The organism is Runella sp. R0.1_18 (assembly GCF_057652155.1).
Genome location: NZ_JBYFCK010000024.1, coordinates 1 through 57671, shown reverse-complemented (window position 1 = coordinate 57671; position 57671 = coordinate 1). Strand labels below are relative to the sequence as shown.

Genomic DNA, 57671 nt, shown 5'->3' with positions numbered 1-57671 from the left:
TCACGACCTTGTGAGAGGCGGTTGCCATCGTAGCTAAACCAAGAACCCGATTTTTTCACGATTTCAAGTTCTACCGCTAAGTCGATGATTTCTCCTACTTTAGAAACCCCTTCACCGTACATAATATCGAACTCAACTACTTTGAATGGAGGTGCCAATTTGTTTTTCACCACCTTCACCTTCGTACGGTTTCCTGTGATATTATCGGCGCTTTCTTTAATTTGGCCAATCCGACGAATATCCAAACGAATCGACGAATAGTACTTGAGGGCGTTACCACCCGTAGTTGTTTCTGGGCTACCAAACATGACACCGATTTTATCGCGCAACTGGTTGATAAAAATACAGCAGCAATTGGTACGGTTAATAACCCCCGTCAATTTACGCAAGGCTTGCGACATCAGACGCGCCTGAAGCCCCATTTTGCTATCGCCCATTTCTCCTTCGATTTCTGCTTTAGGAACAAGGGCCGCTACTGAGTCAATGACGATGATGTCAATCGCTCCCGACGAAATCAAATGTTCGGCGATTTCGAGCGCTTGCTCTCCGTTGTCAGGCTGCGAAATAAGTAAGTTTTGGGTATCAATTCCCAACTTTTGCGCATACACACGGTCAAAAGCGTGTTCTGCATCAATAAAGGCCGCCAAACCGCCCAATTTTTGAGCTTCGGCAATGGTCTGCATGGCAAGTGTAGTTTTACCTGACGATTCTGGCCCGTAGATTTCTACGACCCGTCCACGTGGCAAACCACCAATTCCTAGGGCAAGGTCAAGTCCAACGGAACCCGTTGAAATTACCTCGACATCCATTACTTTTTTGTCACTGAGACGCATCACTGTGCCTTTTCCGTAGGCTTTGTCAAGCTTCTCAAGCGTTGTTTGCAGGGCTTTAAATTTCTGTTCTTTGTTGTCTGCCATGGTTGATGTTAAAATATGAAATAGTAGGTTTGTTTACCTGTAAAAGTACTCATTTTATTTAGGTTTTCCAAAGAAAACAGCGACTAAAACGGGTCATTTTTAAGGTTATTTACGGGGCTTTTGCGCAACGTTTTTTAAGACCGTGAAAGTTCATTTTGGGGTTAAATTCTTAGCGAATCTCCTAATTGCTATATTTGAATCTTGAACATATCCTTGTTTATGAAACATACGCTAACAGCCTTTTTTGTAATCTCATTTGGGGCTTTTCTCTTTACTTCTTGTGGCAACCCGATTGCACCCAAAGCCCAGTTCTCCGCCGCTTATCAGACTGAAAACCGACAAAAAGTAACCATTGAAATGCCCGAGACGTATGAGCTTAGTTGTATTCTGATGGTGCTCACGGGCTATCGAAATGTTTTGGAAGGAAAAGACCCTTATATTCAAGATGTTAAAAAACATTTTAGCCCTTACAAAGACCATCCGATGGTTAGGCACGCGGCAAAAAAACTTCGTAAGTTAGGATTGTTTCACCATGCCCAATTGCGCAAAAGTGCGCTAACGCTTGAGTTTAATGACCAAAACCGCCTCGTAAAAAGTAAGGTTTATTCACTAAAACGCCCGCTTTCGATGATTTTGTTGGACTTACAAGACCGTCCAGCCCTTCTTCGAGATTTTATTGAAAAAACAAATTACCGAGCGTTTTATGCCCAGCACAAAAGTTATTACCAGGACCAGTTGGCGAAGGCCGAAAAATACATGCCCGTCCGTAAAATGTGGGCATGGGCCGAAAGTCAGTTTCCTTCGCGCTACGATAGTTATAAAATCTATCTTTCTCCGCTCGACGGTGGCCACCATTTTACGTTTCATCTCAACGAAAATGGGTTCCGCCAAACGCTCATGTTTATAAGTCCAGCGAGCGAGTTTCCTGGCAATCGTTCTGAGGTTGAAAAAGAAGGTGCTTGGTCCCGCATTGTTTTTACCGAAATTGACCATAACTACGTCAACCCCGTCACCGATAAGTACCAAAAAGAAATTGAAGCGGCCATGCCCGATTGGAAAAAATGGAACAAAACCAAAGAAGGCAACAAAGGCTACTATGAATCCACGTACTTGACCTTCAATGAATACATGACGTGGGCGGCTTTTACGCTGTACGCCTACGACTCCTACCCTGCGGCTGATTTTGAGAAAATCAATCAGCGCGTCGAAGAGTTTATGATCAATGGCCGTGGGTTTCATCGTTTCAAAGAATTCAATCGTTTTTTGTTGGAAACCTATAAAAAACGCACCGCCAATCAGACCGTCGCCGACTTGTACCCTGCGGTCATCGACTGGCTCAAACAACAACCCTAAGCACTTAAAAGAATAGCAAAAATACTACTACCATGGTGTTGGTACGAACCTGAATCTCGTACCTTTGCCACACTAACCAATTTGTTGAGACATTAGACCCATGAAAACTCCTTTAGTTGAAAGTCTGCTTGGATGGACGTCATTAGGTTTCTTTGCGTTGTGGATTTTGGAATTTCGCCGTACCGAATTTGTAGATAGTTACTGGTTATTAATGCTTTGCTTGGCCTGTTTATGGGGATTCCAATACCTGCGTCGCAAACGCGGTGCCGAGCCGTTGTTGTCAAAATATACCCCCGAAAATCGTCAGCAAAAACCGAAGCCTAAGGCGACGATTAAGCCTTCGATTAAGAAGAAGAAATAGGCGTTGGGAGTTTTGAATTGGGAATAGTTGCTATCAAGGGTGGTATAACTTTTGTCGGAATAACCAAAAACAGGAAACCACAAACCCGAAACAGGAAACTCAAAACTGGACGTAGATTCCTCCTATGGTCGGAATGACAAAAAACAGGCAACTTAAAACTCAAAATTGGACGTAGATTCCTCCTTTGTCGGAATGACAAACCAAAAACTCTAAACCCGAAACCCAAAACAGGAAACTAAACCAGCCAAAGGGTAAAAAAGAAGACGCCATCGCCTAGCCAACGGTAGCGTTCGTTGGGGAGTATTGAGGCCGATTTTCTTTTGAGGTAGTCGTTGGCAAGGCTCATTACCGACACTGTGATGGCTGCTCGCACGCAATAGCGGTACGAAGTGGTAATTAGTACAATTAAGGCTGTCGCACAGACAATCATGCTAATCCACATCAGTATTTTACTCACGGTTTCGGTTCCCCAGGCAATCGCCAAAGTGTAGCCTTCTTCCATGTCAAAAGATTCAAACCAAGAGAATAATAGCAGATTTTGGAAAGCAACCAATCCAAAAAGCCCCATGAAAACTTTGCTTTCCCAAGGCGTTTCGGCGGACGCTGACAGCGCCGTCCACCAGACCCCTGCGGTATAAATCAAAGCAACAATAGGCTCTTTAAACAGCTGAAAACCATCGGTTAGCGTTGTCCTAAATATAACCACCAAATACCCCACTACCAGCACTGCTAACGTCAGCCCAACGATAAACATGCCTTTGGGTAGCCAAAACAGGCAAACAAGCCCCACAACCCCTAATCCAGCTAAGATTTTGAGCAAAATCGGCTCATGTTTTGCGTGAAATCGGTGTCGTTGGGTATCAACTTTCCTCGATTTACGGTTGTCAAGCAAGCGATCGGTAACATAAATGGCGAACACCGCGATACCCACCAAAAGCGTCGAAGCCCACGAGACTTTCCCGTGTCCATCGGGCATACGCTGCGCAATGGAATGCGTAAGCATTGCGCCCGCCACCACATCCAAACTTAGCCAATGAGCCCGTTTTAAATAATATCCAATAATAAATGCTGTATTGTGCAGCCAGTTCATTCCTTACACTTTCGTCGAAGCAGCGCTCAGACTTTGTTTAATTTCTCGAATCCGTTCGTTAAAGTTCCAGTTGTGATAATCCACGTTTGGTAAACAGGTAGCTTCCAAATAATCCATAATTGAAGGTGGATGCACCGTGCGTTTTCCCGAACGTACATCAATGTACTTAGAGGTTACCCAAAGTACATTTTTGAGTTGCGTCCGCGAATCGTCCGTCATGTAGTACTCAGTCACGATGGTATCTTCACTAAAAAAAATCAAACGCGACGTAATACGCACCCATTCGCTCACCAGCGCAGGCCGAACGTACGCGATTTGGTGCTGATAGACCACCCAGCTTTGTCCTAACTCCCGAAACAAGCGTCCGAAATTAAATTCATAGAGCTTGGCTACTTGGTCTTCGCGGGCGTTGAAATAATAGTCAAAGTACTTCGCGTTGTTGAGGTGTTGAAGCGGGTCACAGTCCTGAAAACGAATCACCATCCGCGATTCGGGTTCTTTGGGATAATCTTTATTGGGTAGGCGCTCAAAAAACATGTGCGTGACGAATAGTTGATTTTTTGAAAAAGAAGGCAAAGTTACAACACGAATTGGCTCCTAAACCCTTGTCCACAAAAAATGATACTCTTTTATAAAAAATTGACAAATGTCAAGTGGTTGACCAGAGATTTAACCTAGCTTTGTCGTTATCATTTTCAGCCAATTCATTATCGTATTTATGAAACTATCCTCTTCTATTCTCGCTTTTACCGCCCTTTTTTCACCCTTTTTCGCGCTTGCACAAAGCTCCGTTGAAGTCACTTACACTGCTAACGACAAGCGCGAATACACGTTTCAAGCCAAAAACACCAACGTTTGCGACTATACCGTCAAAGTCGAATTTACTGATTTACAGGGCGGAAGCTGCGGATGCTCGTTGCCGTTTATTGAATCTATTTCACCTGGCCCCAGCACCCTATTCACGCTTAAACCGAACCAAAATAACCAAGGAATTTCGTTTCGCTTCGGTTATTCTTACCTAAAGGGACGAGTGCTGAACAAAGCCCCCAAGCCATTTTTATACCTTTTTCCTTTTTCTTCGGCGGTGCCGCACAAGGCTTTTTTGTCAAAAAATATCATGGAAATGATTGCCAACAAAAAAGTATCTAATTTCTACGGCATTGCTTTTCAAATGCAAAAAGGAGACACCGTTTTTGCCGCCCGCCGAGGAGTGGTGAGCCAAGTGAAAGATGCTTTTGATACCCATTCTGACGGAATTTGGTTCTCCAGCCAGACCAATTCGGTCGAGATTTTTCACGGCGACGGCAGTTTTGCCAGCTATAATCGGCTCAAAAAAGGCAAGATGTTGGTCAAAGAAGGCCAAGAAGTAGAAGCTGGCGAGCCACTCGGCATCGTTACTGACGATACCTTTGAGGGAAGTGTCGTCGTTCAGTTTTCGGTGTACTATCTTAGCCGTGCGAGGGCATTTAACCAAACCGAATATCCGTACGAATTCGTGGTTCCGTCGTTTTATTCGCCCACCAATACTTCGGGCTTAGTAATGCAGAGCGGCGGCACTTATACTTCCGAATGGCCCGAGGCGATGGTAACGCAGGAAATGTCAAAGAAAGAAATCAAGCGCTGGAAGAGTAAGCAAAAGTAGTCGAGGGGATGATTTCCCCCTCAATCTTTGGCATACCAAAATGGTACTTTTACGTATTCAGTCCACACTTTTTTGGGTAGGCTGTCCACGTTCATTGTTTTAATGTAAAGCGTATTTCGGCCAATTTTACATTTTTCGGTACTCAAATACGTCCTCAATCCTTTGGTATTACCTTGGTCTTCAAAGAACAACTCCACCGAATCGAAAGTACTGTCGTTGAGGGCTATTTTAAAGTATTGATTAAAACACTCAAGCCGACTTTTATCAATTAGGATTCTTTGTTTGTACTTTTTGAGCGTATCGGGCAGCGTCGGTTCTTTACAAATCTTGGCCAGGTCGCCATCAAATACTTTACTGTAATTGATATACAACTTTAAAAACGCCCCTTCGACAACGTCCGACTGAATGCTTACGGCTTCTACCCTTTCGTTTTCGTGTCGCAGGTTATCGTAGAAATTGGGTATTAATTTGTATTCGCTGGTACCTGTGGAATAAAAATTACGCGATTCTAGGTGAGTAACGCCGTAGTGTGTCAGCATTTTATCTAGGTAAATAGAAAGCGCCAAGCCAAAAAAGAACACCCCAATAAAACTAAGCGTAAAAAAGTATTTTTTCCGAGGAAGGTTCGACGCAAACGTAAAATTGATGTATTGAATGGGCTTATACATACCCATGTACAACCAGGTGCTTTTATCAATGAATTGCATTAGGAGTTTCCCAATCACTGGATGCTCTCTGTATTTCTCATTTGTACTAAGAAGGACAAGAACAAGACTAACAACCAATACGAGACCGCCAATAACAAGAAAAATGAATTTAGCCTTGCCGTAAAACACAGGAAAAAACGTCTTGATACCCACTGTTCCCATAAAAGTGAGAAGGTACAAAAGCGCAAGCATCAAACTAAACAACACCATCACAAAGGCGATGGAGAAAATTTGGCTGCTAAATCGATCCAAACGAATGATAAAACCATCCAAGGTTCCAAATTTCTTTTTGTAGATTTCGGCCAAACTTTTGCTCGTATTTGGGATATTTTCGTAGTTGATTCCCTGCGGGAACACCGCCCTTAGTCCTACAATCGCAATCCAAAAAGCTCGAAGTATAAAGTGAACCGCGAACGTTATAATCAGCAAATAGGCGGAGGATTTGGCAAAACTGTAGGCTAACAGCGGAAATACTTGAGTAACAACACTGCTACTCAGCTGGTAATTTTCAAAATAGCTTTCGATGGCATAATCAGTGAGCTCAGGAAGAAAAGAAGTAGAAAAAATAGCCGCCCCTGACACGACCAACTCTAAATTCCAACTTTGGTTGGATAATTCTTGAATCCAATTACTTTTTTCGGGAGAAGGGTTTTCCATGGAAAATAGCCAATAAATGTTTAGGTCGCAACAAATGTAAAAATTATGTTGACTTTTTACACACTAAAAGCCGTTTATCTCCATTGGCCAACGTCGTGGCAAAAATATACGTATTTCCTCCTTCTTTGAGTTTGAGTTTTTTACGTAAGTCGTCGGTCGAAAGTGGGAAATTTCGCACCGTAAGGTTGGCTTTGCCTTCTGGAAGGTACGGAACAAGGGCTTTGCCGTCCACTTTGACGACCGCATCTATATGAAAAATTCGTCCAGGAAAATCAACTACCAACGTTTCCGACGTATAAAGGTGGCTGTGCGGAGCCAATTTGGCCAGTCCGTACGCTTTGGCTACCGACTTAAACGCTCCTGCTTTCAATACCGAGGCGTTGGGTTCGTAAAGGTACATCTGCGGGTCACTCAGCGTTACGGCTAAACTGGCTTCACTATTCCATTCAAAATCAAACTGTTGTATCGTTTCATCCGACTTAAAATTAATTGTCCGCACCGTTGGACTGGCCGTGGGTTGGGCCTCCGACGCTATTTCAAAAAGCAGCTCTTTGCACTCATTTTCTACCGAAACTACGTGAATGACCGACAGTTGGGGCAAGTCCAATAAAGTTTGTTTGAGGTCGAGCAGCGGCGAAGCTTTGATGAGCAATCGCTTGGCTTTTTGCCAAAGAAGCGGCAGGTACGTCACCACGTCGGGTTCGCAATCGCGCAGCCCTACCACGCGGCGGTTATCGGCCGAACGACGCGCGGGGTCGAGATAAATCCAATCAAAAACGGTATCGAGCGTTGGTAAAATTTCCAGCGAATTTCCTTGCAAACACTGCACATTTTGAAGTCCTAGCACTCCCAAGTTATACCTTGCACGCTCCACGAGTTCAGACTTTTGTTCCACATAAAGCACTGACGTACAATTTTTAGCAAAAAAAGAAACGTCAATTCCCATTCCACCCGTTGCGTCCATGAGCGTCCCCGACACCAAGGCCGCTTTGTAACGCCCCGTTGTTTCTGACGAACTTTGTTCTACCGAAACAGCAGGCGGAAAAATAAGTCGTTCTTCGGCATACCACGAAGGGAGTTTATGTTTGGCTTTCTGCCGAGCCTCGATTTGACGAATTTCAAACTCTCTATTTTTACCGTATTTGAGCAACAACGCCGCCACTGACGTTTGCTGATGTTGTCGAATAAATTGACGTTGTTCGTCTGTCAAAGTCATTGTAGAAATACCCCGCTTTAGATGTTTGCCAAGGCACAAAAGTAAGCATACGAGTGGCAGAATGTCTATCAAAAGCGTCATTAAAGCTCAAAACCCTAGTTAATTCATGCCGATTGCAACGGCTACGAGTTAACTAGGGGCGGCGTTCTAAGTTAAAAACTTACATTTGCTAAAGAAAACCATAGTGCCGTGCTTCTTTGAGCACTTCTTCAAATTGATCATAATAATCAACAGCTGGATTTTCAGCGATTAGTTCAATCATCTTTCTAATCTGTTGTTCCAATGGTGCTGGCACTTGGTATTGATACGGTAAAAGTATAGCTTGTAGTTGACCAACGGCTTCTGAGTATCGTTTTTGATGGCTCATGATTGCAACTAAGGTCCAGAGTATGGTCGAGTTGGGGACAGGCACCCCGTTGTGAAGCCGTAGTGCATCTATCGCCAGTTTTTCAGCTTCTTGTAAATTTCCTTTTTTCCAAGCTACCCAAGCCGCAAACCCTCGGGCAGCAAACAGATAAAAGGGTAACTGTAAAGCCGCTTTTTCTTCCATGAGTGGGGTAAAACGAGCCACGAGTTCGGTATTGTTGCTTGCGATGCCAACCAAATTTAGGAACTGATACGACACCACTTCAATTTGGGCGTTTCCTAGCTTTTGGGCCAACTCAACGGCTTGCAACAGCTGTTCTTCGGCTTTTTGTAATTTCCTCATCAAATAATACCCCATCCCTAATAACGATGTATGGTAAGTAATAAGAGCGAAGTCTTGAATTTGATGAGACAATTCGAGGGCTTTTTCCGCGTAAATGATTTGTTCCTCACTCAACACAAACCGCTGGCTTCGTATCAAAAACAGTATCCAACGGCCTTGCCACAGACTTTGTTGGCGAGCGGTTCCAACCTTTTCCGTCTTTTCCTGTATATCTTTCAGTGTGGCCTCCATTTCGACAACATTATTGAGCCAATAAAGACTCCACGTTCGGGAAAGCTGCAATTCAATCCAGGCTTGCCACCACTCGATGGATGCTTCGGGGTCAGGCATCCCTAACAACTTAATAGCGGCATCATACGCTACCAATTCTTGGTTGGACTGTCGTTGAGGGACATAACTCTCCCCGATTTTACGCCATAAACTTGCTTGCAATAACACATCTGGTGCGGCTATCGCCTGAAGCGCATACTGGTACGATTTTCGGGCTTGGTCGTAGTTACCAAGCAATACCCTCACTTCTCCTTGGTGCTCGTGGAGGCTCACTTTTTGCCGCCAATCTATATCGCTTGCTAGTTCAGTCTCGCGAAGTGCTTCCGTATAGTAATAATCCGCTTCGTGATACGAGTACGTAAGCCGCGCCTTATCAGCAGCAGTCGTTAAATAATGAATAGCCTTGGCGTGGTTTTTAGCCCGTTGATAATGCCAAGCGAGGGCTGAGGCCATTTCATTTTTTTGATCTTCAAAGAGCGTTTCAAGCGCTTCGGCGGCATATTGGTGAAGCTCCCTTCGCCGCGTTATCAACAGCGTATTATAAGAGACTTCCTGAGTAACAGCATGCTTAAAAATATATTCGTACACCATTCGCTGACGAATCAATTCTCGTTCTTGCAGCGATTGGAGGGTTGGATGAATAACAACTTGTTTTTTGGTTTGCTCCACCAAGTACTCCAGCACTTGCTTACCAAACAGCCGCCCAATGACCGAGGCATTTTGTAAGATGGATTTTTCATGAATACTCAAACGGTCGATTCGTGCTTCGATGACGGCTTGTAACGTATTGGGAATGTGAAGCGTTTCGACCTCTTCCCGCAGTTGGATTTCCCCATCTTGCCAGTACAGCAGCCCCGTATCTAGCAATGAGCGCAGCAATTCTTCCAAATAAAACGGATTTCCCTCCGCTTTTTCAAGGATGACGTTTCGGGTCGTATCTGGTAAATTCTTGATACGTAATAAATTCTCCACCAAGACGTTGCTTTCATCGTGGGTCAGTGGCACCAGTTCTATTTGTTGGTAATTGGCCGAAAATTGCGCCCATTTCTTCTGATACGTTTGCACCAGACCTTCCTGAGGTCGAAATACCAAAAGGTGTAAAATAGGGGTTTCGGCGGTGTGTTGAATCAAATATTCAATCAGTCGCAGCGACGAATCGTCGGCCCAATGGAGGTCTTCCCAAACCACAACAAGTGGTTGACCTGCACTATAAATAGTCAGCCACTGGGCAAACGCTTGCTCGATTCGGGCTTGCATTACTTCGGGCTGAATAGCCTTAAACAACAAGGTAGTTACATCGTCCAATGGTACTCCTCTCAAACGGGCCAAATAAGGGTAAAGCTCATTGGTTTGCTGGGGAGCATACCTTTGAAGATAATTCATCAACTCCTCCCCTGCTTTGGTTGCGCCGATGGTCGGAGGAAAAGATAAGGCATTGTTTAGCAATAGAGTAGCTACGCCATAATTATCCCGCTGGGAAAACGACTGCCCCCGCGCTTCAATCCAAGCTACCTCGGGAGAAGATTCCCTCAACTCCAAAAGTAAACGACTTTTTCCTAGGCCAGACTCCGCAATAACCGCAATAGATGTACCTTGATTGTACGTTAAATTCGAAAGCGCCGACGTAAGTGTCGCTAAATGGGCATCTCTACCAATCATTGGCGAGCGGAGGCCGTCTATTCCACGTACAGACTTCGGAATGGGCTTTAGCCCCAAAAGCCTGTAAATGGCTACGGGTTGGGCTTTGCCTTTTACAGAAATAGGCGAGCGAACTTCAAAATCAAACAAAGGAGCGGTAAGTCGATACGTTTCGTGACCCACCAGAATCTCCCCCGTCACAGAGGCATCTTCCAACCGCGCCGCTAAATTGACCGCATCTCCCATGACCGAGTATTGCTGGCGTTCGATAGAACCAACCCCTCCAGCAATTACCGTTCCCGTATTGATACCAAAATGAAGACCTAAATTAGTGTGATGCTTGGCGTTGAATTCTGCCAATTGCTGCATCATTTCTAGCGCCGCCCGAAGTGCGCATTCAGCATCATTATCGTGGGTATGTGGTGCACCAAAAAGTGCCATGATTTCGTCCCCAATGAACTTATCAATTACCCCACCGTAATGCTCAATGACAGGCACTAACAACGAAAAACACTCATTCATCACATCTCTCACTTCCTCTGCGTCCATTCGCTCCGACATAGAAGTAAAGTTCGAAAAATCAGCAAACATCACCGTCACTAGCTTGCGCTCCCCTTCCATGGAAGGAGCTTTTGCGGGCGGTGGAGTCGCATCCTTCGCCAATTTTTCCAAACTTAGTCGTAAACTTGCCAATGCAGCCTCTACAGCCGCATCGCCAAGCAAAGGTCGCTGCATTTCGAGCAGCGCTATTGCTTGTAAAATTTTCTGCTTTTCTGCTTCCATCTGAAGACAACGTATTTAGTAACTCCTTTACAAGAACGGTTTCTCGCAGGTCAGTACCGTTGTCCCTCGTTTATCCTCTGAGATAGCTTTGTGCAGTAACTTACTTTGACGAAATATCCATCCTTTAGGGGGAAGGAGAGGGAATTTGCACGTTTGTAAAACGCTTATACCCAAGCAATTTTGAAGGAGTAGGGTTTTCATATACGATACAGCAAGAAATGTAAAAAAAAGAAATTTGTCCTACTAAAACAAGAAAATACTTTGTTTTAGCAGGACAATGTCTCTTCGTATTTCGTACTGTTCAGTGAAGTAATTGGGGAGTAGACCTCCTAACAAATCACCTCATGGAAAACCATGGCTTTGGGGACTTTAATGACTGGCATTTGCCATCGAAGACGAAAGCATAGTATATTCTGGCAGTGCCAGGCTAAAAGCAACACGTCTGAATCAGTTCTCAAACTTGGCTAATCCAGAAACTGTCAACATCACTTATCAGTTTGATAAAAGCTCATATAAACAGGCTCTGCAGCCAAATAAGATAAATACATTTGCCAATATTTTTCGCCTAATTCTTTTCCATATTGCTCCGTAAAAAAATCAGAAATATCGTAGTTAGTATTAGGAATGTACGGATCCATAATCCAAGCATACGTCCAAGTCGAATCTTTATTCTGCCTTACAGGTTCCATCCATCTTGCTGTTTTGTTTTGGGCAATTTTCATAGGGTCTTTACTGCGGTATTCCGCTTTGTAAAAAATTTCATCGATCCATTTTTCAAAATCTTTTTTTTGAATCATTCTTTACCTTTACTACAATCACGAATACTTTTTCTCCTTTTTGAGCCCTATTTTGGGCTTTATCGGTTTTGGGCCAGTAACCAACGGCAGGTCTTTTATTTTCAGCGCCTGTTTGGCAAATTGCACAACTAATCGACAATACAGCAATGAAGATTGATAAAAGGATTTTCATGTTTTATAAATCGGTTTTAGGTGATAATGCTGCTGGTAGAAAGTCATGGTAGCTCAAAAAATGCCCGCAACGAAGCCCCAAAAAAGTTTTTGCGTACTCTTCATTATTTCGTGTTTTTCGAATCACTTTGGATAATTGGGGTGTGCTTTTACTTTTTTGATTTGTCTGATATGTCTATCTACATGGCCCCATACGTAGATATACACGTTGTACATATTGCGGGGATACTGCATATTGGTATTTTCAAAGTAATCCCTCATGTCAATTTTGAGGTTCTCGGCAAATTTGATGTTGATATCACGAAGTTTTGTAAACCACATAATAGTGTTGCTCCCTTCTATCAATCCAGTAGGGCGAGATAAATCGGGCGAGATATGGGGTTTTTCTTCCATGATAAAATCGTGGTAATAACTATCAGGTTGGCATGTTTTGCGGAGTTCGGGCTGTGGTTTATTTTGACTCATCATTTGCAGTTCTCTGCCCCACAACAGTTCCCAATTACCCAAATGTTCGACGATTTCGGCTATACTCCATCGCTCGGGTGTCTCTCTGAAATTCCACTGAGCTTTGGAGAGTCCTTGTGTTTCGCTGATTAAAGTATCGCGGGTACGCAGGAGGTTTTCGAGTACGTTTTTGCGGTCGGCCGCGGGGGTAGTTTGTCCAAACGTACGGTCATTTTTCTGGGCAAAACCTGCGGTATTTAATGAAAGCAGGAGCAATAGGGGAATTAGCTTTTTCATCTGAATTGATTGTTTTATGTGTAATTGTTATCCTTTTTTATTCCAAAAATACAGCGAGCCTAAGCCCAAACCACCCCAAATCGCCCAATCAAAATAGGCTGTGCTTTGAAGTGGGATTTTGACTACGTAAGCATTGTACATTGCCACCGCCAACGATGCCAAACCTACCCAAGCCAAGCCCAGCAGCGCGACACGCATGGCTTCTTGATTGGCGTTGCGCCATAATAGTAGCCCCAAGATACCCAAGCCAGCATCCAGCACACCAATAAATCGAAAAAGAGCTACTTGGTAGGTGTTGGTGGCATCGCCGCCAAAATAAGCCGCCGCCGAAGCAGGAACAAAGAGCATAAACAGCCCAAGGGCCAAGGAATAAACAGAAACTATCAAGATAAATGTAGTACGTGACATGTTGGTAAGTGTTTAGGGTTGTTGGGTGCTGCAGTAAAAAGGTTTCGACCCATCTCCCCAATTTGGGTAAAATGGATGTAACAAAGATCTGCTATACTTACCAAAATTCTCCTCATGGTTTTCTATGATATCGTCTCATTGAAAACCATGATTTTTGGAAAAAATTGATTTACCATTCCCTAATACCTTCCTCAATCATCAGATTCTTCCCCAACGACCTACAAAAGGCAGGGGGGAGTGTCAAATGCAAAAGGGAGAATGTCGAGCGGCACTTTTACCCCTCACTTATCTATTCTCATTAGAACCATATCCCATCTTCCCGCCGAGCTGAGGCTGTTATTACCAAAGGTAGCAGTTGCTTCATACTTCCCCGTCACATACACATTGCCTGAACCATCCACGGCGATACCATTGCCCTGATCAGAAAAAGTACCCCCTGCCGACTGCACCCACTGCAACCCACTGCTATTGTATTTTGCCACGAATATATCAATACTACCTGCCGATGTTTTGGTCGTAGTGCCAAAGGTGGCTGTTCCTGCATACTCCCCCGTCACATACACATTGCCCGAAACATCCACGGCGATACCATAGCCCACATCATTGAAAATACCCCCTGCCGATTGCACCCAATACGAAGCTCCATTGCTATTGTATTTTGCCACGAATATATCAAAGAGCCCTGCCGATGTTTTGGTCGTAGTGCCATTGGTCGTAGTGCCAAAGGTGGCTGTTCCGAAATACCATCCCGTCACATACACATTGCCCGAACCATCCACGGCGATACCCTTGCCTACATCATCTGTAGTACCCCCTGCCGACTGCACCCAATCCCAAATCACTCCAACGGAATTGTATTTTGCCACGAATATATCATAGCCCCCTGCCGATGTTTTGGAAGTAGTGCCAAAGGTGGCAGTTGCTTCATACTTCCCCGTCACATACACATTGCCTGAACCATCCACGGCGATACCATTGCCCTGATCAGAAAAAGTCCCCCCTGCCGACTGCACCCACTGCAAAGCCCCACTGCTATTGTATTTTGCCACGAATATATCAGTACTACCCGCCGATGTTTTGGTAGTAGTGCCAAAGGTAGCTGTTTCTTGATAATACCCCGTCACATACACATTCCCTGAACCATCCGCGGTGATGGCATTACCCGCATCAGATAAAGTACCCCCTGCCGACTGCACCCACTGCAAAGCCCCACTGCTATTGTATTTTGCCACGAATAGATCATTACTCCCTGCGGATGTTTTGGTCGTAGTGCCAAAGGTGGCTGTTCCTATATAATACCCTGTCACATACACATTCCCTGAACGATCAACGGCGATATCATTGCCAGAATCATCTGAAGTGCCACCTGCCGACTGCACCCACTGCAAAGCCCCACTGCTATTGTATTTTGCCACGAATATATCACTACCACCCGCGGATGTTTTGGCAGTAGTACCAAAGGTGGCGGTTCCTTCATAAGACCCTGTCACATACACATTCCCTAAACCATCTACGGCGATGCCATTGCCCTCATCATAAGAAGTACCCCCTGCCGAGGCAAGCGCGGTTATGTTGGGAGGGTCGGTGGGGCTTTGGTAGGTGCAAATCCACTTGCTGCCTGTATATACCCGTAGGCAATTGAAGGTCATGTCAAAAGCCATATCGCCTTTGGCGGGATTGGGCAAGGCCAAAATAGCATCGTACGAAATACGAGGATAAGAACCCGTCATAGCGGGCGTGATTCCCCTAGGAGTAATCGTTACGTTTTGGGCAAAGGATAGCACCACTGCCCCTAAAAAACACAGCAAAAGGGATAGTTTTTTCATATTATAAAGTAGAAAAAATGGAAAGAGCATTAAAATTTTGATTCATTTTGTTTCGTTTACGGCGCGAGATTTGGGTGATAAATCCATCGTTCATTTGGGCATGGCCTTTGTGTATTGCTAATACGTAGGTTTGATTAAGCAAGTAACTTTTATTAACCCGCAGAAAAGTAGGAGGCAGTAGTTGCTCATAAAAACTGATATTTTTGGAAGTAAGCAGTGTCTGTCCGTTAGTCAAAACAAAGCGGGTGTAATTACCGTTGGCTTCGAGGCGTACAATCTCCGTGATGCAGAGCTGTACTTTACCGCGCAGCAAGCGCAAGTGTGTAAAGGGGAAGGCAGCAGGGGAAGCATAAGGACATAGAGTGTGTAAGATTTAAAATAACGAACGGGACAAAATTGTGGTAAAAAAGTCTTTATTCATCTCCCCAATTTGGGTGGGATGGGTGTGACAAAGTTCTCCCAAAGCCCTGACTATCCTCGTCATGGTTTTCCATGATATTGTCTCATTGAAAACCATGATTTTTGAAAAACTGAAGCAATATTTTGAATTTAAGTGCTGGTTAATGTAGTTTTCGTGACGCTAAATAGCCATCACACTTGTATCTTCAATCCGATTAAATGAAGCAACAATGACCCTCAAAACAATTATTTTAAGGCTTTTCTTTCTTGGTGTATTTCCCTTGTGCAGTTTCGGTCAGTCAGATTTTTTGAAACACAAAGCCCGTTACTTGTTATTGAACAAACAACCCCAGTCCATCGGGCGGGATACCTTAATGATTATAGCGTTAGACTCGCTTATGTTGAGTATTAACTCTACCGATAGAAAAGAAGTAAAAGAGTTTGATGAATTATATATTTTGAAACTGCTGAAAAAACATTCAGCATCAAATGACTGGCTAAAAGGAAAAGCTATTTATAACCTATGGAATGCAGTGCATGGATTTTTTAATACTGGACAACATATAAAAACATTTCAATCTTTTGCCTTGGCTGAATCGCAATTTGAAAAGCTAAAGGATTATGATCATCAGGCATACACACTTATTAGAATGGGTTTAGACGTTACCTATACTTATAAGAATTTATATGATGAGCTAAAGTACTTCGAAAAAGCCATTATTCTTGCCCAAAAAGCGAAAAATACAAGATTGATGCTTATTGGATTAAATGCAAAAGCAGAATTTTATTATAACAACAATGATTTCGTTAATGCTTTGAAAGCATATAGGGAATTTGATCGTCTGAATGACCAAAAATATTTAGGAAACAAATTGAGCATAGGATGTACGCTTTTACAGCTTGATAGTTTGGAGAAGGCATTAAAATATCTAAATTCTACCCTCAAAAAACTACCTAATAATTCGCAGCATGACAAATATTTGCATTGGTTTACTTACAATGAAATAATACAATACTACTTAAAAAAGAAAAACTTTATCGAAGCTAAAAGTTATTTACCCAAGTTGGAAGAGTTCAGCTACGATGAAGTCCATCAAGCCAGTTTTCCAAAGTATGTTTATGAAGTGGAAAAAGGATTGGGAAATTATAAAATGGCTTTAGAAGCCTTTGAAAAATACCAACTTGGCTTACTTGAGGAAAAGAAAAAAGTAGAACAAAATAACATTGAGGGAGTGAAGTCACAGATGGCGCTACACCAGCAAAACGAAAGGCTACAAAAAGCAGAACTTGAAAAACTCCGATCTGAAAACGCCAAGCAAAATCAATTGCGTTGGTTTTGGGTTGTTTTGGGCATAATCGGCATACTGTCAGCAGTCTATGTGATTTACACCAACAGCCGATTGCGAAAAGTAAATACATCTTTGGTTAACAAAAATGCTGAAATTATAGCCGCCCTTTTGCAAGGCCAAACCACCGAACGCCAGCGCCTCGCCGCCGACCTCCACGACAACCTCGGTAGCACCATGTCGGCGTTGCAGTGGAGTATTGAAGCCATCAACCCTCAAAAACTCAGTTTGCAAGAACAAGAAGTGTACCGCCACGTGCAAAGTGCCATCGCCCAAGCCCACGGTCAAGTACGCCTTCTCTCCCACAACCTCCTCCCCGACGAACTCCAAAAACAGGGGCTTTGGAAAGCCCTTCACCACCTCATTGATAAACTCAACCGAAACACGCCCCTCCGCTGGGTACTCACCCTACCCGACACCCCGCCTCGCCTCAACGCCAAAACCGAATTTGAACTTTACAGCATTGTCCTCGAACTGACCAACAACATCCTAAAACACGCCCAAGCGACCGAAGGCAGGGTGGAGTGTCGAATGCAAAATGGAGAATGTCGAATGACAGTGAGTGATAATGGGGTGGGGATGGCCGACCAGCGAGTAAAAGGCAAGGGGATGCAAAGTGTAGAGAGCCGTGTCAAAAGCCTCAATGCCACGCTAACCATTACCTCTCAAGCGGGTGAAGGAACACGTTTTGAGGTGAGGGTAGATAGCCGAAGCTAACTTGCTGGTGTGCGATTGAAACGCACGACTCAGTCATTTGCTCTACAAAAGCGAACGCGCTTGGCAAATTGCACGAGGCCGTGCAATTTTTTGAACAAAGTAATCAACTAGGTCAAGAACTCTACGTTGCCTATCCCCAAAATGTGGAGTTCAAAAACGCGTTGGCAATTTCCCATAAAAACTTGGGTGTTTTTAGTCGAAACGAACTAAAAGACAACAAAAAAGCCAAAGCCTATTTTCAAGAAGCAGAAAAACTTTGGATTGAATTGGTCAGAGATGCCCCTCAGTATGCGCAGTTTCAGCAGTTTTTGGAGATGGTGCAAAAGGATATAAAATCATTGGATTAGCTACTTCCTCCACAATTCAAGCCGTATAAACATGGGATACTTCGCTCAAACGTACTTGTTTTATATAGTTTAAGCGAAGTATAAGATTGTATATTTCGCTCAAACGTACTTATTTTGCAATGTTTAAGCGAAATATAACCTAAAATAGGTATGCAAGAGGCTATTATAGGGCGGAAAGCCGAACTCCAACTACTGCAAACAGCACTACTTTCATCTAAAGCTGAACTGATAGCCGTTACGGGTCGGCGGCGCATCGGTAAAACGTTTTTGATTACCCAAGCCTATCGTGAGCATCTTGTTTTTGAGATGATAGGTACGCAAAATGGTTTGTTACAGACGCAATTAGAAAATTTTGCCGATCAATTAAGCCTATTTTCTCAATCCAAATTTCCGATTAAAACCCCACAAACTTGGGCAGAAGCATTTCGTTTATTGCGGGATTATTTACAAACAATCATCAATCCTCATAGCAAAAAAGTTATTTTTTTGGATGAAGTACCTTGGCTAGCAGGTCCAAAGTCAGGCTTTCTAGAGGCATTTGGTTATTTTTGGAATAGTTGGGCTTCTCGGCAAAATCTCGTGGTAGCAATCTGTGGCTCGGCCACCTCTTGGATTATTCAGAAAGTAGTAAACGATACAGGTGGGCTACACAATCGTATCACCAAACACCTGCATTTGATGCCCTTCACATTGGCCGAAACCAAAGAATACTTGCAAAGTATCGGCGTTTTTTATGACCATTATCAGATAGTACAGCTCTATATGGCCATGGGCGGTGTGCCGCATTATCTACAAGAGATTGACGGCTCAAAAAGTGTTGTTCAAAACATTGATACTCTTTGCTTTACAGACAACGGGCTACTCAAAACGGAATTTAATCGGCTCTATTCTTCTTTATTTACACATGCCGATAAACATATTTTAATGGTGCGGACACTGGCCGAAAAAAGGCGAGGAATGACCCGAACCGAACTCCTCGAAGCCAGTAAGTTGACCAATGGAGGAGGCTTTACCACTACGCTCAACGAACTTATCCAGTCGGGCTTTGTCAGTGAAACCTATCCTTTTGGCAAAACACAAAAAGATAAATTGTACCGCTTATCGGACGAATATTCTCTTTTTTATCTTCAATTCATCGAAAAAAACCAACAACAAGGCAAAAACCTGTGGCAATACCTCAGCCAAACTCCTGCCTACAAAATCTGGTCGGGCTTTGCGTTTGAAAGCTTGTGTTTAAAACATATAGAGCAAATCAAATGGGCACTCAGCATTGCTGGGATTTTCTCAACGGTTTCTTCTTTTTACCAAAAAGGAACAAGCCAAGAAGAAGGCGTACAGATTGATATGGTACTTGACCGCAACGACCACACGGTCAACCTTTTTGAAATGAAGTTTTACAACCAGCCATTTACGCTGACCAAAGAGTATGCCGAGCGGCTTCGCCAAAAAATGTGGCGATTTCAACAAATCACTAAGACTAAAAAGCAGGTCAATTGGGTAATCATGAGCACTTTTGGCTTGATTCAGAATCAATATGCAGGCGGACTGATTACCAACAGCCTCACTATTGATGACTTATTTTTTATGAGGTAGTAGAACACACCACATCACAACCTTATCCCCCGCTGGGCTTCTCCTCAAAATTCCCTAATTTTGCGCTCCATTCTTACAACGGATAGATATTCAGATGAAAAAGAAAGTCGAGATTCTTGCTCCTGCCAAAAACCTGTACCAAGGAATGGCCGCTATCAATGCAGGGGCAGATGCTGTATATATTGGCGCACCGCAGTTTGGCGCACGAACCAATGCCACCAACTCGGTCGAGGACATCGCCGACATGGTGCGCTACGCCCATCTTTTCAAGGCAAAGGTGTTTGTCGTTATCAATACCATTTTGTACGACGAAGAACTCGCCACTTGCCAAAAACTGATTCACGAATTGTATAAAATTGGCGTCGATGCGCTCATTATCCAAGACATGGCCATCCTAGAAATGGATTTGCCGCCTATCGTGATTCACGCCAGTACACAAGCCAATAACCGCGACGCCAAACACGTCAAATTTTTGGCCGATGCAGGCATGAAACGGGCGGTATTGGCCAGAGAGCTAAACTTAGACCAAATCCGCGAAATTAGCGAAGCCACCGACATCGAATTGGAGTTTTTTGTGTCGGGGGCGTTGTGCGTGTCGTTTAGCGGGAATTGCTACATGAGCGTGGCCAACGGCGAGCGAAGTGCCAACCGTGGCTCGTGTGCCCAAAACTGCCGATTGCCTTATCAACTCATTGACGGCAAAGGCGAAACGTTGATTTCCAATAGCCATTTACTGTCCATCAAAGACTTGGATTTGAGCGACCAACTGCCCAATTTGATTGAAGCGGGTATCACTTCTTTCAAAATCGAAGGGCGTTTGAAAGACATCGTGTACGTCAAAAATAACACGTCGTTTTTGCGTCAAAAACTCGACGCATTTTTGGCCGAAAACGGCGATAAATACGAAAAAGCTTCCTCAGGCCGCACGTTCTACAACTTTGAACCACAAATGGATCGAAGTTTCAACCGAGGCTACACCGATTATTTTGTCAATAAAAGAAAGGAGAAAATCGGTTCGTGGGAAAGCCCCAAATCGCAGGGGCAATACATTGGCAAGCTGTTGGAAATCAAAGGAAAGGGCTACGTCATTGAAAACTTTGAAGAACTCAACAACGGTGACGGCCTTTATTTTATCAACGAAGAAGGCGTGGCCGACGGGGTTCAAATCAACGTGATTTTCAATAACCTCGTCATCCCCAATACCTTTAAGCCGCTTCCTGTGGGAACGGTCATTTATCGAAATTCGGATGCGGAGTTCAATAAAATGGTGGAAAAAGAAAACAGCGCCGTGCGTAAAATTGGCGTTTCGCTGTATTTTTCTGAAACCGCCGACGGCTTTCAACTACTCGCCATCGACGAAGACGGTCACCAACACAGCTCGACGCTCACCATTGCCAAAGAAGTAGCGCGAACCGAAGATTCGGTGATTCCGAACATCAAAAAGAACTTGGCCAAAACGGGCAATACACCTTTTGAGGTGGACGCTATAGAAGTACAATTTAGCCAAAACTGGTTTTTACCTACGTCAAAAGTCAACGAAATTCGCCGCGAAGTGCTTGAAGAATTGGCGGAGATTCGGGTGCGAGATTACCACCGCGAAACGTTTCAAATCGAAAAAACAAACCACCCCTACCCCGTTCAGAAGCTTGACTTCATGTACAATGTCGCCAATCACATGGCGCGGGAGTTTTATCAACGTCATGGCGTGACGGAAATCGAAAAGGCATTTGAACTGCAATGGGATCCAGGCAAATCGCGGGTGATGACCACCAAGTACTGCGTTAAGTACGAGTTGGGCAAATGTGCGCGGTTCCAACGGGCTACCATGGGCGAAAAATTGACCGAGCCACTCACCCTAAAACACGGCGAAGTAGAGTACAAATTGCGGTTTAATTGCAAGCCCTGCGAAATGGAGATTTGGGAAAAAGATGCCGAATTGGAATACGAAGACGAAGACCAACAATTGGGCTACATCGAGAAGTGGTAAATCACAAGGAAGCCCTGAGTGTGAGGTAAAACGGCACTTCTATGTATTCTTTGGCATTATTGAGAATCAGCTCAGCGGTTTTTTGTCCCATCAACTCAAAATCGGCCGAAATCGTCGTAATTCCATCGAGGATAATGCGCTTGAGGGGGGTGTCGTTGTAAGAAATGATACCCACCTCAAGCCCTACTTTCAAAGTTGAAGCCAACGCCTTCTCTACCAGCACTATCAGGTCGTTTTCGGTTATACTGATATACACCTCCCCCGCCCTAATGGGTTTATTCACAATACCACTTATCACCTCAAAATCAAAGGAATACTGATGGCAAAAGAGCGACAAGCCTTCCAGAATTTCTTTGGGATGGTGGGATTCCTGCGGGAAAATAATGTTGATTTTTTGGTACTTCGACAAAGCTTCTAACGCTTGTTCGAGGGCGTTGTAAATGTCTTTTTCAAAGTTTTGACACACTGAACCATACTTGCCCTTTATTCCCGCAATCGGTTTATCGACGACAATCACCTTCTCGCGCGGAATCGTATTGTTAATGACTTCGTGGGCTTTCTCTCCCCCCTCCGTAAAGTGCGGAATGATGACGTAATGCGTATAGTCGTGGCTATTGGTTTGGAGGAGTTTTTTAAAATAATTGAAGTCGTTGTTATAAATGTAAAAATCAATCGTAACACGCTCTCCTAATGCCGATACGAGCGCATCATAGATGATTTTTTTGTGTGCATTCAATTTATTGACCAACAAAAAAATCTTTGGATGTGGGTGAATCACCGTACTTTTAACAAAATATCCTTTGCCTGGAACGGAGTCAAGCATTCCAATTTTTTTGAGGTACTTATACCCTTTTTCAGCCGTATCCCGCGAAATATCCGATTCAAAACTCAGTTCGTTAATCGACGGCAAAATCTCGTCTTTTTCCAGCTCTCCTTTACCAATGGCCGTCAGAATGGAATTGGCCACTTGTAAATATTTGGGGGTTGCCGAGTGGCAATCTACAGAAATGAGTTCGATTAAAGGTTTTTTTTTCATTGCATTTTTACGTTGGTCAGCCAACCTTCATAGTCACCCGCAATCGTGGAATTGGAAAGGTTGGGTTCAAGGTACGTCTTGTCGCTGTGCAACTGGGCAATTTCTTCTATCGACGCCCAAAGCCCACTCCCAAGGCCCGACAGATAGGCCGCTCCCAAGGCCGAAACATCGGCAAGACCGATGGTAGCGACGGGTTTTGCCAGTAAATCAGCCAAAAATTGGACTACAAAACCGTTGGAAGTCATTCCTCCGTCCACCATTAGTTCTTTGAGTTCTATTTCGGTATCCGATTCCATTGCCGAAATAATGTCTTTGATTTGGTACGGAATCGACTCCAGCGCCGCCCGAACGATGTGATTTTTGGAACTTCCAAACGTCAATCCTGAAATCGACGCTTTGCGTTTCATGTTCCAATGGGGAGCACCCAAACCGCTGAATGCAGGCACAAGATACACCCCTCCGTTGTTTTCTACCGCCCTTGCCATGGCCTCGGTTTCGCGGCTGTCTTGTATCAAACCTAGTTCGTTTTTGAGCCACTCGATGGTTGCGCCGCACGTTACAATAACGCCTTCTAAGGCATAATCTACTCGTCCTTCTACGCTCCAACAAATCGTCGTCATCATTCCTTGGGTCGAATTTTTGCGCTCGCTGCCCACGTTCATCAAAATCGAACAGCCCGTTCCCAAGGTCGCCTTGGCTGTTCCCGATGAAAAACAACCTTCCCCAAAAGCCGCTGCGTGGCTGTCGCCTATCATGGCAGTAATGGCCACGGGAACTTCAAAAAGTCCTTCAAAATCAGAAACACCAAACTCAAACGCCGAAGATTTTGGTTCGGGCAGACGGACGTTAGAAAGTCCAAACGCATCTAGTAACTCGGCATCCCACACAAGGGTATCTAAGTTAAAAAATAACGTGCGGGAAGCATTGGTATAATCCGTCAAAAACTGTCGTCCTTGAGTGAGTTTGAACAACAACCACGAATCGACCGTACCAAAATACGCCCGCCCTTCGGCAATGGCAGTTTTGACGGTTTCAACGTTTTCATTGAGCCAAATTACTTTTGTTCCCGAAAAATAAGGGTCAATAATCAAACCTGTTTTTGAGCGAACGCTATCCTCTAACCCTTTGCTTTTCAACGACTCACAAACTTGAACGGAACGTTTGCACTGCCAAATGACGGCATTATGCAAAGGTTTTCCGTTTTCATCCCAAAGGACAAAAGTTTCGCGTTGATTGGAGATACCCACCGACTGAATATCAGCCATTTCCCCTCCTTTTGACGTAAACGCTGCCACGCACTTCCGTACCGAAGTGAGTACGTTTTGATAAATTTCTTCGGGGTCTTGCTCGGCAAACCCTTCGCCAAAATAATGCGTTTTTAAAGGTTCTGATGCCCGTGCGATGGCAGTGCCCGCTGCGTCAAAAATCAACGTTTTGGTGCTGCTCGTACCTTGGTCGATGGAGAGAATATAAGCCATTGTTGAAGTTTATTTAAACCACAGAAAGCGCAAAGAAATGCAACATAAAGTTCACAAAGCAGTTCTTTGAAGCCAAGTATGTGGTGTGGCTCCCCCTTCCAAGGTTCAGAACCTTGGAAGGGTTCCACTTATCCATTTTTAGAATTTACTTTATCAATAATAACGGCCAAGAGAATCACAAAACCTTTGACTACTTGTTGCCAAAAAGGGGAAACGTTCAACAAAACTAAGCCGTTGTTCAAAACCCCGATGATAATTGCTCCGAGAACCGTTCCCCAAATGCTTCCTTTGCCACCCGAAAGTGATGTACCACCGATGACCACCGCCGCAATTGAGTCGAGTTCGTAGCCCGTTCCTGCGTTGGGTTGGGCCGAATCGAGGCGCGAAGTCACCATGAGGCCGCCCACTGCCGCCAATGCGCCTGCGATGGTATAAACAATGATTTTGACTTTATTGATGTTGATTCCCGACAAAAGCGAGGCGTTTTCGTTGCCACCAATGGCGTAGATATAGCGCCCTATTTTAGTTTTGTCTGATAAAAACACCGCCAATGCTACCACGATGGCGCTGATCCACACGGGTACGGGAACGCCTAAAAACCAGCCCGTGCCCATGTAAGCAAACTGCTCACCCAAGCCACTGATGGGAAAACCTTTGGTCCAAAGCATGGTAAGGCCGCGAGCGACGGTCAACATGGCGAGGGTAGCGACAAAAGAAGGGACTTTGAAGCGGGTAATGACAAAACCGTTGAAAAACCCTAACAACGCGCCCGTCAGCACTCCCGCTAAAGAAGCCCCTAAAAGTGTGAATCCGATGTATAGATTTTGAGAAGGCACTTCAATGCCCATTTTAAACAAACCCGCCGTAATCGCCCCGCACAAGGCCAAGACCGAACCCACCGATAGGTCAATTCCTGCCATTAGCACAACGAGAGTCATACCCACCGACAGGCAAATATTTACCGAGATTTGGCGGAGGACATTCCAAAAATTAGAAACTGTGAAAAATTTATCGGACAACAACCCGATGATGAGGCACAAAACGAAGAGTGCAATCAGAGGTTGTAGTTTGGCTAACCGTTTTTTCTGGGATTCAAGGGTCATTTGCATATTTTTTCTTTTGTGACATTCATTCTGAAACACATAGAACTCAATAGAATAAATACACTGTAAGCTAAGTTTCTTTAACTATTACCCGCTGATTGACACAGATTGAAAGTCGCAGATGACGCAGATTAATGACAATATAAAGCCCTTTTTCAGCGAAAATCAGCGTTTATAATTCTGCGGCTTTCTGCGGGTAAAAAATAAAACTATTTACTTAACACTGTAATAAACACATAGAAAATAGAGTAAAAGCTTTGTTTTCTATGTAAAAATCTAAGTAAACTATGTGTTTGCTTTGTACACCTATACCTTATTTCTTTGAAATCGCTGCTTTTAAAAGTTTGTCTTCCGTGGCGTTTTCGATCGGTGTTTCGAGGGTTAGTTTTCCTTCTGACAACACTAAAACTCGGTCCGAAACCGCAAAAATTTCGGGCAGTTCGGAGGACACCATCAAAATCCCCAGTCCCGACGCCGCCAACTGAAGTATCAACTTATAAATCTCACTTTTGGCGTGTACGTCAATGCCGCGCGTGGGTTCGTCGAGAAGCAGGATTTTGGGGTGCGTAGCGAGCCATTTCCCCAAAATTGCTTTCTGCTGATTGCCGCCGCTGAGGTTTTTAATCAATTGTCCCGACGACGACGTTTTTATCCCTAATTCTTGGATGTACTTAGTCGCCAATTCGGTTTCCGCTTGATTGTTCAGTACGCCATTTTTTTCGACGTGGTATGCCAATGACGCCAAACTGATGTTTTGTTTTACGTCCATGATGGGCACGATGCCGTCTCGTTTTCGGTCTTCGGGTACCAACGCCAAACCTGCTTTTACAGCCTCGACAGGTGAGGCAATTTTCACTTCTCGACCTTCAATGCTCACTTTTCCCGACGTACGGGCAGGGTGTAATCCAAAAAGTGCCTCGAATAGCTCTGTTCTACCCGCTCCCATCAGCCCGAAAATGCCCAGAATTTCGCCTCGTTTCAGCGAAAATGAGAGCTCGTTCAGCACCACTTCATTACGATTATTGGCCTGCAAAAGCTTCAGGTTCTCTACCTTCAACAGTTCGTCTTGCGGTACGGTGGACGCTGGTTTTTGGTGGACAAAAATCTCCCGCCCTACCATTTTTTGAATCAATTGGTCTTGGGTCATCCCCGCAATGTTACCCGATTCAATGGATTTCCCATCGCGCAGCACAATGTAGCGGTCGGCAATCCGAAACAGCTCATCGAGCTTGTGCGAAATGTAGGCAATGGTCTTATTTTCCTGCTTCAACTCATTGATAATCTCAAACAAGGTCTCCACTTCTTGGTCAGTAATGGCCGAGGTCGGTTCGTCCATGATAATCACTTGAGGGTTGAGCAACAGCGCCTTCGCAATTTCAACCAGTTGTTGTTGTCCTACTTTCAACTCATTGACTTGGGTATCAGAGTCCACGTCGAGTTTGAGTTTTTGGAGCAACTCAGTGGTCGTTTGGCGCATTTTTTTCTTGTCCAACGTCCCCCAAATCGTCTCCAATTCTTGTCCCAAAAAGATATTTTCCGTGATGCTCAAGTATGGAATCAAGTTGAGTTCTTGGTGGATGATGGCAATTCCTGCGTCTTGGGCTTCTTTGGTGTTGGCAAAACGAACAGGACGTCCGTTCCACAGGAGTTGCCCTTCGTATTCTTGGTAAACGCCCGAAAGAATCTTCATCAAGGTGGACTTTCCCGCCCCATTTTCTCCCAAAATAGCATTGACTTTTCCCGCGTGGAGTTCGAGGCAAACGTTGTCGAGGGCTGTGACGCCTGAAAATTTTTTGGTTATGTTTTCCGCAACTAACATATAAAACCTATTTTAACAACGCTGGAACAACCTCGATTTCGGTCAGATTCAAGTGTTCTTTATTGAGTGCAATCGCTCCTGCAAACTGCACACTATCACCTACTTTGGCTTTGGGACGAAACGGAAATACTACCGACGCCCGAATGAGCTTATTGAGCTCGGACGAGACGTTATTGATGTCGGCAGTTTTGGTAAATTTCGTAATATCAAACTCACCCGATGCGTCCCGTAAGGCATTACCATAAATAAACTCCATCGCAAGCGTCAGTTGTTGTTTAGGCGTTTGAATGGTCAAGTCGTTTTCATTGACTTTCGTAATACGCCCTTGGCCTTTCACCAAAAAATAACGGATGTTACCAATCGCCGTCGCGTGCGAATAGGTATCAAACGCTTTGTTTTTATCCGTCGTAAGCAAAGTCGTCAGTTCGTCAATATCAGGCGCCGTAGCTAGCTTTGGCGTAAGTTGTTTTTCCAAGAAGGTTTTGGCAAAAGCTACGGCCTCAAACTTCCCCGAAGCTTCTGCTTTCACTTCGTCCAATTTCCTAAAATACACCGAATTGTACGCCAATAGCAGCACCACAGCAGTCCCTATTCCGTACTTGAGCCACGGCAGCTTTTTATTGTTCTTTTTTTCCAAAAGCGGCATAGTTTTCGATGTTCTTTTTGGTGACTAATTCAACAGCAACGGGTAATTTTTGGGCAAATTCGCGTTTACCTTTTAAGTATTCGTCGGCATAAATTGCGGCCGTTTGTGCCATTACTTTTGGAAACTGCATCCCTGTCGCCACTATTTTTCCGTCCTTAATCGCCGAAACCACGTCGTCGGCACCGTCAAAGCCAAACACTTTTACTTTACTGGCTTTTCCCGCAGCGGCCAAGGCTTGGTAGGCTCCCATCGCCATGGCATCATTACCGCAAAAAACGGCGTCGATGTTTGGGTTGGCTTGTAAAATCGACTCCATGACGTCCATGGCTTTATTGCGGTCAAAATCGGCACTTTGTTGCGCCACCATTTTCAGACTTGGGTAATTGTCAACTACACTATGAAAACCTTGCGAACGCGCCCAAGTATTGTTGTCGCCCACCAAGCCAAGCAGTTCGACGTACGTACCTTTCTTATTGGTTTGTTGCACAAAAAGCTTGGCCAATTCGACACAACCCGAATAGCTATCCGACAAAATTTGCGACGTGGCGGCATCCGTAGCGTTGATTTCACGATCCATACAAAACACAGGAACGCCAGCGGCTTTGGCCTTACGCACATTTACTACTGAGCCTTCGGCATCCGTGGGGTTGAACAGAATAGCACTGTACCCCGACACCAACGCATTTTCAAAATGGTCGGACTCTAGCGCTGTGTTGTTTTGAGAATCAAAAATTTTGGTTTCATAGCCCAATTCTTTGGCTTTGGCGGCGGCATTGTCGGCCAAAAACACAAACCAAGGGTTGTTGAGGGTCGAAATAATAATCGCCATCTTTTTCGGGGCGTTTGAGTCTTTTTTCTCTGAACATCCCAAAAGTAGGACAGCGAGAAAAAAGCAGCCTAATCGAAGCATAAGCCATACTGCACTTTTTTGAAACACGGAGTTGCGCAGAGTTTGGCACGGAGTGACACTGAGGCTTATTTGCTGGATGACGCTCCTTATTTTTTTCTGATGAAACATACACTCATTGTTTAAGGAAAAACAGTCACAATTACCCGTTGATAACGCGTCAGAGCGGGCGTGCCATTATCGGTGACGGCCAACACGATATGGATAGTTTCGGGTTGAGTCACTTTAGGGGCAACAAACGATGTCTCCGCTTTCTTACGGTCGGCGAGTTGAATGCCGTTTTTGTTTCCGTACGTACCTGGTTCGGCATAATACATCCAATCGTAACGCAGGCTGTTGCCATCAGGGTCGGTGCTGCCTTGGGCACTCAACTGTACTTTTTCTCCGCTTTTTGCTTTGAGTAAGTTGGCATGACCCAATTTCGCCACGGGCGGGTGGTTGGCTTCTTTGTAAGGCTTTACGCACCAGTCCATACGGGCCGCAAAATCGTACTGATACGCTTCGCGCCAGCGCCAAATCGTTGCTTGGTTCCCTGTATGATAAACACTATCGGCACCCAATACTTCGTCCACGGCATCAGCCCACATCGGGCGGGTTTCGGGCTCGTAAAACCATTTTTGGGTACGAGGGGTGTACAATTCATAACGCCCACCCCAGTTGCCCCAATTGGGATGCTCAGGATCGCTTAGGCCATTTTCCATTAAGTACAAAAACGTTGGGGTATCGCCTTCCATCAAAAACTTCACGGCGGGGTATTCTTCGCCCAGCGGCCCGTGGTTTTTGCGGATGTGTTGCTCCAGCCAAGGATTATCAACAATGCTAAAATTTCCTCCCGAGAATCGTCCGTGAAACTTGTCGCCGCTGATGCCCGTCCAGGTAGAATAATGGTACGCGCCGTTGGCGTGAAAGCCTGGACTTGCAATGTAAAACAACTGTGGGAAATTTTTGCGAATCCACGGCCCTGTATCGTCTTGGTCAGAAATGGTATAGACGCGAAGTTTCGATACAAACTTGGCCACTTCATCGGGCGTGCGGGTCATTTTTACTTTCCAAAGGGCTTGCGCAAGGCAATTGGCTCCGCCCCAAACGGGTATCCACAGCGGGCGTGGATCGGCTTTATCAGCCTGACGAATAATCCATTCGGAGCCTTCCGAATCTTTTCCTTCGCCAATGGCTTCCATCCCAAATTTGGGAAGCCCCGATTTAATGATGCTCAATAAATAACTGGTTTCGGGAAACCCTTTCTCGTGCAAAAGCAGGTTACTCCGCACTTTGTCGTAAGCATTGACAATCTTCCGAATGCTTTCAGGAGCGACACGCTCACGCTGGTGAACGGAGGTCGTGGCAACGATACCCTCAATGTCCCATTGGTTGGAATAAACCAAAAATCGTACCATCGACTCGGTATCGTCGGGTTCGTTTTCGATGTCGGTCAGCACTAATACGCGCCTTTTCTCGGGAGATTGGGCGTAGAGTTGGCTGGCGACCAACAGCATTAACAAAGTAAATAGGCGTTTCATTTGCTAAGGTTTAGGTACTTTTTTGCGTCGGAGACGCGATTCCGTTGGGGTTCCCAAATTACAGTTTGGGAACAGCACTGTTGCGTCGGAGACGCGATTCCGTTGGGGTTCCCAAATTACAGTTTGGGAACAGCACTTTTGCGTCGGAGACGCGATTCCATTGGGGGTTCCCAAATCGTAGTTTGGGAACAGCGCTTTTGCGTCAGAGACGCGATTCCATTGGGGTTCCCAAATTACAGTTTGGGAACAGCACTTTTGCGTCGGAGACGCGATTCCATTGGGGGGTCCCAAATCGTAGTTTGGGAACAGCGTTAACAGCTAATATGTACTTGCAAGTAATGCTTTTGCACGATTCGCGATTCCGCTTTCTGAGATTCCGTAATGAGTTAAAATTTCTACTTGCGAACCTGTCACGGTATACTCGTCGGGGATACCTAAAATATCAAACGGTTTGTGGTAACGGTTTTTTAGCAACCACGAGGCGCAGGCTTCGCCCAAACCACCGTTTACGCTGTGTTCTTCTACCGTTAGGATGGCCTTACATTCAATGGCGAGTTCGGACAGTAATTTTTCATCCAAAGGCTTGATGGTGTGCATACTTACTACCGTGGCTTCGATGCCATTTTCAGTCGCTAATTTTCGGGCGGCTTCCAAGGCGGGATAGACGGTTTCACCATTGGCAATGATGGCCACGTCGCTTCCCCGTCGAATCACGCGTCCTTTGCCAATTTGGAAGGTTGTTTCTCCCGTTTCGTCCAATAAAGGCATGGGTTTCTTGCCAAAACGCAAGTAATACGGTTGCTCCGATGCCGCTACTTGCTGTACTGCTTGGGTAGTTTCAAAGCTATCGGCAGGGACAACAATCGTCATGTTATTGATGGCTCGTAACACCGCAAAATCGTGTAAGCTGTGGTGGGTTGAACCCAACGCTCCGTAACTCACTCCCGCACTGATTCCGATGAGTTTTACGGGGTTATTGGAGTAGGCCACGTCGTTTTTAATTTGTTCCAACGCCCGCGCCGTCAAAAAACAAGCGGGAGAAACCGCAAATACTTTCTTCCCTGCCGAAGCTAATCCCGCTGCCATGCCTACTAAGTTTTGTTCGGCAATGCCTACCTCTACGATTTGCGCGGGGTATTTTTTACCAAATGGCACCAACTTCCCCGACCCACGCGAGTCGCTGGTGACAACCACGATGTTGCGGTCGGTCGCAGCCAATGCTTGCAGTGTTTCTGAAAACACGTCCTGATTGGCAGCACTCGTGCCCGCAATGGGGGCTTGCATTACTTCATTACCCATTTTATTTAAAATAAATATTTTATAACATCGTTTACAAAATTCCCCTATTGGGACGGTACGCCGCGCGGGTTAGGGGGCTAGGCCAATTCCTCCATCGCAATTTTATACTGCTCTTCGGAAGGGACGCCGTGGTGCCATTTGAGTTCGTTTTCCATAAAACTCACCCCTTTTCCTTTCACCGTATGGGCGATAATGACGCTTGGTTTTCCTGTTTCAAAGGGCAAAGCATCGAAGGCTTCTTTCAGCGCAACAACGTCATTGCCATCCACGTGACGAGTTGCCCAACCAAAACTTTCAAATTTTTTATCCAAAGGCTCGGTATTACACACCTCCTTGGTAGGCCCAGTGATTTGTAGGCCGTTCAAATCCACGATGGCGCAAAGATTATCCAGTTTATAATGCGCTGCCGTTAACGCCGCTTCCCAGTTGGAGCCTTCGGGCAGTTCACCGTCGCCCATCAACGTAAAGACGCGGTAGTCGCGATTGTCCATTTTTGCCGCCAACGCTACCCCAGCGCTCATCGGTAGGCCATGCCCCAACGCCCCTGTATTTTGCTCTACGCCATTTACTTTTCGCGTGGGATGACCAATATAATGTGACTGGTACTTACAAAGCGTTTCTAAATCCGACTCGGGGAAAAACCCTTTATCGGCCAACACCACAAACAGCGCCTCCACACAGTGCCCTTTGCTCTGAATGTAGCGGTCACGGTCGGGCGAGGTGAAAGTTTCTGGCGAAACGTTCAGCACTTCGTTATACAACACATTGAGAATATCAATGCACGACAACGACCCACCCGTATGCCCTGCTTTGGCTTTGTAAATGTATTTGAGGATTTTACGTCTGTATTCTCGTGATTTTAGTGATAAGTGATGAGTGATGAGTGATGAGTCATCGGTCAGCAAGGAATTGTGCAGAGTAAGTGTTACGTCTTTTGTAGCTTCCATTCTTTATTTATCACCTTTAAGGTTTTTCTTTTTTGTCAAGATTGAGCTTCTAATCATCTTCATCAGCTCTTCGGCGTCCTTATAAAGAGAATCATGTTCAACCAGCGTTATGTAGTCAGTTCGATGTAAAATTTCTAACCAGTACTGGGTCTCTCCGATTTCTTTTTGGGCAATTCCCAATTTGTGTACAAAATCTACTCCAGATTCCGCATTAACAGCTTCTCTAACCATTGCCCCTGGATTTGTCCCACACCTAAGAATTTGCTTACTTAACACATATTCATTTTTTTGTGATGTCAGATATTGATACAGCCGTACAATTCTAATAGCAAAATCGGTTGATTTCACTCTCAACGGGCTTTCCATATTTGTGTTAGCGATACGTTTTGTTAGAGATAAGTGATTATTGGGGAGTAGAGCGATAAGAGTTGAGATTGTTTAGTAAGGAAGTTGTGAAGGAATAACTTACTCATCACTCATCACTTACCTCTCATCACTAAATATGCTGATAAACCTCCCAACCCATATAATTGCTCAACGCTTCTTCCAAAATCGAAGCAGTTTTTGAGGCATTCATAACCACGTGGTGTTCAAAACCATTGCGACAAACGTATTTCATTAGTCCCTGTAAATCTGGAATTTGCGCTACTGCTCGGTTGCCAAAGGTCGCTAATGGGTCGTTGGTCAGGTCGCCTTCTCCAATGTACGCTTTGATGATTCCTTTCGGGTCATCAGTACTGATTCGGCCGTAGGTCAACGGCATGGCAGGCGTACGCCCATCCAACGCACCGTAGGTATTTTCAACCCCTACCGACGTACCCAAAATCGGCGCATTACTTATCTGAATATCAGGCAAAAACGATTTCGCCCAGTTACCACAGTGGAAAAGCACGCATTTGTTTTCGTCGTCGGCGTAGTTGTTGTTCCAATCCACCAACGCACTCGGTGAGCCCGACGCCAACTGCATGGCATACATACTCAACGTGCCCGTTACGTCCACCTCGCACGCACTTGGGAGCATGTTTTCGCTCATGATACTCATGCTCGTACAGACGTTGCAACCGTAATTTTGTTGCAAACTCGTCCAGCACTGAATAGCAGTGGCATCCAACGCATTTTCTTCCATGATTTCCTTCAATACCACGTCCAATTTCGCAATTTGAAGCATTGCTTCATTGGGCGTTTTTCCTTTGGGTGCGTAAGCATTGATAGACTCCAAATGTTGTTTTACAACGGCGCTATCGGCCGTCAATTTGTTGGCACGACCAAGAATTTCCGAAAGGTCGAAGGTCGTTACTGTAATCCCATTTCGTTGGAGGATTTTTTCGGAATAGCGTACCGTATTAAACGCCCCAGGCCGCGCGCCAATCGCGCCAATACGGACATTTTTCAACCCTTTCACCACGCGGCAAACGGCCACAAAATCCGTCAAATCTTTCTGAAACTCCGCCGAAGAAGGCGAGCTAACGTGCTGACTGGTAAGGGTATATTTGATTCCGTATTGATATAAATTATTACAAACTGAAATCTTTCCGCACCACGAATCGCGGCGATTGACAACGTTCATTTTGCTCAAATCGTCGGGATACGCCTGAATCAACACAGGCACGTTCAGATTCGCTAATTTCAGCGTATCTGCCACGCCTTTTTCATCACCGAAGTTGGGTAAAAGCACCAAAATTCCGCTGATTTCTTCGCGGTGGGCTTTGAATAAATCGGCACATTTTTGCGCTTCTTTAAACGTCTCTACTCCGCCGAGTTTGGTGTCGTTGCTATCCAAAAGGATAGGGGTAAGTTTCAACTTTGCAAAAACATCAATGATTTCGGTTCTTGCTTTTTCTACCAAACTGTCGGGAAAGAAGTCCCGATTTCCGATGATGATTCCGATACTTGCCATGTTTTATAAATTCTGTTCAAATGAGGTTTGTCAGGGCTAAAGCCCCTCTTATGTATCTACTTATCTTCTTCCCACGCCCTGAAGGACGTAGTTAGAAGAACTTATTTCTCCTTTAACTCCATGCTTTAGCATGGGGATGATCAAACAAGGGCTTTAGCCCTGACCGTTACTTCGCAATGATTACTTCAATGTCGTTTTGCTTAAAAAGCTGCAAATGCCCGTCTTCAATGCCACTGTCGGTTATCAAATAATTAATCAGCGACAGTGCTCCGAGGCTCGCAAACGCACTTTTCCCTACTTTGCTCGAATCGGCTACCAAGTAGGTAGTTTCAGCGGCGTCAATCATGGCTTTTTTTACCACTAAGTCACTGATACTCGGGTAAGTAAGCCCTGCTTTGAGCGAAATACCTGCCGTGGCCAAAAACAACTTTTGTACGTGAATACCTTTAAAAAAATCGGCGGCTTTTTGTCCCGTCAGCGACAACGTCGGTGGTTTAAATTCTCCCCCCGTCAGAATCACTTCAATGTTTTGTTCCGCCCCGAGCATTAAGCCAATGTTCATGGCATTGGTAATGACTGTCAAACGGCGGTTTCCCTTTATTTTTTTTGCGATTTCGGTGGTTGTGCTTCCCGAATCCAAAATAATCGTATCGCCATTGTCGATATAATCCAAGCAAGTTGCCGCAATGATTTCTTTTTTGTCCATGTTTTCTTGATGGGCCAACGAAAACGAGCTTACTTGTTCACGCACACTTTTCAGGTATGCCCCTCCGTGTTCGCGCACCACAATACCCTCTTTTTCAAGCTTTTCTAAATCTTGCCGAATTGTTACTTCGGTTACTTTGAACAAATGTGCTAAGTCCACTACTTTGGCAGAGCCGTCTTCATACAACAACTCTAATATTTTTTCTCTTCTTTGATTTGGAAGCATTGTTTTACTTTTTAAGGCATTTGAACAGATTGATTTCCTTCAAAGAAAAGAAATAATAAGAAAACAAAAAATACAGCCTTCCCCCTTTTCTCAACCTATACGCTCCTAATCAGCGGTATTCGTAGGGATTACTATTTTTCAACGGGAACAAAAACCTTTTGTTTTTTGCAAATTTCTAAACAAAACAAAAACAAATGAAAGAAAACAGAAAAATATTTTTATTTTCAACAACAAAACAAAAAAAGCCTTTATTGAATTATTCAAATATTAATTTTTCCAAAATTGGCTTTTTACTTGCAAAAAAACGCACAAAAACCACAAAATTGCATTTTCTCACCTAACATTCGTTTTACAATAATTTGTATTTTACTTATTCAAAAGGCACTATACATTTTCGTTTATTTTTGTTTTGTCAGGACGGTTCAGGACGGGGATACTTTGTCACAAATTTACTTTTGTTTCACTTTTCATTGATTTTATAGTAACAATTCTACATTACTAGATTTATTCCTACCATCATGAACCTTTATCTACCCCCTCTGTATCCGAAAAATTCGAGGTACATTTATTTTATTTTTCTTTTATTTTGTTTTGGTCAAGCCATTGGTCAAAGCAAAACCGTCACGGGAAAAATTACCGACGAAACTGGTAAACCCGTTCCTGGGGTTTCGATTGTGGTAAAATCAACCACAACAGGAAGCATATCAAACGCCGAAGGCGCTTACAGCCTCGCTGCTCCCGAAAACGCTACGTTGGTATTTAGCTCAGTGAGTTATGAAACGCAGGAAATCGCTATCAACAAACGTTCGATTATCAACGTCTCACTACTACCTTCCAGCAAAATCTTGAACGAAGTTGTCGTGGTGGGGTATGGTACACAAAGCAAACGTGCCGTGACGGGTGCCGTTGCATCCATTAATAATAAGCAATTCCAAGACCGTTCGTTTAGCAACGTGGCGCAGTCATTGGCGGGCCAAGTGGCTGGGGTTAATATTTCCCAAGCACAAGGCGCACCAGGCTCGTCGCCATTTATTAAAATTCGCGGGGTAAGCTCCATTACGGCAGGAACAAACCCGCTGTTGGTCGTTGACGGTGTGCCTTTGGAGAACTTCAACCTCAACATGATCAATCCCCAAGACATTGAGTCGGTAGAAGTGCTGAAAGATGCTTCTTCGGCGGCTATTTACGGGTCACGCGGGTCGAGCGGGGTGGTGATTGTAACCACAAAACTGGGCAAAGCAGGCAAGCCAAGCGTCAGTGTAAACCTCGAATATGGTTCGCAAAAAGTAGCCCGTCAAATCGAAATGATGGATGCGCAGCAATTTATCCGTACGTACGTTGATGCCAAAAACAATGCCTGGATTGCGGCAGGCGGTAAAGCTACCGACGGGAACGCACTACGCCCCACTTTATTAAAAATCCCTGAAGACTTCTTGACCAATCCGCAGCAATTTGGCGCTGGTACCAACTGGCAAGACGTCATGTTCAGAACCGCTCCGATGTACAACGGACAAATTTCGGTATCGGGCGGAACAGAAAAAACGCAGTACATGTTTTCGGGGGCGTATTTGGACCAAACGGCTATTTTGGACATGAACTATTACAAGCGTTTGGCCCTCCGCTCAAACGTAAAAACGATGGTCACTGACAAATTGACGATAGGCCTGAACTTGGGTGTAACGAGCATTTTTGACCGCACCGAAGGAACAAAAGGCAAAAGTGATGTTATTAGCTTAGGCTTGCAGAGCAACCCGCATTTTCCAGTTTACAACGAAAATGGTAACCTCGGCTACCGCGACCCCAACTCTACTTGGTTCCGTTTTACGGCCTTTGGCGACATGAACCTTTGGCATCCTTACTCGCTCACCCGCGAGGTGGACAAAGGTACCAAATCGTTTAACACCTTGGGAACCGCCTATTTGGAATACAACATTTTGAAAAACCTCAAGTTTCGTACCAGCCTCAGCGGCAATCTTTTCAACACGCGTAACCACTTTTATTGGAACGACAAACAAAAATATGGATACTCGGCGGTGTTGGCCGCTCAAGCCAACGCAGGGAACAGCTATATGTTCAACTGGTTGAGTGAAAACACATTGACGTACGACAAACAAATCGGCGACCATTCACTCACAGGTTTGATCGGTTATACATCGCAAAAACAGCGCGACGAAACCATGTACGTAGCCGCCAATAATTTCCCCAACGACTTGGTACACACGCTTAATGCAGGTACTGTCACGGCAGGAAACACCACCGCCAGCGAATGGTCGCTGCTGTCGTACATTGCGCGTTTGCAGTACAATTTCAACAATCGTTATTTCTTGACAGGAACGATCCGCCGCGATGGAATGTCGCGCTTTGGTGACAACAATAAATGGGGCTATTTCCCATCGGTATCCGCAGGTTGGTTGATTTCGGACGAAGCCTTTATGAGCAATTTGAAAAACATCAACAACCTCAAACTCCGCGTCAGCTACGGCGTAACGGGTAACAACCAAATCCCGAACTACGGAGCGGTGAGTCTGTTGGCCGCCTCCAACTATGTGTATGGAAGCACCATGAACAACGGCTTGCGCGTCAGCAGCATCGCCAATCCCAATTTGAAATGGGAAAAAACCAATATGTTTAACCTCGGTTTGGATTTGGGAATATTGAACAACCGTATTTCTGGTTCGGTAGAGTTTTACAATTCACTTACCCGCGACATGCTTCTGTTTGTTCCCGTGCCTGACATCACAGGTTTTTCTTCTCAGTTGACCAACATCGGTAAAATGCGTAACCGTGGGATTGAGTTAAACATTTCAACCAAAAACACCGTAGGCGAATTTAAGTGGACGACTGATTTTAACTTCTCTCGCAACCGCAACAAAGTACTTCAACTCGGCCCAGGCAACGCGCCTATCCAGTACGTTGACAACGTCGTGACGGTTCGGACTGAAGTAGGCCAACCCGTTTCTAACTTCTACGGATATATTTTCGACGGTGTGTTTAAAAACCAAGCCGAAGTGGATGCCTATCCGCACCACGCCAGCACCACCCCAGGCGACCCGAAAGTACGCGACGTAAACGGCGATGGCAAAATCACCGACGCCGACCGTACCATCATTGGCAACAACCAACCTGATTTTATTGCAGGGATGACAAATACCTTCACTTACAAAGGTTTTGACTTTTCATTTATGCTTCAGGGAGCGTACGGCGGCGAAATCGCCAACAACAACATCCGTTACTTAGGTACTTGGGACAACGGCCGTAATTTCTACGCAAGTATGTACAATTATTGGCGGTCAGAAAGTGACCCAGGCGACGGTATCCACTTCAAACCCAACGTAAGTTACCAAGGGTTGCAGAAGCAGTTTTCGTCGTATTGGGTAAGCGATGCTTCGTTCTTGCGCATGAAAAACATCCGCGTTTCGTACGCTATTCCGAGCAAAATATTGAGCAAGATGAACATGAAATCAGCGCGGGTGTATGTCAACGCCGAAAACGTGTTTATCCTTTCTAAATACAAAGACGGCTACGATCCCGAAAACACCACTTACGGCACAACCTCGTACAGCAGTAGCATGGAAACTTCGGGCTCATACACCAGCGGAAATGCGCCAGTTCCTGGTGCTTTCCAAGGCGTTGACTACGGTTCGTACCCACTTCCACGCGTGATTACAGTAGGTGTCAAGGTTGATTTTTAAGAAGTGGTAATCAAAAAAACACAAAGCAATGAACAAGTTCAAACACATATTAGCAGTCTGCCTCACAGGAATGGTGATGAGCAGTTGTAGCGATTCTTTTCTTCAATTAGCGCCTGTTTCCAATCCCAACGCAGGGAATTTTTTCAAAACAAAGGCTGATTTTGACTTGGCTTCCAACGCCGCTTACGCCACCCTTTACACGATTTATAACCCCGAAGGGCCAGTGTCGTACACGGGTGAATTGATGAGCGACAACGTGACAATTCTGAACATTTCGGGTAACATGGCCGATAAATGGCAGTTTCGCGACTATACCCTCGCGCCTGCCAATACGATGGTGTATCAGTTTTGGCAAGATTTTTACCGCTCTTTGTACAACATTAACATTGTACTCGATAAAATCGAAACGGCCGACGTGGACGCCGCCTACAAAGACAAAGTAAAAGGTGAAATGATGTTTTTACGCTCCCTTTATTACTTCCAAATGGTACAAATTTGGGGAGAAATTCCGCTCGTGACTAAGCCCATCACAGCCGAAGAAAGTTACGGCGTGTTGCGTTCCCCCGTCACGGAAGTATATGCCCAAATTGTCAAAGACTTGCAGTTTGCGGCCAGTAAACTTCCATTAGCCTCGGCTGCTGGTGCTGGCAAGGTTTCCAAAGGAGCGGCGCAAGCGTTGTTGGGTAAAGTGTATTTGACCATGGGAGATAAAACCAACGCCGCAACAACCCTTAAAGAAGTGGTAAGCAGTGGTCAGTACCAATTGCTTCCCAGCTATGCGACACTTTGGGATGCCAAAACAAAAAATACCAAAGAGTCTATTTTTGAAATTCAATACTTGGGAGGGTCGTCAACGGCTCCTTTCAGCGACTATTACCTCGGCTTTTTTCCCAACTCCAACGCCCTTGGGTTTTACGGAAGCGGCATGAACCAAGTGGTTGATGATACTTGGAACGAATACGAAACGGGAGACGCACGACGTGTTGCTTCGATTGATACAGGCTTCACGGATGCCAAAGGAACGTTTACCCGCGTCAAATTTCCTAAAAAATGGCAGGACAAAACGGCTCCTATCATCGGGCAGCGTATTGCAGCCAATAACAACTTCATGGTATTGCGTTATGCCGACGTGCTTTTGTTGTTGACCGAAGCCACGGGCGACGCGCAATACCTCAACCAAGTTAGAAAAAGAGTAGGATTACCAGAATTCGGTACGGCAGCCTATCCATCAAACAAATACAGCACCATCGAAGCCGCTACCGAGCACGAGCGCCGCGTGGAGCTTGCCTTTGAGTTTCAGCGCTGGTTTGACCTCAAACGCACCAATCGCGCACTCACTGTATTGGCGGCCAAGGGCAAAAGTGTTTCTCAAGCTAAATTGCTGATTCCAATCCCTAACGTAGTTAGAGATCAAAACAGTAAAATTACCCAAAATGCAGGGTATTAAATCATAAAGTTGCAAGTAGGAGACGTTGGCTAAAATCTTTGAAATTCAGAGCGTTTTAGCCAACGTTTATCCCCCATTAAACCACTTAAATAGCCTCCGTTTTAAATGGAACGCATATCTGCTACTTATTTTATTGAAACGCCTTTTGACGTTGAAAAGGCTGCCAAAGTGTTGGCTGGTGAACAATCCAGCGGCACTTTTGTGGCTATCCCTGGAGAAACAGATGAGTTAAAAGAACGCTTTGCTGCCAAGGTAGAATCAATCGAGCTGTTGGAAACGGTCGCACAACCCGCTTTGCCTGGTGCCGAAGGCTACGACGAATACCACCGCGCCGCAATCAAGGTGTCGTGGTCGGTCGAAAACTTTGGGTATAATTTGCCCGTGATGATTTCGACCTTGCAAGGTAATCTGTACGAATTGTCTCAGTTCACGGGGCTAAAGCTCATGGACTTAGAAGTGCCCGACTCCTTTCGCAACCATTTTATTGGCCCTCGATTTGGAATCGAAGGCTGTCGTACCCTGACCCAAGTCTATGACCGACCTCTGGTTGGGACAATCATCAAACCTAGCATTGGCCTCTGCCCTATCCAAACCTCAACGTTAGTAAAAACACTTGCCGAAGCAGGGATTGATTTTGTCAAAGATGATGAACTGATGTCATCGTCGGCCAACTCAACGTTTGAAGCACGTGTAGATGCGGTTATGGACGTCATCAATCGCCACGCGGACGCTACGGGGAAAAAAGTGATGTATGCCTTCAACCTCAGTGGTGAGGTGGACATTATGCTTCGTCGGTATGAATACCTCCTCCACGCTGGGGCTACCTGCGCGATGGTGAGTATCAACACGGTGGGGCTGGCGGGTGTCAAAAAAATCTGTGACCAAGGGGCGCTTCCTGTTCATGCACACCGCAACGGCTGGGGGATGTTGACGCGCCACCCGCTTTTAGGCATTGATTTTGTCGCTTACCAAAAGCTTTGGCGCTTAGTGGGGGTTGACCAAATTCACGTCAATGGCATTCAAAATAAATTTTGGGAAAGTGATGATTCCGTAGTGCGTTCCATAGAAGCCTGCCGCCAACCCCTGTTGGGAGGTTTTGAGGTACTCCCCGTCGTTTCTTCGGGGCAATGGGGCGGACAAGCGCCCGAAACCTATCGCCGTACTCAGACCGTGGACTTACTTTACATGGCAGGCGGCGGTATTATGGCGCACCCCAACGGCCCATCGGCGGGCGTGGTCGCCCTCAAACAAGCATGGGAAGCGGCGGTAAACGGCTTGAGCGTAGAAGAAGCCGCGCAGTTTTATCCCGAATTTGGAAAATCGGTAGAGAAATTTGGGAAATCAATGAAGTTGTTTCCCGTATCTTGAACCAAAGTTAAGGCTAAAATATGATTTAGTACATTGCCCCAGCCTAAAGGCATGAGATTAAAAGATGAGTAAAAAATAGTGCAAAATTAAGATACACAATAAGGTATGATACTCTAACCCCATGCCTTTAGGCTGGGGCTAAAAAACAAAAAAATCATAGGGGCTTTAGCCCTGAATTTCTCATATATCTGTTTTAAAATCAGGGCTAAAGCCCTTAAAGTGTCCTTGTTATTTTGTGACCCCAGCCTAAAGGCATGGGGTTTGAGCAGGCACAACATGGAGTTTGAGCAGGCACAACATGGGGTTTGAGCAGGCACAAAAGGTATATTAGCAATAAAATCTCAGTTCATTTTGCCTAACTACTTAATGAAAGTTTGAGGATAAATAAAGAAGAACAACAATGCCACAACCCAACCCACTCTTACTGGCTTTTTATGGTGACGACTTTACGGGTTCGACCGATGCGCTCGAATCCATGAGTACCTCAGGAGCACGTACGGTGTTGTTTATCGAACCTCCTACCGCTGAGCAAGTTCGCCAGTACGAAGGTTTACAAGCCATTGGCATTGCGGGGCTTTCGCGCTCACTTTCGCCCGCCGACATGGAACGGGAGCTTTTGCCCACTTTTAAAGCCCTTAAATTGCTTTCTCCGCGCCACGTTCATTACAAAGTTTGCTCCACGTTCGACTCCTCTCCTAGCATTGGGAACATTGGCAAAGCCATTGAAATCGGCGCAGAAGTATTTCAATCGCCGTGGGTTCCCATTTTGGCCGCGGCACCTTCACTGGGGCGCTATTGTGCCTTCGGAAACCTGTTTGCGCGCATGGGCATTGGTAGCCAAGGAGTTATTCACCGCCTCGACCGCCACCCATCTATGAGCGTTCACCCCATCACTCCTGCCCACGAAAGCGACTTGCGCCTGCATTTAGCCCAACAAACGGAACGCACGACGGGACTTTTTGATATTTTACAGATTGAACAAACTGAGCCTTCTGTTCCCTTTCAAGAAGTGCATCAAAAAGGTTTTGACAATATCCTTTTTGATGCCTTGTACGATCATCACTTACCCCGCATTGGTAAGCTTTTGGAGGAAAATGCCCCTTCACACGCGCCGCTTTTTTCGGTAGGTTCGTCGGGCATTGGAAGTGCATTGGGAGCATATTGGCAACAAACGGGGCAACTTCAAGCCCGTACCGATTGGGAATTGGTTGACATTGATACACCTATATTGGTTATTTCGGGCAGTTGCTCTCCCGTATCGGCACGGCAAATTGCGTGGGCAGAAAAGCACGGTTTTGCCTCTTTGGGCATTGACACCGCCGCCGTAGTTGAAGCAGAACATACGTTAGAAGTTTTAGAAATTATCATCCAAGAAGCTATCCAAAAAATTCGTCAAGGCCAATCGGTTATTATCCATACCAGTAAAGACAACCAAGACCCACGCATCGCCCAAACGAATGCTATTTTTGAACAAAAAGGGCTAACGCCCGCAGAAATTCGTTCGCAAACGGGGCAGCTTTTCGGAAATGCTTTAGGAACAGTAGCGCGAGAGGTGGTAGCTCAGACAAACGTGCAACGCGTAGCCGTAGCAGGTGGCGATACCTCCAGCTATGCCGCCCGTGCGATGGGCATTGAGGCCGTTGAAATGCTCGCCCCACTGACGCCTGGTGCGCCCATTTGTTTAGCCCATGCTCCTTCGTCGGCATTGGATGGAAAACAAATTATTTTCAAAGGAGGCCAAGTTGGAGCCGAAAATTATTACGAAACCGCAAGCACAACGTTAACATACATAAACCCATGACAAAAACATTAGGATTGGTTCACACCTCCGCAACCTTAGTGCCTGTTTTTCAAGAACTTTGTAAACAATACATTCCACACGTCAACGTCTTTAATATCGTTGACGATAGTCTCATTAAACAAGTAATAAATCGTGGTGAGCTGCGGGCTGATACCGCACGGCGGGTAGTCAACTACGCAGGCTCAGCCGAAAGTGCAGGAGCTGATTACATTATGTTTACGTGCTCGTCCATTGGTGCTGCCGTGGAAGCAGCTGCCGACCTCACCCAAGTACCTGTACTCCGCGTGGACCAGCCCATGGCCGACCAAGCCGTAGCAACGGGGTCGCGCATTGGAGTCATCGCCACGCTACCAACTACCCTCGCCCCCACGTCCGATTTAGTGCAACGTCGTGCAACGGTTGTAGGGAAAGATATTCAATTAAAGGCCGTCTTGTGCGAAGGCGCGTTTGAGGCATTGATGGGCGGAAACCCCGCCCTTCACGACACAATGGTGGCCAAAGCATTGAAAGAGCTGAGTACCCAAGTTGATGTCATTGTGCTGGCCCAAGCCTCGATGGCACGGGTCGTCGATACCCTTTCAGAATCAGAGAAAATAGTCCCCATTTTGGCAAGTCCACCGATTGCGATGGCGTATTTGGCAAGCGTATTATGAAGCAATTTTCAAAAATAGCCTTGTACCTCAGTGGCTTGGCAGTGGTGCTACTCGGTGCTGGACTATTCACTTCCACCGATGCCCTTTGGCAACCTGCGGCTGTGGGGTTGGCGGTTTCCTTGGCCATTGGCATGGGGGCAATCCCGTCGCTAAAAGGCTATCAATATACCACTTGGATTATTGCGGCGGTGGTAGCGGGCATGATTTACCCCTCGGCCTTCACCAAGTGGGGAGATTTTGATTTACGTAACAAATGGCTGATTTTAGTAATTATCCAAACGGTCATGTTTGGCATGGGAATCCACATGAGCGTTCGCGACTTTGCGGGGTTAGCCACCACGGGCAAAGGCGTGATTATCGGGCTTTTGTGTCACTTTTCGGTGATGCCTTTGATGGGTCTGTTGCTCACCAAAATCTTTGACTTTGAGCCCGAAATCGCTGCTGGCATCATTCTGATTGGCTCATGTTCAAGCGGTTTGGCCTCCAACGTCATGGTGTATTTAGCCAAAGCCAACTTGGTTTTATCCGTTATTGTTACTGCCATGGCGACCTTGGTTGCGCCTTTTTTAACGCCCTTATTGATGAAACTGTTGGCAGGAACGCTCATTGAGGTTCATTTTGTGGACATGATGATGGAAATCATCAAAATCATCATTGTGCCCATCGGTGCGGCTCTTTTACACGATTACCTCAAAAACGCGACACCCGCCATTTGGCAAAAAGTCTGGTTTATTTTTGGTAGTTGCGTTTTGTGGCTTCTTGCTTTGCCACTTGGAGCATGGGCTTTTTTCAAAGAAATGATTACCTCCACGCCCCTGCTCCAATCCCTTGAGATTTTAGGCTTTTTTGCGGGGGCTTTTGTCGTGGGAGTGTTATATCATTTACTCACCCTTCGGTTTCCGAAACTCGACAGTTGGATGCCTTATTTTTCGATGTTTGGTATCATTTATTTTACAACGGTGACTACCGCCGCTGGCCGCGAAAACTTGATGAAAGTAGGCTTTTTGTTATTTATCTGTTCGGTCATTCACAATGCCGCTGGTTATTTCTTTGGGTATTGGTTAAGTCGTTTGTTTGGCTTAGACGTTAATTCCAGCCGTACTGTTGCTTTTGAAGTAGGACTCCAAAACGGTGGCATGGCCTCGGGCTTGGCAGGAAGCATGGGAAAACTTGGCACGGTAGGACTCCCTGCCACGGTGTTTAGCCCTTGGATGAACATATCAGGTTCCATTTTAGCAAATTATTGGCGTAAACGACAAACAGATGAGGAACACGCTTAGTAGTTGGTTTGTGTTTATAGCGCGAACTGGAGAGGGGTGCGTTTTAAACGCACTTTCTAATACTTCGCGTTGCAAACGCAAAGTATCTTTTTATCTTATATATCTATTCCTCCTCCACACCGCCTCCGCACAAACGGTATCCCCCGAACGGATGCAGCAGGTGTATGAAGAAATCAAGACACCGCACAAGTATGGCCTCATCATCACGCCACCTACCAACGAGAAAAAGCTCGATTGTCCAACGGTTTTTCGTAAAGGTAAAGGTTGGTACATGACCTACCTCATTTACGACGGGCGTGGCTACGAAACGTGGCTTGCCAAAAGTAGCGACTTGCTCAACTGGACTACGATGGGGCGTATCATGACATTTACGGATACAACGCACTGGGATAGCAACCAAAAAGCGGGGTACGTGGCCCTCCAAAATACTAAATGGGGCGGCAACTACAAGCTCCAAAAATACGATGGCCGTTATTGGATGCCGTATTTTGGGGGGAATAGCCGTGGCTACGAAGAAGGCAAATTATCGTTGGGAATGGCATATAGCAAAAAATCCCCTGCGAAAGTCACCGAATGGCAACGCCTCCCCAAACCCACGTTAACGCCCGACGATGCCGATGTCCGCTGGTGGGAAAACAAAAAACACTACAAAAGTTCAGTGATTTGGGACAAAAAGAAAACGACGGGCTATCCGTTTGTGCTCTACTACAATGCCAACGGCGATAGTAGCAACAACAATCCCAAATACCGCTGGTTTGAGCGAATCGGGATGGCAGTTTCCAACGATATGCAAACCTGGAAACGTTTTGGCCAAAACCCCGTCATCGACCACCAATCGGGGATTTCGGGGGATGCTGTTTTACAAAAGATGGGAGATTTGTGGGTAATGTTTTACTTCGGAGCCTTTTGGAACGGCCGCAAAGACGCCTACAACCGCTTTGCCTGTTCGTACGACCTCGTCAACTGGACCAAATGGGAAGGCGTTGACTTGATTGCCCCTTCCGAACCCTTCGATAGTATGTACGCCCACAAATCGTACGTCATCAAACACAAAGGAATTGTGTATCACTTTTATTGCGCAGTGAATAAACACGACCAACGCGGCATCGCCGTCGCTACTTCCAAATATGTAGGAAAAAGCAAGCTGGCGTTTGTCGCCCCCCCACCGCCTAAGAAGAAGTGATTTGTTATCCGTTATTTGTCTATCTGTTATCTGTTATTACCGATTCGTAATTCGTAATTAAAAATGAAGCTTCCCTTCACCACCCTTTGCACCATTGCCGCTACGGCCTTTGCAATGGCCCAAAATAAAGGCATCACCAATACCACCAATAGCCCCTACGCCAAAGTTTACTCACCCAACATCACCGATGTGCGTTGGACGGGTGGTTTTTGGGGCGATCGTTTTCGGGTAGCCAAAGAAACGATGGTACCGCAACTTTGGAAAACCTACACTGACCCCAACATTAGCCATTCTTTTCGGAACTTTGAAATAGCGGCGGGGTTGGAAACGGGCAATTTTAAAGGCCCTTCCTTTCACGACGGTGATTTTTACAAGACGTTTGAGGCCGTAGCGAGTTTGTACGCTGCTACCAAAGACCCCGAACTGGACGCCCTCATGGAAAAAGCCATTGCGGTAATGGCCAAAGCCCAGCGCGAAGATGGCTACGTTTATACCAAAGCCATTATTGAGCAAAAGAAAACGGGTAGCGCGAAGCTGTTTGACGATAAACTTAGCTTTGAAGCCTACAATTTTGGCCATTTGATGACGGCAGCCTGCGTACACCACCGCGCGACGGGCAAAACCAACTTGCTCGATATTGCCAAAAAATCGGCCGATTTCTTGATTGGCTTTTACAAAGTAGCCACGCCCGAACAAGCCCGCAACGCCCTCTGTCCTGCACACTACATGGGCTTGACGGAACTATACCGCACCACCAACGAAAAAAAATACTTGGAGCTGGTGAAATACCTTATCAACATCAAAGGCACCACCGAAGGAACCGACGACAACCAAGACCGCATTCCGTTTCGTCAGCAAACGGTGGCCATGGGACACGCCGTACGCGGTACGTACCTCTACGCGGGTGTAGCCGACGTGTATGCCGAAACGGGCGAAGATTCGTTGATGCGGTCGTTGAACTTGATTTGGGACAACCTCACCCAACGCAAAATGTACGTTACAGGGGCGTGTGGGGCATTGTTCGACGGCGTTTCTCCCTACGGCACTTCGTACAAACCCAACGACGTCCAAAAAACGCACCAAGCTTTTGGTCGTGATTTTCAACTGCCCAACCTCAGTGCCCACAACGAAACCTGCGCAAACATTGGGAATGTGCTGTTCAACTGGCGAATGTTTGCCCTCACAGGCGACGCCCGCTACACCGACGTAGTGGAGCTTGCGCTGTACAACAGTGTACTGTCGGGCATTAGCCTTTCGGGGGATAAGTTTTTCTATACCAACCCTTTAGCGGCCTCCAACGATTTCCCGTATCAACTCCGCTGGATGGGTGGCCGCATTCCTTACATTCGTATCTCCAACTGTTGCCCGCCCAACACGGTACGCACCATCACCGAAGTAAGCGACTATGCTTACAGCCTCAGCGACAATTCGGTATGGTGTAATTTGTACGGAAGTAGCCAACTACAAACTACCCTCAAAAATGGCCAAGCCGTTGCTCTCAAACAAGAGAGTAATTACCCTTGGAACGGCAATGTAACCCTCACCGTAGAGCAGTTTCCTGCGGAAAGCTTTGGGCTAAAATTACGTCTGCCTAGCTGGTGTACCGAAGCAAAATTACTCATCAATGGCAAACCTACTTCCTACACCAGCGAGCGCGGCTACGTAACTATCCAACGGACGTGGAAAAAAGGCGATGTCATCCAATGGAACATGGCGATGCCGACCGAGTTGTTAGAATCAAATCCGTTGGTCGAAGAAAACCGCAACCAAGTAGCCTTAAAGCGAGGCCCCATTGTCTATTGTTTAGAATCGCCCGATATGCCCACTTCTACGCGGGTTTTCGACGTAGCCATTCCGAGTTCAGCGACGTTTAAGCCCGTAGCCACGCAGTTAGAAAACTCACCTATTACGGTATTGGAAACGAACGGTGTGCTGGTCAATGATAAAAATTGGGAAAAACAGCTCTACCGCCCCCTTTCCCAACCCAAAAAAACAGTCCCCCTCAAACTCATTCCCTACTACGCCTGGGCCAACCGAGGTCAATCCGAAATGACGATTTGGGTGCCTGTGGTGCGATAGGTTTAGCAGTTCACGAATTACCTAGCGTCTATTCTTAACTGTTGAGGGATAATCGACAAATAGACTCCTCCATTTGTCGATTATCTTGATTTTAAGTAACTTTACTTAATGGAAGCATTATACACAGACGATCAAATATTTATTCCGATAATTTCTGATTATGGCTTTAAAGCTACTTTTGGCAATGAAGCAAATACACTTTTTTTGCGTAGAGCTTTACAAGCATTTATCAAGTCAGAAATACCAATAAAAGAAGTAAAATTTGACCGCTGCGGCGGGCCGCAAAAATACCTTTGAAGGAATCACACAAGACGGTAGAAGTGGCATCTTTGATTTAGCTTGTATCGATGAAAACGATAATCAGTTTATCGTAGAAATGCAGTATGGCGATGCACCGTTTTTCGTTCAGCGTATGAAGTTCTATGCTTTGCACAAGTTCAACGCAATGGTAAAACGTGGCAAATTTGACTACGGAACGCTAACTAAAATCTATTGTGTTGCTATTTTGGCAAACAATATTCTGCCTTACAACGACTTTCACACCCTCGCAAACCTACGAAATGAAAAAGCCGAACTTTTTGACGACCAGATGACATTTGTCACGGTAGAGTTAGATAAATTTACGTTACAAGAATCTGATTGTCAAACAGATTTACAAAAACTAATTTATACAATGAAAACAATACATACAGTTACTCAACCAACACAATTTCCTAAGTTTTGGGACGAGGAATGGCTCAAAGTAGCCATTGATGAGCTGGATAGTCGTAAAATGACCCCTGACGAAAAGGCTTCTCTGGAAATTTTGATTGCTCGTAATGCTGAATCAGTAAAAGCAGAAAGTAGGAAGATAGCAGACGCAAAAAGGCAAGAAAAAGAATTATTTGTTTTAAGTCTTTTGCAACAGACAGACTTTGATGTTAATAAAATAGCAACTCTTGCAGGTGTATCTGTGGATGTGGTACTTGCTTCCCAACGACAACTTTCTGCAAAGTAGATATTCCGAATCAATAAACGTCTTTACCTACATAGGCTTTGCCCTACAACACTCCAAAAGATTGAGAGTCGAAGAAGAAGCTTTACTTACCAATCGTGGTGACCTCTTTGGCTACCAAACTTTCAGACTTAAATACAGAGACAGCGAACAGACTGAGTTTCCATATCCGAGGTTACAAGCATTTATAGAAAACAGGACAATAAGAGACATGTACATCGGAGAAAGAGTTGATATGATAATGCCTTGGAAACCGTAAATTGACCCTAAAACAGATTATGCGTCAGGCTGGGTGAGATGTGAACTTTGTGCTTCTATTTATGACCGTTTTGTACTCCGAAACCCACTGCTACGTCCATTGGCGGGCCATTAAACAGGCGCTATAAACAAGAAAACTATGGCAATTGATAAGAATAAATTTTGGGGAGACAACTACTATAACAATCCATCCTTGACTGACAACATGGTTTTAGTTGCTGAGAAAATGCTTCAAGTAAAACTCCCACCACTCTTCATTGAATTACTCAAAATTCAAAATGGAGGTTATACAAAGGGATTTGCTTTTCCAATGAATACTACAACAACTTGGGCAGAAAATCATGTTCCATTATCTGAGTTGTTCGGCATCGTAACCGGCAAAGCAACGGAAAGTCCTCACAATATTCTTGAGACGCAATACGTGATTGAAGAATGGGGTCTTCCTGAAAAGCAGGTCTTAATAAATGGCGATGGTCATTGGTGGATAACATTAGATTACCGACAAAGTGATATTCCATCTGTAAGATGGATTGACACAGAGTGCGACGAAGACATTCACATTGCAAATAGCTTTGAAGATTTTATTAATGGCCTGGTTTCAGAAGAAAACTACGCTGATTAAAGTTGATTTTACACAATAATACCTGCCAAAAAAATACAGTTTATTGCTTAGATAAAGTGCTATATATCAATCAAATTTTGTGCTTAGTTGATAGTTTGTTGTTTTTTACACACTAATCTTACGCAAACAAATCCCCCATCGTTATTTCATTTTGTACCAGCGAAGTTGCGTACTTATTTTTTTCCGCGCTGTATCCTCATAATCAGCCAATTTTGATATAAAAAATAAGTTTTGGCTGCAATTATTAACTGATGTTACGCTTTTGTTGTGTTAAAGTATTAAATACAAAATTAACTTTGGTGTATGAAAACAGATTTGGACTTATACACTGATTATTTACTGAGTTCATTCGGGCAAACCAGTGCAACAGGACTATCGCGACTGCTGAACAATAGCATTAGTCACAATGATGTGACTGATTTTCTGAATCAAACAGAATATACCTCTAAAGCATTGTGGCAACAGGCAAAGCCATTTGTCCGACAAATAGACGGGGCCGCCTTTAGATTTGTATGATTGAACAAAACCAAGAAACTGGTAAGTTTACTTTCCAGTTGTTGAGCAGGATATAGGCACTTTAAGGGGCCGCATGGGTAGAACCCACCACGGGATTGAATCCTATATCCTGTTTTTATCCAAACATCAACGGGGTCGCCCTTTAGATTTGTGTGATTGTAAAATTTCAAGATTGAGTATTTTTATCAAACAGTACTGGAGTGGGTTTTCCTAAGGGGTCGCAGAGATTTTTTACTCTATGCTCGGATTCAGATCCCACTCTAAATTGCTTACCAAAACTCAAATGGAAATTAGGGCATTATGGCCCATTAGTAAGGGTTTGAGACAAAAGGTAAGTTAGTTGTATAATTCTCAACACATTAACGCTCATGGACACTCAACGGCACGGGCCGCCCCGATTTTATCGGTATTGACATTTCTAAAGCGACATTAGATTGGGCTGTTTACTCAATTCAAAAAGGTATTATTTATCAAACCCAATCGGCAAACTCAGAAGCAGCTATCAAGGCTACGGTCAAAATAATTGAATCTTTACCAGACTTTGAGCGCTCAAAATCTGTATGTTGCATGGAACATACAGGTATTTACAATGCTCATTTACTGGCTTATTTACATCAACGCCATTTTCCCATCTGGTTAGAAAACAGCTTACAAATTAAACGAGCAGGCGGCTTACAGCGCGGTAAAACTGATAGTGTTGATGGCGTTCGTATTTCTGAATACGCTTTCCGATTTAAAGACAAAACCCGTCTATGGCACCCTCCTCGTCAGGTTATTCAACAATTGGCTGCACTAAGAGCAGTTCGCCAGAGACTATTAGTAGTCCGTCAACAACTGCAACAACCTTTACAGGAACAGCAAGGGTTCATAAGCCCTTTGTTGCAAAAACAGCTCGCCAAAACCTGTCAGACCTCACTAAAAGCCATTAATCTTGATATTGATAAGATTGAAAAACAACTAAGTATATGTCAAAAGTTGTGAATATTTAGTAACTAATTGAAAATCAAATAGCAATGCTCTATTAAGTTCATCTAAACCATAACGAAAAATACTAAATGCCCTTCGATTGTGCTTTAATACAGGGATTTTCTTAATCTGATTTTGATACTGGCCAACCATATATACCCACAAAAAGGCAATGCATACAACGGCAAAAAGCTTTTCTAATCTCTTTTGATCAGTTAAATGAGTATCTTCGATGTTAAATCCTGCTGATTTGACAGCCTTAAAAAAGCACCGCGCGGGATTTCTATGATTCAAACAAGCGAGTACGTATAATTTTCGTCATATTTTTTGCCCTGCTTGGCTAAAGAAAAAATAAGCCTTACCAACTTATTTTTCATGGCATTGAAGACAGTAAACTTATCGCATCGGCGCTCCGATTTTTCCTTCCTTGAGTTTACGCTCATAATAGGTAGGGCGATTGCATCAAATGTTAAGTTGGTTGAGCAATTCAATAAGAAATTCATCATCGCGGGCAGCCTTTTTTCTTTTTCGGTTTAAGCTCATCTTGGCAGGATGACGACTAATCAATCCCAAGGCTAATTTACGGATGGTGGTCAAATTACGAGGAGCATGGTCTTTACGAACTTGACACCCATCTTCATTAAAAGTGACGTCCAGATGCCAATGTTGCTCATTCTCGATGCCCCGCACGGGCGGCCCCGCAATGTCGGCGAATGAAATGGCCTAATTGAGCAGCTGAGTATCCAGCTAATGAGCTGATATAGTAGCGTTTACTGAGTTGATGCTCTTGATTAACCCAACGACTTGATTCTACATAAATAACGCTTTTTAAACCAACCCACTCTTGAGCAGCATCAATAAAATTGAGCTTCTCGCTGACGATCACCGTTCGTTTTTCCGCTCTACCATGTCCTAAATCCCGACTTATATCTGCTTGTAGGGATGATTTGTGGCGCTCGAACCAATCGGCCACTTGAGTGTATAAGCCGTCCTGATTAGACTTCAAGCCAATTCATAGTTGGCTTGTCGCTCAACAATGAGTTGGGTAATCGCTTTTTGACACCCAATGGCATCAATGCTGACGATACTGTCGGTAATATCTAGCGTGTTAAGCAGCTCAGGGATGGCCGTTATCTCATTGGTTTTGTTATCTATTTGGCTCTGAGCCAAGCATAAACGCTCTTTTTCAGCCCAAACACTCAGAATTTGAACCGTAGCTTGTTTATGACCTGCTTCTATAGTTCCCCGCAATTGTTTCCCATCGACAATGAGCTGTTTTTGACTTAATAGCCCAACAATTTCTTTTCCCCAATTGATCAATAAGGATTCCAGCTGAGTGGGCGAAAGGCGGCGAAAAACGCGATTGAGTGTATCATGAGAAGGGATGCCACAAGGCAATTCCAGAAACTCACGCAAGACTTCTTCTTTATCACAAGCATAATCATATACCTCTTCAAAGCCTTCACAGTCACATAGATAACCACAAAGTACAATCATCAATATATCGCTTAACTGATGCAAGCACTTGCCCTCCTGACGAGGGTCATCTATCTCAAAAAATAATTCAGAAACCTCCATCCAACAAAAATCGCTATCTTTTAATTTCGTGCAATCACCCTAATCGAAGTAATCCCTACCAAGGATTATCTACAAATTATGCTAACTGTGGGAAGCACCCTAAAACTCGACAAGATTTGATTTATCGGGCTGCTCTTTGGCTCAAACATCTGCATCCCCAATGGGGAACGCCCAAAATTCATCTTGTTTTATGTGAGCGTTATGGTAAAGCAAATGTTGAACATATCCGCACTTTACAACGCTGGTATCGTCATGCTAACCTCATTAAACCCCGTCAACAAATGTTAGAACCTACTATTGGGGATTCCAGAGCAGTTCATAACATTTGGCAAGTGGATGCCAAAGAGCGTCTAACTTTAGCTGATGGACAACAGGCTTGTTATTTAACGATTGTAGATGAAAAAAGCGGAGCAGCCTTAGAGGCTCCTGTTTTCCCCCTATGCTCGAATATGTCAAGTTCCAATTGAAATAGTGAGGCAAAAATTGATTGAAATCTTTGCTCGTTGGGGTAAAGCAGGTTGTTTTAGAGTGGATAATGGAGAACCTTTTGGCTCTGCACTAATCAATCCAACGCCGCCTTTGGCTTTATGGCTAATTGCTCATGATATTGATTTAACATGGAACAAACTCTATTGCCCTCAAATGAATAACAGAGTTGAAAAGATTCGGACCGCCGATGCGGCAAGATACCACCCAGCGATGGGCAGAAGTCAGCAAATGTAAAAATTTGGAAGACTTGCAAATCAAACTCAATCAACAAATTAAGATTCAAAGAGAAACATTTCCTGTGGTTCGACTTAAAAACAAAACTCGTTTACAAGAATTTCCTCAACTAGAAACCTCAAAGCGAATCTTCAGTCCTGAAGATTTTAATCCGCAGAGAGTATATGATTTTTTAGCTAAGAAAATTTTTACTCGTAAAGTATCATCAGCAGGACAAATAACTCATTTTGGACAAAAAATGTCTATTGGAGGCATTTATAAAGAGCAATATGTTCAGTTACAATTAGATAAAGATAAGGTTGAATGGGTAATTACAGCCAATCACCAAGCTGTTAAAAATGCCCCTGCCATAAATTTATCCCCTGATAGAATCATTAATATGACCGTATTTTCAAAGAACGAAAAATGCACTTAACTAAATGGCGCAATCTGTACTCAAATTTATGTCGTACAACAAGATTGCCGAGGTTTGCAGGGTGAGTTTGATCGAATTTATCAAGCCCCCGATGGCACTATCCGAATCGTGGAAGCCAAAGGCGGAAGCAGTCCATTGAGTGGCCGAAAAACACCAGAGGGTTATGCACAACAAGGAACAGTACAATATTATGAGAGCATTTTGAGTGCAATGGATAATAGTGGAAAAATTGAATTGGAAAACTTGGCTAATACAATAAGAATTGCGAAGCAAAATGGCAAATTAGAATATTGGCTTATTCGACAAGATTTTGATAATGCAGGAAATTTAAAAGATATTTACGCGAATAAATTTCCTATATGAACAATATAAACCGAGTTTCCGCATTTGAAGGTAATTCATCATCTATTAAAAGAAGATATGAATATGCCATGGAAAATTTTAATTCATACCAAGATGTTATTTTAGATAAATACATTTATTTAGGAATAACATCTATTAAAGATGATTATTTAAGAGGGTTTTACCTTGCCACCTATCTATCAGAAACAGAATGGTCAAAGAGGTTTTGGCATTATGCTAATGAACTCAATCGTATTATCTTCGATTTATCTTTGAATGTTGATAAAGAAGTAGTCTTAGATTACGACGGTAAACAACAGACTGTAAAAGGCTTTTATGTTGGTCAACAAAATTTACCATATATTTATAATTGTTGGGATTGGCGAAAGTGGGTTCATCAGTCACTCATCACACGAGACGAAAGACAGTTAAACAACTTACGTCAATTAGATACAGAAAATATGTTTGGTAAAATTGCCCAATATCGTTCTCTCAACCCTGATGCAATAGACCCAATAACGCATGACTTTTATATGCTTTTACTAAATAAGGAATATGTAAGGGCATCTGAAATTTTACGAACAATCATCGAAAAAATTACCACTTCACCACGCTCTTGTTTTAAAAACTACGCTTTTATTGCCGAAAAACGAGATGCTGTTGATTTACTGCTTATACCTTTTTATCGTTGTTTAGAAAGCGTTTTAGACAATAACCAAACGCTATTTGATGAACGCCTATACGATAGTCTTCAAAAGCATAAAGACTGGACAATGGTAAAACTTCGTTCCCCAAAAAACTCTTTATATACCCCCAATTATAATGAACCAGAAGGCTTTGTTTCGATTCCACTTTTAGCTGCTTGTAGTATAGCGTATGATAATGGTATGAGCATAAATGTTGAATCTGATTATATTCCTGAGTGGTTGTACAAAAACGATGGTCATCTTACAACAAGATAAAACAAACTGTCATTCCGATGAAACAGAAGAGAATGAAGCATTTACTTTTGTTTGTAATTCTTTTGAAGAATTCATAGATGGCTTACAGCCAGAAGATACATAAACATAAGTGTTAAGCAGGAATTAAGCGAGGCTATCTAAAAACGGGTAGTCTCGCTTTTGTTTTCAACGTGTAAAAAAACTCTTTTCAAAAAAATATGCGGCTCGTGTTTGGCACAAAACACCGCTGTATTTGGCACTAACGCCACGCTCGAAAACCTGCAACCCCTTACCACCGTACAAACCCTCGAAAAAGACGGAAGTATTGGCTCACGCAATATGTGGGGAAAAACATCTAAAAAAGTAGCCGAAGTAGCCAAAATCTGGCTTAAAGGCGAAGTCTTCAGCAGCACTACTGATCATGAGTTTGTTACCAATACGGGCAAAATAACCGCTACGGCTATCCGCAAAGGCACGCTCTTGTTTAGTATAGCCCTCAATAGTTTTGTAGCCGTAGATAGCGCCTTTGTAGTGCAGGAAACTACCCAAGTAGAAGGTTTAATGCTTGATGGCGTAGAGGCGTATGGCGTAGGCACACTGGGCATAGCTACCGCACCGAGTAACGGCTGGTGTGTAAAAGGGCTTGATTTGTTGGGACATATGACGTTTAAGGATTGGATTGCCAAAAACTTATCCACATTAAAATATAGCAGTAAAACAGGTGATGAGGCGGCTGAACTTATTGCCCAAGAGTTAAGTCAGAATATTGATAAAAAAGTAATAATTTTGACGGAGGAAGGTGCAAATAGCCGTTTGTTAGTGCAAGCTGAAAGAGGTACTCAAACAAACAGAGTTTACGCAATTGAACCAGCTAAAAACGGAGAACTGGCAATCAACCTCTATGAACCTGCCTATAAACCTTACGCTAACACAGATATTGATGTGGATATTCGTACAAAAAGTGTAACTATTTAGGTACGCAATTTGCATAGGAAAAAATTATGGAAGAATTGGTCAAAGAAATAGCAGACTTGAAGGCGTTGGTAAACCGCTTACTACTTCGTATTGACATCTTTCACCGAACGTCGGCCGCCCCGATGGGGATTTGGGGGGATTTGATTCATTTTTCTACGAAGATTTAGCTCCTCTGGAGCAATCAATAGCGACTCTATATTTTAATACATTCAACCTGTTTCTCAAATGAAATGATAGACGAGAAATTGGTCTGAAAGGTTTAAAATAATAAACTTTTACTTATTTGCAGCGTTGATGCTCACACAAGTTGAACATTTTTCTGATTTGATGTCCAAAGCGAGGTTTGAGAATTCATCAAACAGAAACAGATTTAGTAACTATTGGGAAGGAAGTAAGCAAAACTTGAAAAAAGGTAATGGATATCTCCCAATAATATTGAAATACCCTTGGTCATCGCTGTAATATCTTATCGCTAGAAAATTTGAAAATTTTTAATCCAAAGAGGCTTTGTTGCATGGCTAATTTGAGTTCTTTATTTCTACTTTTGGCATTCCCAATTGAGTAAATCGGTTGAGACAAT

General features: G+C 44.4%; 51 protein-coding genes and 2 pseudogenes (1 of these 53 running past the window's edge). 27 read left to right on the top strand and 26 right to left on the bottom strand.

Annotated features, from left to right (window positions below):
• A protein-coding gene (gene recA / locus AC23P2_RS27045) for a recombinase RecA (RefSeq protein ID WP_028522273.1) crosses the window boundary here: on the bottom strand, positions 1–917 show its 5' portion. It extends 142 nt beyond the left edge of the window; only the first 917 of its 1059 coding nucleotides appear in the window; the start codon lies at positions 915–917; the stop codon falls past the left edge of the window.
• Between the two features lie 219 nt (positions 918–1136).
• Here recA and AC23P2_RS27040 point away from each other — a divergent pair, with 219 nt between their 5' ends.
• A complete protein-coding gene (locus tag AC23P2_RS27040) occupies positions 1137–2270 on the top strand; it encodes a DUF4932 domain-containing protein (protein WP_487776084.1) in 1134 nt (377 codons plus the stop codon).
• A gap of 100 nt (positions 2271–2370) precedes the next feature.
• A complete protein-coding gene (locus AC23P2_RS27035; protein WP_037299073.1) occupies positions 2371–2631 on the top strand; it encodes a hypothetical protein in 261 nt (86 codons plus the stop codon).
• A 235-nt stretch (positions 2632–2866) separates the two neighbouring features.
• On the opposite strand, the gene AC23P2_RS27030 is transcribed toward AC23P2_RS27035, so the two are convergent.
• Both AC23P2_RS27030 and AC23P2_RS27025 read right to left on the bottom strand, forming a co-directional pair.
• Positions 2867–3721, bottom strand: coding sequence for a UbiA prenyltransferase family protein (locus tag AC23P2_RS27030; RefSeq protein WP_487776083.1), 855 nt, complete (start codon positions 3719–3721; stop codon positions 2867–2869).
• A gap of 3 nt (positions 3722–3724) precedes the next feature.
• Complete coding sequence (locus tag AC23P2_RS27025; protein WP_472486870.1) at positions 3725–4258, bottom strand: acyl-CoA thioesterase; 534 nt, start codon at positions 4256–4258, stop codon at positions 3725–3727.
• A 181-nt stretch (positions 4259–4439) separates the two neighbouring features.
• On the opposite strand from AC23P2_RS27025, the gene AC23P2_RS27020 reads away from it, so the two are divergent.
• Positions 4440–5363, top strand: coding sequence for a M23 family metallopeptidase (locus AC23P2_RS27020; protein WP_472486871.1), 924 nt, complete (start codon positions 4440–4442; stop codon positions 5361–5363).
• Positions 5364–5383: 20 nt separating this feature from the next.
• On the opposite strand, the gene AC23P2_RS27015 is transcribed toward AC23P2_RS27020, so the two are convergent.
• The 9 genes from AC23P2_RS27015 to AC23P2_RS26975 form a co-directional block, all read right to left on the bottom strand.
• Positions 5384–6727, bottom strand: a complete 1344-nt coding sequence (locus AC23P2_RS27015; protein ID WP_487776082.1) for a hypothetical protein — start codon at positions 6725–6727, stop codon at positions 5384–5386.
• 43 nt (positions 6728–6770) lie between these two features.
• Positions 6771–7943, bottom strand: a complete 1173-nt coding sequence (locus AC23P2_RS27010) for a class I SAM-dependent methyltransferase (protein WP_487776081.1) — start codon at positions 7941–7943, stop codon at positions 6771–6773.
• Between the two features lie 169 nt (positions 7944–8112).
• Complete coding sequence (locus AC23P2_RS27005; RefSeq protein ID WP_487776080.1) at positions 8113–11343, bottom strand: ATP-binding protein; 3231 nt, start codon at positions 11341–11343, stop codon at positions 8113–8115.
• Between the two features lie 485 nt (positions 11344–11828).
• Positions 11829–12140, bottom strand: a complete 312-nt coding sequence (locus AC23P2_RS27000; RefSeq protein WP_487776079.1) for a hypothetical protein — start codon at positions 12138–12140, stop codon at positions 11829–11831.
• The gene (locus tag AC23P2_RS26995) at positions 12118–12312 is read right to left on the bottom strand and encodes a hypothetical protein (RefSeq protein WP_487776078.1); all 195 of its coding nucleotides are present in this window, start codon (positions 12310–12312) and stop codon (positions 12118–12120) included. Before AC23P2_RS26995 ends, AC23P2_RS27000 begins: the two co-directional genes overlap by 23 nt.
• 122 nt (positions 12313–12434) lie before the next feature.
• Entirely contained in the window at positions 12435–13052 is a 618-nt protein-coding gene (locus AC23P2_RS26990; protein ID WP_487776077.1) for a DinB family protein, read from the bottom strand.
• 27 nt (positions 13053–13079) lie between these two features.
• The gene (locus AC23P2_RS26985; protein WP_487776076.1) at positions 13080–13460 is read right to left on the bottom strand and encodes a DUF4267 domain-containing protein; all 381 of its coding nucleotides are present in this window, start codon (positions 13458–13460) and stop codon (positions 13080–13082) included.
• Between the two features lie 281 nt (positions 13461–13741).
• The gene (locus AC23P2_RS26980) at positions 13742–15286 is read right to left on the bottom strand and encodes an SBBP repeat-containing protein (protein ID WP_487776075.1); all 1545 of its coding nucleotides are present in this window, start codon (positions 15284–15286) and stop codon (positions 13742–13744) included.
• Position 15287: 1 nt separating this feature from the next.
• Positions 15288–15605, bottom strand: a complete 318-nt coding sequence (locus tag AC23P2_RS26975; protein ID WP_487776074.1) for a LytR/AlgR family response regulator transcription factor — start codon at positions 15603–15605, stop codon at positions 15288–15290.
• A gap of 310 nt (positions 15606–15915) precedes the next feature.
• Here AC23P2_RS26975 and AC23P2_RS26970 point away from each other — a divergent pair, with 310 nt between their 5' ends.
• The 4 genes from AC23P2_RS26970 (at position 15916) to AC23P2_RS26955 (ending at position 21675) form a co-directional block, all read left to right on the top strand.
• Entirely contained in the window at positions 15916–17748 is a 1833-nt protein-coding gene (locus AC23P2_RS26970; RefSeq protein WP_487776073.1) for a tetratricopeptide repeat-containing sensor histidine kinase, read from the top strand.
• An 80-nt stretch (positions 17749–17828) separates the two neighbouring features.
• Positions 17829–18095, top strand: a complete 267-nt coding sequence (locus AC23P2_RS26965; protein WP_487776072.1) for a hypothetical protein — start codon at positions 17829–17831, stop codon at positions 18093–18095.
• Positions 18096–18245: 150 nt separating this feature from the next.
• The gene (locus AC23P2_RS26960; RefSeq protein ID WP_487776071.1) at positions 18246–19688 is read left to right on the top strand and encodes an AAA family ATPase; all 1443 of its coding nucleotides are present in this window, start codon (positions 18246–18248) and stop codon (positions 19686–19688) included.
• 94 nt (positions 19689–19782) lie between these two features.
• Positions 19783–21675: a peptidase U32 family protein gene (locus AC23P2_RS26955; RefSeq protein WP_487776070.1), complete on the top strand. Its 1893-nt coding sequence runs from the start codon at positions 19783–19785 to the stop codon at positions 21673–21675.
• A gap of 1 nt (position 21676) precedes the next feature.
• Here the strand turns inward: AC23P2_RS26955 and AC23P2_RS26950 are convergent, their stop codons facing one another.
• The 12 genes from AC23P2_RS26950 to AC23P2_RS26895 all read right to left on the bottom strand — a co-directional run bounded on the left by AC23P2_RS26950 (position 21677) and on the right by AC23P2_RS26895 (position 35258).
• Entirely contained in the window at positions 21677–22711 is a 1035-nt protein-coding gene (locus AC23P2_RS26950) for a GntR family transcriptional regulator (RefSeq protein WP_487776069.1), read from the bottom strand.
• A complete protein-coding gene (locus tag AC23P2_RS26945; RefSeq protein WP_487776068.1) occupies positions 22708–24189 on the bottom strand; it encodes an FGGY family carbohydrate kinase in 1482 nt (493 codons plus the stop codon). The genes AC23P2_RS26950 and AC23P2_RS26945 overlap by 4 nt, the downstream gene beginning before the upstream one ends.
• A gap of 128 nt (positions 24190–24317) precedes the next feature.
• A complete protein-coding gene (locus AC23P2_RS26940) occupies positions 24318–25292 on the bottom strand; it encodes an ABC transporter permease (RefSeq protein ID WP_487776067.1) in 975 nt (324 codons plus the stop codon).
• Positions 25293–25605: 313 nt separating this feature from the next.
• Entirely contained in the window at positions 25606–27111 is a 1506-nt protein-coding gene (locus AC23P2_RS26935; RefSeq protein ID WP_487776066.1) for a sugar ABC transporter ATP-binding protein, read from the bottom strand.
• 7 nt (positions 27112–27118) lie between these two features.
• Positions 27119–27757, bottom strand: a complete 639-nt coding sequence (locus AC23P2_RS26930) for a DUF2291 domain-containing protein (protein WP_487776065.1) — start codon at positions 27755–27757, stop codon at positions 27119–27121.
• Positions 27729–28586, bottom strand: coding sequence for a substrate-binding domain-containing protein (locus AC23P2_RS26925; RefSeq protein ID WP_487776064.1), 858 nt, complete (start codon positions 28584–28586; stop codon positions 27729–27731). Before AC23P2_RS26925 ends, AC23P2_RS26930 begins: the two co-directional genes overlap by 29 nt.
• A 200-nt stretch (positions 28587–28786) precedes the next feature.
• Positions 28787–30184: a DUF1593 domain-containing protein gene (locus AC23P2_RS26920; RefSeq protein ID WP_487776063.1), complete on the bottom strand. Its 1398-nt coding sequence runs from the start codon at positions 30182–30184 to the stop codon at positions 28787–28789.
• 318 nt (positions 30185–30502) lie between these two features.
• On the bottom strand, positions 30503–31483 hold the full coding sequence (locus AC23P2_RS26915) for a transketolase family protein (RefSeq protein ID WP_487776062.1): 981 nt from the start codon (positions 31481–31483) through the stop codon (positions 30503–30505).
• Between the two features lie 77 nt (positions 31484–31560).
• The gene (locus AC23P2_RS26910) at positions 31561–32430 is read right to left on the bottom strand and encodes a transketolase (protein ID WP_487776061.1); all 870 of its coding nucleotides are present in this window, start codon (positions 32428–32430) and stop codon (positions 31561–31563) included.
• 3 nt (positions 32431–32433) lie between these two features.
• Positions 32434–32778 (bottom strand): four helix bundle protein, encoded by a 345-nt coding sequence (locus AC23P2_RS26905; protein ID WP_487776060.1) that lies wholly within the window; start codon positions 32776–32778, stop codon positions 32434–32436.
• A 148-nt stretch (positions 32779–32926) separates the two neighbouring features.
• Entirely contained in the window at positions 32927–34327 is a 1401-nt protein-coding gene (locus AC23P2_RS26900) for an L-fucose/L-arabinose isomerase family protein (RefSeq protein WP_487776059.1), read from the bottom strand.
• Positions 34328–34493: 166 nt separating this feature from the next.
• A complete protein-coding gene (locus AC23P2_RS26895) occupies positions 34494–35258 on the bottom strand; it encodes a DeoR/GlpR family DNA-binding transcription regulator (RefSeq protein ID WP_028522254.1) in 765 nt (254 codons plus the stop codon).
• A gap of 518 nt (positions 35259–35776) precedes the next feature.
• Here AC23P2_RS26895 and AC23P2_RS26890 point away from each other — a divergent pair.
• The 13 genes and pseudogenes from AC23P2_RS26890 (at position 35777) to AC23P2_RS26830 (ending at position 52132) form a co-directional block, all read left to right on the top strand.
• Positions 35777–38950 carry a SusC/RagA family TonB-linked outer membrane protein gene (locus AC23P2_RS26890; RefSeq protein WP_487776058.1) on the top strand — a complete coding sequence of 1058 codons (3174 nt, stop codon included), beginning with the start codon at positions 35777–35779 and terminating at the stop codon, positions 38948–38950.
• A 28-nt stretch (positions 38951–38978) separates the two neighbouring features.
• Positions 38979–40397 (top strand): RagB/SusD family nutrient uptake outer membrane protein, encoded by a 1419-nt coding sequence (locus AC23P2_RS26885; RefSeq protein ID WP_487776057.1) that lies wholly within the window; start codon positions 38979–38981, stop codon positions 40395–40397.
• Positions 40398–40502: 105 nt separating this feature from the next.
• Positions 40503–41765, top strand: a complete 1263-nt coding sequence (locus AC23P2_RS26880; RefSeq protein WP_487776056.1) for a ribulose-bisphosphate carboxylase large subunit family protein — start codon at positions 40503–40505, stop codon at positions 41763–41765.
• Between the two features lie 400 nt (positions 41766–42165).
• Positions 42166–43566 (top strand): four-carbon acid sugar kinase family protein, encoded by a 1401-nt coding sequence (locus AC23P2_RS26875; protein ID WP_487776055.1) that lies wholly within the window; start codon positions 42166–42168, stop codon positions 43564–43566.
• Complete coding sequence (locus AC23P2_RS26870; protein WP_487776054.1) at positions 43563–44219, top strand: aspartate/glutamate racemase family protein; 657 nt, start codon at positions 43563–43565, stop codon at positions 44217–44219. The genes AC23P2_RS26875 and AC23P2_RS26870 overlap by 4 nt, the downstream gene beginning before the upstream one ends.
• The gene (locus tag AC23P2_RS26865; protein WP_487776053.1) at positions 44216–45499 is read left to right on the top strand and encodes a bile acid:sodium symporter family protein; all 1284 of its coding nucleotides are present in this window, start codon (positions 44216–44218) and stop codon (positions 45497–45499) included. Before AC23P2_RS26870 ends, AC23P2_RS26865 begins: the two co-directional genes overlap by 4 nt.
• The gene (locus tag AC23P2_RS26860; RefSeq protein ID WP_487776052.1) at positions 45483–46682 is read left to right on the top strand and encodes a glycoside hydrolase family protein; all 1200 of its coding nucleotides are present in this window, start codon (positions 45483–45485) and stop codon (positions 46680–46682) included. The genes AC23P2_RS26865 and AC23P2_RS26860 overlap by 17 nt, the downstream gene beginning before the upstream one ends.
• Positions 46683–46745: 63 nt before the next feature.
• On the top strand, positions 46746–48761 hold the full coding sequence (locus tag AC23P2_RS26855) for an aceric acid hydrolase (RefSeq protein ID WP_487776051.1): 2016 nt from the start codon (positions 46746–46748) through the stop codon (positions 48759–48761).
• 108 nt (positions 48762–48869) lie between these two features.
• Positions 48870–49058, top strand: a complete 189-nt coding sequence (locus AC23P2_RS26850) for a hypothetical protein (RefSeq protein WP_487776050.1) — start codon at positions 48870–48872, stop codon at positions 49056–49058.
• Positions 49024–49758: a PD-(D/E)XK nuclease family transposase gene (locus AC23P2_RS26845; RefSeq protein WP_487776049.1), complete on the top strand. Its 735-nt coding sequence runs from the start codon at positions 49024–49026 to the stop codon at positions 49756–49758. Before AC23P2_RS26850 ends, AC23P2_RS26845 begins: the two co-directional genes overlap by 35 nt.
• Before the next feature lie 394 nt (positions 49759–50152).
• Entirely contained in the window at positions 50153–50635 is a 483-nt protein-coding gene (locus AC23P2_RS26840; RefSeq protein WP_487776048.1) for an SMI1/KNR4 family protein, read from the top strand.
• A gap of 303 nt (positions 50636–50938) precedes the next feature.
• Positions 50939–51124 (top strand): annotated as a pseudogene (locus AC23P2_RS26835) (IS701 family transposase); the annotation flags it as partial.
• Positions 51125–51553: 429 nt separating this feature from the next.
• Positions 51554–52132 carry an IS110 family transposase gene (locus AC23P2_RS26830; protein WP_487776108.1) on the top strand — a complete coding sequence of 193 codons (579 nt, stop codon included), beginning with the start codon at positions 51554–51556 and terminating at the stop codon, positions 52130–52132.
• 447 nt (positions 52133–52579) lie between these two features.
• On the opposite strand, the gene AC23P2_RS26825 is transcribed toward AC23P2_RS26830, so the two are convergent.
• Positions 52580–52807, bottom strand: a complete 228-nt coding sequence (locus tag AC23P2_RS26825; protein ID WP_487776047.1) for a hypothetical protein — start codon at positions 52805–52807, stop codon at positions 52580–52582.
• Positions 52788–53695, bottom strand: a pseudogene (locus AC23P2_RS26820) (ISAs1 family transposase). Before AC23P2_RS26820 ends, AC23P2_RS26825 begins: the two are co-directional and overlap by 20 nt.
• A 116-nt stretch (positions 53696–53811) precedes the next feature.
• On the opposite strand from AC23P2_RS26820, the gene AC23P2_RS26815 reads away from it, so the two are divergent.
• The 7 genes from AC23P2_RS26815 (at position 53812) to AC23P2_RS26785 (ending at position 57258) form a co-directional block, all read left to right on the top strand.
• On the top strand, positions 53812–54162 hold the full coding sequence (locus AC23P2_RS26815) for a hypothetical protein (protein ID WP_487776046.1): 351 nt from the start codon (positions 53812–53814) through the stop codon (positions 54160–54162).
• 16 nt (positions 54163–54178) lie between these two features.
• Positions 54179–54418, top strand: a complete 240-nt coding sequence (locus AC23P2_RS26810; protein WP_487776045.1) for a hypothetical protein — start codon at positions 54179–54181, stop codon at positions 54416–54418.
• A 13-nt stretch (positions 54419–54431) separates the two neighbouring features.
• Positions 54432–54833 (top strand): hypothetical protein, encoded by a 402-nt coding sequence (locus AC23P2_RS26805; RefSeq protein WP_487776044.1) that lies wholly within the window; start codon positions 54432–54434, stop codon positions 54831–54833.
• Between the two features lie 108 nt (positions 54834–54941).
• Positions 54942–55196: a hypothetical protein gene (locus tag AC23P2_RS26800; protein ID WP_487776043.1), complete on the top strand. Its 255-nt coding sequence runs from the start codon at positions 54942–54944 to the stop codon at positions 55194–55196.
• A complete protein-coding gene (locus AC23P2_RS26795) occupies positions 55193–56137 on the top strand; it encodes an immunity 49 family protein (RefSeq protein WP_487776042.1) in 945 nt (314 codons plus the stop codon). Before AC23P2_RS26800 ends, AC23P2_RS26795 begins: the two co-directional genes overlap by 4 nt.
• Before the next feature lie 210 nt (positions 56138–56347).
• Complete coding sequence (locus tag AC23P2_RS26790) at positions 56348–57091, top strand: hypothetical protein (protein ID WP_487776041.1); 744 nt, start codon at positions 56348–56350, stop codon at positions 57089–57091.
• A 26-nt stretch (positions 57092–57117) separates the two neighbouring features.
• Positions 57118–57258: a hypothetical protein gene (locus tag AC23P2_RS26785; RefSeq protein ID WP_487776040.1), complete on the top strand. Its 141-nt coding sequence runs from the start codon at positions 57118–57120 to the stop codon at positions 57256–57258.
• Positions 57259–57671: the final 413 nt, after the last annotated feature.

What these genes read in the sequence shown, in the direction of transcription:
- AC23P2_RS26995 (WP_487776078.1), bottom strand. Translation starts at nt 12,312, where the DNA reads ATGAAAATCCTTTTATCAATCTTCATTGCTGTATTGTCGATTAGTTGT.
- AC23P2_RS26895 (WP_028522254.1), bottom strand. Translation starts at nt 35,258, where the DNA reads ATGCTTCCAAATCAAAGAAGAGAAAAAATATTAGAGTTGTTGTATGAA.
- AC23P2_RS27015 (WP_487776082.1), bottom strand. Translation starts at nt 6,727, where the DNA reads ATGGAAAACCCTTCTCCCGAAAAAAGTAATTGGATTCAAGAATTATCC.
- AC23P2_RS26940 (WP_487776067.1), bottom strand. Translation starts at nt 25,292, where the DNA reads ATGACCCTTGAATCCCAGAAAAAACGGTTAGCCAAACTACAACCTCTG.
- AC23P2_RS26985 (WP_487776076.1), bottom strand. Translation starts at nt 13,460, where the DNA reads ATGTCACGTACTACATTTATCTTGATAGTTTCTGTTTATTCCTTGGCC.
- AC23P2_RS26865 (WP_487776053.1), top strand. Translation starts at nt 44,216, where the DNA reads ATGAAGCAATTTTCAAAAATAGCCTTGTACCTCAGTGGCTTGGCAGTG.
- AC23P2_RS26795 (WP_487776042.1), top strand. Translation starts at nt 55,193, where the DNA reads ATGAACAATATAAACCGAGTTTCCGCATTTGAAGGTAATTCATCATCT.
- AC23P2_RS26930 (WP_487776065.1), bottom strand. Translation starts at nt 27,757, where the DNA reads ATGCCGCTTTTGGAAAAAAAGAACAATAAAAAGCTGCCGTGGCTCAAG.
- AC23P2_RS27040 (WP_487776084.1), top strand. Translation starts at nt 1,137, where the DNA reads ATGAAACATACGCTAACAGCCTTTTTTGTAATCTCATTTGGGGCTTTT.
- AC23P2_RS26945 (WP_487776068.1), bottom strand. Translation starts at nt 24,189, where the DNA reads ATGGCTTATATTCTCTCCATCGACCAAGGTACGAGCAGCACCAAAACG.
- AC23P2_RS26880 (WP_487776056.1), top strand. Translation starts at nt 40,503, where the DNA reads ATGGAACGCATATCTGCTACTTATTTTATTGAAACGCCTTTTGACGTT.
- AC23P2_RS27030 (WP_487776083.1), bottom strand. Translation starts at nt 3,721, where the DNA reads ATGAACTGGCTGCACAATACAGCATTTATTATTGGATATTATTTAAAA.
- AC23P2_RS26950 (WP_487776069.1), bottom strand. Translation starts at nt 22,711, where the DNA reads ATGAAAAAAAAACCTTTAATCGAACTCATTTCTGTAGATTGCCACTCG.
- AC23P2_RS26955 (WP_487776070.1), top strand. Translation starts at nt 19,783, where the DNA reads ATGAAAAAGAAAGTCGAGATTCTTGCTCCTGCCAAAAACCTGTACCAA.
- AC23P2_RS26915 (WP_487776062.1), bottom strand. Translation starts at nt 31,483, where the DNA reads ATGGGTAATGAAGTAATGCAAGCCCCCATTGCGGGCACGAGTGCTGCC.
- AC23P2_RS26925 (WP_487776064.1), bottom strand. Translation starts at nt 28,586, where the DNA reads ATGGCGATTATTATTTCGACCCTCAACAACCCTTGGTTTGTGTTTTTG.
- AC23P2_RS27035 (WP_037299073.1), top strand. Translation starts at nt 2,371, where the DNA reads ATGAAAACTCCTTTAGTTGAAAGTCTGCTTGGATGGACGTCATTAGGT.
- AC23P2_RS26860 (WP_487776052.1), top strand. Translation starts at nt 45,483, where the DNA reads ATGAGGAACACGCTTAGTAGTTGGTTTGTGTTTATAGCGCGAACTGGA.
- AC23P2_RS26870 (WP_487776054.1), top strand. Translation starts at nt 43,563, where the DNA reads ATGACAAAAACATTAGGATTGGTTCACACCTCCGCAACCTTAGTGCCT.
- AC23P2_RS27005 (WP_487776080.1), bottom strand. Translation starts at nt 11,343, where the DNA reads ATGGAAGCAGAAAAGCAGAAAATTTTACAAGCAATAGCGCTGCTCGAA.
- AC23P2_RS26850 (WP_487776050.1), top strand. Translation starts at nt 48,870, where the DNA reads ATGGAAGCATTATACACAGACGATCAAATATTTATTCCGATAATTTCT.
- AC23P2_RS26840 (WP_487776048.1), top strand. Translation starts at nt 50,153, where the DNA reads ATGGCAATTGATAAGAATAAATTTTGGGGAGACAACTACTATAACAAT.
- AC23P2_RS26990 (WP_487776077.1), bottom strand. Translation starts at nt 13,052, where the DNA reads ATGAAAAAGCTAATTCCCCTATTGCTCCTGCTTTCATTAAATACCGCA.
- AC23P2_RS27000 (WP_487776079.1), bottom strand. Translation starts at nt 12,140, where the DNA reads ATGATTCAAAAAAAAGATTTTGAAAAATGGATCGATGAAATTTTTTAC.
- AC23P2_RS26910 (WP_487776061.1), bottom strand. Translation starts at nt 32,430, where the DNA reads ATGGAAGCTACAAAAGACGTAACACTTACTCTGCACAATTCCTTGCTG.
- AC23P2_RS27025 (WP_472486870.1), bottom strand. Translation starts at nt 4,258, where the DNA reads ATGTTTTTTGAGCGCCTACCCAATAAAGATTATCCCAAAGAACCCGAA.
- AC23P2_RS26885 (WP_487776057.1), top strand. Translation starts at nt 38,979, where the DNA reads ATGAACAAGTTCAAACACATATTAGCAGTCTGCCTCACAGGAATGGTG.
- AC23P2_RS26935 (WP_487776066.1), bottom strand. Translation starts at nt 27,111, where the DNA reads ATGTTAGTTGCGGAAAACATAACCAAAAAATTTTCAGGCGTCACAGCC.
- AC23P2_RS26970 (WP_487776073.1), top strand. Translation starts at nt 15,916, where the DNA reads ATGACCCTCAAAACAATTATTTTAAGGCTTTTCTTTCTTGGTGTATTT.
- AC23P2_RS26980 (WP_487776075.1), bottom strand. Translation starts at nt 15,286, where the DNA reads ATGAAAAAACTATCCCTTTTGCTGTGTTTTTTAGGGGCAGTGGTGCTA.
- AC23P2_RS26900 (WP_487776059.1), bottom strand. Translation starts at nt 34,327, where the DNA reads ATGGCAAGTATCGGAATCATCATCGGAAATCGGGACTTCTTTCCCGAC.
- AC23P2_RS26920 (WP_487776063.1), bottom strand. Translation starts at nt 30,184, where the DNA reads ATGAAACGCCTATTTACTTTGTTAATGCTGTTGGTCGCCAGCCAACTC.
- AC23P2_RS26855 (WP_487776051.1), top strand. Translation starts at nt 46,746, where the DNA reads ATGAAGCTTCCCTTCACCACCCTTTGCACCATTGCCGCTACGGCCTTT.
- AC23P2_RS26785 (WP_487776040.1), top strand. Translation starts at nt 57,118, where the DNA reads ATGGAAGAATTGGTCAAAGAAATAGCAGACTTGAAGGCGTTGGTAAAC.
- AC23P2_RS26960 (WP_487776071.1), top strand. Translation starts at nt 18,246, where the DNA reads ATGCAAGAGGCTATTATAGGGCGGAAAGCCGAACTCCAACTACTGCAA.
- AC23P2_RS27020 (WP_472486871.1), top strand. Translation starts at nt 4,440, where the DNA reads ATGAAACTATCCTCTTCTATTCTCGCTTTTACCGCCCTTTTTTCACCC.
- AC23P2_RS26875 (WP_487776055.1), top strand. Translation starts at nt 42,166, where the DNA reads ATGCCACAACCCAACCCACTCTTACTGGCTTTTTATGGTGACGACTTT.
- AC23P2_RS26890 (WP_487776058.1), top strand. Translation starts at nt 35,777, where the DNA reads ATGAACCTTTATCTACCCCCTCTGTATCCGAAAAATTCGAGGTACATT.
- AC23P2_RS27010 (WP_487776081.1), bottom strand. Translation starts at nt 7,943, where the DNA reads ATGACTTTGACAGACGAACAACGTCAATTTATTCGACAACATCAGCAA.